Here is a 55,522-nt window from a genome sequence, read left to right on the forward strand (position 1 = left end):
AGACCTCTTTTAACACAATTTTGCAAAATATCCCCATCATTGATACGCTTTATTTATCCTTGCTTTTAGCCCCTGATAAAACAAAACACAAGCTTGATAAGCCCTACAAAAGAGAAATTCAAAGAGAAAGCCCTGAAAATTCACCCCTTGAAGATGCTAAAAGCTCAAGGGCACTTTTTTATCATTTGAATGAGATCTTTGATAAACTGCCCTTAAATTTACAAGTAATTTTTGAATTTTTACTAAAAGATGATGAAAAATTTAAAGGTTTTTTTCTTTATAAACAAAGTCCTATAAACAAAGATTTTGAAACAGCTTTACAAGATGAGTTTAAGCTTAGTTTTAATCATATTGAATCCTTTTTAAGCTCTCGTGTTGAACTAGCCCTTGTCTTATCTTTTATGCGTATTTTTAGTCAAGATTCTAAATACTTTTCGCCCTACATACTAAAAAATCACAGCACTGTTACTAGGATTTTAAAAGCCCTTACAAAGAAGCAAGAAAATTTAAAGGACTTTGCCAAGAATGAATTTGGTATTTTTGAATTTCGCTCTTTTAAAGCCTTGCAAAAGCCTAAAATACAAGAAGAGCAACTTAATCTTATGACACACAAAGACACACTCATCATAAAAGATGAGTTTTCTCAAAAAGATCTAATTGAAAGTGCCTTAAAGGGCGAATCCTTTTTGGCTATCTTGCCAACAGGAGGTGGTAAAACCTTTAGCTTTCAAATGCCAGCTTTAATTAGTGCTAGACAGTATAAGGGGCTAACGGTTGTAATTTCGCCCCTGCAAGCTCTTATGAAAAATCACATCGATAGCTTTAAGCTAAAAAATCAAAACTTCACAGTTGAAGCACTCAGTGGCTTTTTAGATCCTATGCAAAGGGCTGAAAATTACGAAAAATTACTTGATGGGAGTATAAGTATCTTGTATCTATCCCCAGAATCTCTTCGCTCAAATGCCATTTTCAAAGCCTTACAACGCCGCTACATTGAAAGATTTGTCATTGATGAGGCACACTGCTTTTCTATGTGGGGGCATAATTTTAGGCAAGATTACCATTTCATAGCCCAAACGATAAAAGACTTAGAACAAAGCCCTCATCAAGCTAAGATCCCTGTTTCTTGTTTCACAGCCACAGCAAAGCCTGAGGTGATTGAGGATATAAAGGCTTATTTTAAGCAAGAACCCAAAGAACCAGATCAGGCTCCATTAAATCTAGATTTAAAAGAATTTGTAGCAGCTACTGAGAGGAAAGAGCTTATTTACGAGCTTATTGAGGTGATAGATGAAAAGGACAAAAAAGATAAGCTTTTTAATATCTTATTTGATATATATGAGGGTGAAAATAAGCATAATAAAAACCCAACCATCATTTACATCCCACAAAATGCAAGAAAATGTAAAGAACTGCGTGATTTGTTAAGAGAAAAATGCCTAGAATACAGTCTTTCTTGGAAGATAGAAGCCTTTTATGCGAGGCTTGATGATGATATTTCAAGGCTTGATGAGGATAAACGCAAGGATAAACGCAGTAAAGGTGAAATTTTGCAAGATTTTATAGCTGATAAGATCGATATTATCATTGCTACAACGGCATTTGGTATGGGCATTGACAAGCCAAACATTACCACTATCATACATTATGAGCTTTCAGATAGCTTAGAATCTTATATTCAAGAATCAGGACGAGGTGCAAGGGATAAAAAATATCAAGCAAAATGCTATATTTTGTATGATAAAAATGATATAGATAAGAATTTTGCCCATTTAAGAAGAAGTAATTTAGACCTTGGCGAGATACAAAAACTAGCGGCTGTGCTGAAAAACGAATACAACACAAGAAAGAAAAATCCCTTGCTTATATCATTAAAACAACTACACAAAAAAATGGGCAAAAGCGAGGAGGAATTTGAGCAAGCTTTAATAAAAACAGCACTCTTAGAGCTTGAAAAGGCAGGGCTTTTACAAAGAAAAAGGGTATCTACGAAAATTTATGCAAGTGCTTTTAAGCTAAGACAAGATAAAATGGCACAGGCTAGAACCGTCCTTGATCCTCAAAAAGAAAGGCTAGAAGCCAAAACTTATGAGTTAAACGAGGGCGAAAAAAACTTTTTAAGGCTTTATAAGCTTATGATCTTAATAATGCAAAATATCATTCAAAAAAGCAAGCAAGAAAGCACGGTAAGCCTTGATGAGTTAAGCGATCTAGTAGGAGGGGTTAATGAGAGGGATTTAATCAAAGCATTAGAGCTTCTAAGTCAAAACGAGTTAATTTCAAAGGAAAATGATATAAGGGTGCTTATAAATATAAAAAAGGCTCAAAAGAAGATGCGTGAGTTTTTAAGCTTTGAAATGGGCTTTTTTGAGCTTGTTAAGGATGATATTAAAGAAGGAAGAAGGGTTGATTTAAGGCTTTTTAATGATGAGGAGCTTAAAAAATTCAAGCTTGATACAAAGGCAAATCCACTTTATACTCTAAAATTCATCATAAATTCTTGGAAGAGGCTGCTTCAATTTACTCAAAAGCAATTAATGGTGTATTTTAAGCAAGATCTATGTGTGTTTGAAGGCTTTAATGAGCTTGATAAGCTTAAAAAGATCATAGAAGTAAGGGAAAGAATTTTTACTTTGATGCTTGAAATAATTAAAGAAAAATATATGCCAAAGAACGAAATTTTAGACAAGGAACAAGAGCTCTTTTTGCCTAGCAAGGAACTTTATGAGCTAATAAACGAGAAGGAAAAATTCAGCCAAAAAAGCTTTGCCTTTTTGCTTAAAAATATGGACGAGCTTTTGGAAAAAGACTTTGAGATCACAGGTGGTAGGCTCATTTATCATCAAAAAGAATGTTTAGAATTCACAAACAAAGAGGACACCTCATATAGTAGCAAGGACTATAAGGCTAGCTTAAAAAAATACCAAACACAAAGGATAATAAATGCTCATATCTTGCAAGCCTTTTTAAACAGCTTTTTAACAAAGAACAAAGACTATGCTATGGGCTTTATGAAAGATTATTTTATCCTGCCTCAAAGCGAATTTTTTAAACATTATAATATAGACAAAGAAGCAGTTAAAAATCCTATCAGCAAGGACTTGCTAGCTAGGATCATTAAGGATTTAAATTTGGAACAAGAAAAAATTCTAAAAGATGATAAAAACAAAGCCATAATGATACTAGCAGGTCCGGGCAGTGGCAAAACAAGAACCTTGGTGCATAAAATCGCATATTTACTAACAGCTGAAAACAAAAAAAGCGAGAATTTTTTAATGCTAGCTCACTCAAAGGTAGCAGTGCGTGAATTTAAAGAAAGACTTTATAAGCTTTTAGGGGCTTTGGCTTTAAATGTGAGAATAATGACCTTTCACGCCTTTGCCTTGCACTTAAGAGGTGTAAAGGTAAATAAGGAAGAGGAGTTAAAAGATGCAATCGAACTTGCTACAAGTGATTTGAAAAACAATGAGCTTTCACTTCCCTACATAGACACCCTTATGCTTGATGAATACCAAGATATAAATTCACAGTGTTATGAATTTATCAAGGCAATTTATGAGAATATGTCGGGCAAAAAGCAGATCATTGCTGTAGGAGATGATGATCAGCTAATAAATGATTTTAACGGAGCTGATATAAAATTTTTAAAAGACTTTGAAAAAGACTTTACGCCAAATGTCAAGCAAGGCGAGGATAGGCTTTTTGGCATTGATAAATTTGCTTCTTATTCTTTAATGACAAATTATAGAAGCAATAAAGAGCTTATAGCCTTTAATAACGCTTATAGAAGGGCATTTTTAAAGGAGGGCTTAAAGGGCGAAGATCTAAGGGTAAATCCTAACAATAAGCAAGCTGGCTTTATATCTTTTACAAGGCATAGCTTAGAATTTTCGCTTTCTCATTTAGCTAGTAAGGCTAGTGAATTTATAAATCAAAAGGCAAGAAAGAGCGTAGCAGTGCTTGTAAGAAGCAATGATGAGGTCCTAGCCCTTGCTTATGAATTTCAAAAACTAGGCATAAGAGCGAGGCTTATTTTGGAAAAAGAGGGCTTTGAGCTTAAGAATTTAATAGAGCTTTTTGAGTATGTGAGCTTATTAAAGGATGGGACAGATCAAAATGAGGCAAGGCTTAGGATCAAAGAAAGATACAAGAACTCTTTGAATTTAGAAATCTTTGAAGCAGTGATAGAGCTTTTTGAAAAAGAACAGCTTCGTTATGAAAGGGATGAGAGGTTTTTGGCAAGTGATTTTGAAAGTTTTTTGGAGGAATTAAGCTTTGAAAGTTTGGAAAATTTTAAAAACACCTTAATTATTAGCACTATGCACAAGGCAAAGGGCAAGGAATTTGATAATGTTTTTGTGGGCTTAAATGAGAGCTTTGAATTTCACAAGCCTAGTGAAAGAAGGCTTTTGTATGTGGCTTTTACAAGGGCAAAAGAAAGGCTTTTTGTGCATAGTAAAAACGATTTTTTGTCCCCTTTAAAAGAGTATTTTAATGAGGCTTTAATTTATGATAAAAAAGATGACAAGGCAAATAAGATCAGCCTTATAATGAGCCTAAAAGATCTAATTTTAAGCGATACCTTTGCAAAAGATAAGGATAGAAATTTCATAAAATCTATCCAAGATAATATAAATTCTTTGCAAAGAATGGGCGTAGTGTTTAAGGCTGGGGAGTATTGCGAGGTGCGGATTAAAGAAGCTAAGGATAAAACATATATAAATCTTTACTATCAAAATAAAGCCATAGCTTCGCTCTCACAGAGTTTTAGAGAAAAAATTTTTGCTAAAAAAGGCTACATTCTAGAAAGCAAGGCAAAGATTTCTTATGTGGTGAAGTGGTTTGATAAACAAACAAAGGAGGATTTAACTCAAATTCTTTGTGAGCTTAGCCTAAGAAAACAAGGATAAAATTCTTGGAATTTATCTTGTTGTATTAGAAACCTCGCTAAAAACTGTTAATCTTGGACAAAATATCACATTTATCATTCTAAAAAAAGAAGTATTTTTTACAAGAAAATTCCATAACTTAACAAAAAATTCACGCAAAACTGTGAATTTTTAAATCTCTTTACCACAAAAACCTAAAAATAACAAAATAATATCTTTTTGAAAAAAAGCTTAGATTAAAAACAAAATCTCACAGTAAAGACATTTAAAATGCAAGGCTAAATTCGTTAAGGCTCAATCGAACTTAACAGGATTTTCTCTTAAATTTTGGCGATTGATACTTTTAGCTGATATAATTACGGCTGAAAGGTTGGTAAAATCGATGTTAAACAAGTATATATTTTTGCCCTACATTTCGGAGCGAAAATTTAGGCAGATTTTAGAGTGTTTTTGTGCTGACATTTGTGTGAGCAAAATTGCCATTTTATGCAAGGTTTCTCGCCCTTGTGTTAATAGAATAGTGCAGCAAGCTTTTGATAGCCAAAGAGTGCGAAAAAATCTCAGCGGTGAAATCGAAGAGGGTGAGAGTTATTTTGGAGCTAAAAGAGTTCGTGGAAAGCGTGGGCGTGGGGCTGGCAAGAAAACGTCTGTATTTGGAATGTTAAAGCGAAATGGCTGTGTTTATACACAAGTGGTTAAGCATTGCTCTGCCAAAGAGCTATTGTCTATCATAAATGACTTTGCTGATGCCCTAAATGCCACAATTTACAGCGACAGCTTCAAAGCTTATGATGGCTTGGTTGATTTCGGTGCAAAGGAACATTACCGAGTGAAACACTCTAAAAATGAGTTTGCAAAGGGACGAAGCCACATTAACAAAATTGTGAATTTCTGGGTCTTTGCAAAGGCTAGATTAAGTCAGTTTCACGGCATTAAAAGGGAATTTTTCTATTTGCACTTAAAGGAAACTGAATTTAGATATAATGTTAAAGTTAAAAATGAAAATTTGTATAAAATTTTGTTAAAATTGATTAGGAAAAATCCTATGTAATTTTAGCTAAAAGTATCAATCGCCAAACTAAAAAGGCGGTGAAAAATACCCTCATCTTTGTGTCCTTAAAATTTTTATCTTATTATAAGCCCCCCCCTTAAGCTATGCTTAAATGCGTATAAAAATGAAAAAAAATTTTTACTGTGAGTGTTTTATCAACTTTGTTAAAAGGCAAGGGATAAAGTTACAAAAAGCTTAAATTTTAAAGCTACCATATACTTTGCTTGTCAAGTCCTTTTTGAAGCATCAAATCAACTATGGGCTGTTCTCTTTTGTTTGCCCTTTGGCAGTGATTTTTTTGAAAAGAATCAGTAACTTTAACCACAATCTTCGCCCACCATTTATGCCTATCCCTCCAAGCGTGAGAGGAAAGGCTCTCCCAAGCATAGCCATTAAAAAGCGTGGCATTGACAAAATGATCCATCGCCCTCACTCCGTGCCTAACCCTTGCTACCGAGATAAAAAGTCCAACAACCACTATAAAAATATAGCCTATGATTAACATAGGTACTAAAAAACAAAGCAAAATCGTTCCAACAAGTCTTTCTTTCAATTCTCACCTCTTAATCAAACTAATACGCATACCATTTAATGAGCGAACGGTCAAACGTCCAACTACATCTGGGGTAAAATTTTCTTTTAATTTTAATTTATACTTCATCAAAATACTACTTAAAACTATCATAGCTTCTTGCATTGCAAAGCCCTGTCCTATGCAAACCCTCTCACCCATACCAAAGGGCATATAAATTCCCTTTGTATTAGCCTCATCAAATCTTGAAGGATCAAACTCATCAGGCTTTTGCCAAAATTTCAAATGCCTATGTATAAGCCAAGGAGCCACCACCAGTCCTGAGTCTTTTTTAATGAGCCTATCTCTTATCTTTGTGTCCTTATTTGCCGTTCTTGGAAAAAAGCCAACAGGAGGATAAAGCCTTAAAGCCTCTTTAAAGACATTGTTTAAAAGCTTGAATTTCTTAATATGAGAAATCTTTAATTCCTCTTCTTGCATAACGTCTTTTAACTCCTCATAAACCTTGTCTTGCCATTTTGGATTAAGAGAAAGCAAATAAAGGCTCCAAGTAAGAGAACTAGCAGTGGTTTCATGCCCTGCTAAGAAGAGCATTGAGATTTGATCTAAAATTTCTTTAAAAGAAAATCTTTCATTGGTATCAGCATCTACAACTTTTAACAATGAAGCAAGTATATCAACCTTATTTCCCGCTAAGCCCTTGCTTTCTTCCTCATAACGAGGCTTGATAATGTCTGTTAAAACAGCTCTGATGTTTTCTCCTGCTCTTAAACGGTCTTTTTCGCCCAAGAGCTTTGAAAGCCATTTTGGAAAGCAAAACATCTCTTGCAGGGCTATTTTTATGGTTTTTTCTTGAAAAATGGCAAAGTCTTGTAAAATTTGTTTGCCTTTTTGCTCATCTAGCTTCTCGCTCATTATGGTGCGAAAGATCACATCAGCAGTTACAAAGCTCATATCCTCGTCAATATTAATAAACTCCCCCTCCTTGTGCTCAAATCTTTTCATCATATCATCACAAGCACCCTTCATAAGCTCAAAGACCTTGTGAATTCTTGTCATCTCAAAGCTAGGACGCAAAAGCTCTCTTTGTTTGCTCCATACCTCACCGTTTGTAGTAAAGATGCTATTTCCTAACAGTGGCTCTAATAAACGGTGCAAAAGCTCACTTTTTGGAAATTCCCTAACCTCATCAACCATAATGCGTTTAACCTCTTTTGGATCATTAACCACAAAGAGATCAAAGCCAGGCATCTTAACCCTACCCATTTGCATACTGTAACTTTTTTCATAAAGCCCATCCAGCCAAGAACGGCGCTTAAACAAAAAGGTGATAAGATTTGAAGCCTTGTTTTTGTAAGCCTTTGGGCGAAAGGGGCACTCACTCATTTTGTGCCTTTTGGGATCTTATTTTCAAGAAAATTTGCAGAAACAGTGAAATTGAAAAAATCATAAATGCCTTTGAGTTCGGGCTTCATTATATACAAAAAATGTGCCTTGTATTTGTTTCTTTTAAGCATTTTGTAGCTTTTGGGGGTGTAGATTTTATGAAACTGTGCAGATAAGAACCTTGTCTTTGTGTCTTGATTAAAGAAATTAAATTTGTAAAAACAAGCACCGTCTATCTTTGAGCTAAAATCAAACCATATTAGATCCTGTTTTGCTAGGAAATTTAAGTCTTCTTTGAATTTAAAGCCTTCTTTTTGATAGCTTAGCATAGGAATGCACTCTCCAAGGCTTAAAATTTTCAAAGAAGCTTTGTTAATATCCTCTTTTAAGCAAGCTGCTATGACGCTTATGGCAAGTATGGTGCCTACGCTGTGAGAGCAGATTATAAGCTCGTAATCTTTTTTGTCCTTATTTTCTTCTAGCTTTGCTAGGATTAAGGTTGTAAACTGCTTTATCCTTTCATTTAAATTTGCAATTTGATCCTTTGAGTGAAGATAGGCAAAGATATAAATTCGGCAAAGCCAAAAAACAGCAAGCTTGTTGCCTATCTTAAAGATTAGCCTTGTTGCAAGATAGAAAAAAAGCAAGGATGAAAAAAGGGCAAGAAAAAAGCTTAAATGATAAAAAAGCAAAAAAATTCCCAAAAGCACCAAAAAATAAGAAAAGATCACATAAAAAAAAGGGTAAAAACCAGCTATTAAAGAGATCTTATATTTTTTTGCAAATTTAATAAAAAGCCCTGTTAAAAGATAAGCCTTAAAGAAGATCAAACAGTCTCTTAAAACAGAAAAAAGGCTAGTATGCCAATTTTGCCTTACTATGTCGTTCCAGCTTAGAAAATGATAGGTGCTTTTGCAAGCCTTGCTTTCAACAGTCCAAAAAGCCCTTGGATGCTCATAAAAGCTCTTTGAAAGCTTAAATTCCTCATCCTTGCTATGTAAAAGGAGATTTTTTTTAAAGATGGAATAATAAAATCTAAATCCCCTAGGATCATAGCCTGCTATGTAGAAAACATCCCTTGTCAATTTTCATCCTCGTTTAAAGATAAATTAATTATAAATTAATTTTATAAATGCTTACAAATTTTAAGCCCTTATTCTTAAAAATTCACAAGTTTGTTGGTTATAAGTAAAACTAGCCTTTAAAGCCTTAATAAAAACTTTGAGGCTGAATTTTAAACAAAAATTATTATAATAGCACAAGGAGAAGGCTTTGAAAATAATCTTAATTGGTGGTAGTAACAGTGTCTTAAAACAAGGGCTTAAAAAGGGCTTAGCAAGAACTGAGGATTTTTTAAGCCTTGCTCTTGGAAATACTAGCTCTTTGCAAAATCTTTATGAGCTTATTAGGCACAAAGGGCTAATTGAAGAAGTAGGGCTTATAGTAAGTGAATCAAATGTTAATGATCTAGCAGCCTGTAAGTCTTTAAGCTTAGACATAGTTTGTAAAAACATAGATCTTTTTTATGAGGTTTTAGCTAGTTTTAAGGCAAGGGTGCTTGTGCTGATCCTGCCCTCAAATGAGTTCTTTAATGAGCATATAAATAACTGTCATAGAAAAAATATCAACAGCTACGGCTTTAATTTTGTGGATTTAGATCTTTATTTTAAAGAAAACAAGCTAGAAAGCCTAACTGAGCTCTTTGGTGCTCATCCACTTCCTAGGGCTATGCAGCTTTTGGGAGAAAACATTGTAAGAAACCTTGCAAATTTTAAGGCTCACAAAATAACTAAGCATTCTCACAGCTTTAAGCTCTTTGTGCCTTTGAATTTAAGATCTCTAAGACAAAGCAATTCTGTTTTTAATGAAGAAGTGTTTAGGCTAGACAGTGCCAAAAGCCTTTCTTTAAAGGGATATGAGGGCTATGAGCTACTTGGAATTCACAGCTGGAATGAGGATAAAAAGCAAGATTATAAATTGAGTTTGGCTTCTTCAAATTTAGAGCTTAAAAACAAGGATAAAGAGTTAAATTTCAAGATAAGTACTTTAAATGCCTTTTATGATCTGGGTGAACAATTTATCATAGATGAGGAAACCATCATAAAAACAGTTAAAAAAGAAGAGGACGAGTTAGCTTATACAGATCTTATTTCTTTGTTTTTGTTTAAGAGAGGTTTGAATTTAAGCAAAGCTTTAAGCTGTGAGGCAAAGAACTGTGCTTTTTTAATACCTGATTTCAAGCTTTATAAGGAGATCATAAGGCAGTATGAAGAAACTAAGAGCTTTCAAGAAGAAAGCTTCTTGGAAAGAAATTTAAAGGATATTGAGGATTTTATCAAGCAAAGAGGCTTAGAAGAGGAATGCCTTGCCTTTTTAAATAGCAGATCAAAACAAGAAGGAGCCTTGGCTTTAATCAAAAACGATCCTGCTTATATCTTAGGCGAGCTAATCATTAAACATTCAAAACATAAAATTCAAAGACTTCTTTTGCCTCTCATTTTATCTAGGGCTAAAAAGAAGCTAGTTAAAACGAAAAGGCAGAATTTATATCAGTATAAGGACTATATGCAAGCTTTAAGGGCAAAAAATCACCTTGCTTATAAGCTAGGCAAGGCTTATTTAAAGGCTTGTAAAAAGCCTTTTTTTACAAGGTATTTTAGCCTAGCTAGGAAGCTTAAAAAGATAGCCAAAAAGCATAAGTCTGTGGTTTGAATTTAAAATCTTTTTACAGTGATGATTTTTAAGACTAAGCTTGTGAATTTAAACTTCTTAAAAGTTTTGTTTTTTACACAGTTAAATTTATCTTGTTTATAAGAATACTGTTTAAAGATCTTTTGTGAATTTAAGTAGCTTGAATTTAAAAAAATTTAAATTTTTTTAAATAAATTTTCTTTGCCAACTAGGTTATTTGGGCTAAAGAGTAAGAGTTTTTGTTTTGACAAAGATATTTTTGTTTCAACAAATAGTTTTTGTTTTAATAAAAAGGGTGCGGTTTATTTAAGAACCTTTTTTTGAGATCTTTTTGATCTGGCTTTACTTAACAGCCCTGCTAGATAGTTTAAATAGCTTAATGCGACAAAACAGTTTTTAAAAAGCATTGAATTTGGTATAAAAGCTACAGTTGATCTGATTTGTATGGATTAAATAGGCTCTAAAATTTGTAAATAGTTTTTGATCTGGCTTAAAAAGCCTTGCTTCTTTGAAAAAAAGATCAAGGCTTTTTTGATAGCTTAAACCCTCTATATCATAAAAGGCCTTGCCTAGACATTTTATAGGGCAGTTATGATATAAGGCTGATAGCCCTACTGTTGAGTTTATTAGCACACAGCCATAAGCTTTTTGTAAAAATAAGGGTAGGTTGCAACTGTCTATATAAAAAAGCCTACCTTCAAGACTGTGCTTTTTTTCTAACTCTTTTATGAGCTTAGAATAATTTTTGTAGCCTCTATCCATAGGATGATGCTTAAAGATTAAGCAGTGTTTTGAGCTTGCATTTTTAGCAAAGCAAGAAACTGTGTCTTTGATAAAGCATTCAATACTTTTGCCCTCGTAATGCTTGGTAATTTGCGTGTCATTATGAACTTGCAATATGCCTATGAAATACTCCAAGCCTTCTAAGTTTTGTAAGATCTTTTTTTGAGTTATCTTATAAAGATAGTTTCTATATAAGGATCTAAGCCAAAAGACGAATTCAAAAGGATTGAGGCTTCTGTGATGAAGCTTGTTGTTGTAAAAAGGAGCTAGTAAAAAGGCAAAAAGCCAGTATAAATACCCATAAAAGCACATTAAAGCAAAGGAGTTTTTGATATTTTCTTCAACTGGCTTACTTGGTTTTAAATTTAAATAAAAGTTTTTGTCTTTGCTTAGTCTTGAGTTGGCATTTACTCCGTCTTTTTCAAGGGTTATGAAATTTGGACGAAGATAGCCCTCCTCAAAGACATAAACTTGCACATTAAGCCTTTTAGCAATTTTTATGGCTAAGACATGCAAGGGACGACAGTCATTGTAGCATACTATACAGTCTATATTTTTAGCCAAACAGTAGCTTTTTAAAAAATGCCTAAAAGATCTAAAATTGCCTCTGTAAGTATCATAGCCAAAAGGATAAAAAAGCTTATCTCCTCCGTTGAAATTTAGCTTAAAGACCTTGGCATTTTGCTTTTTTAAGGCTTTTGCAAAACGGTAAAAAAAAGGACCCACAGGACCTTGAAGCAAAAGCACATTTTTGTCCTTAAATTCCTTAATCTTTTCTTCAAGCCTCATTTAAAGCCCTCATATATTCTTCTGAGCTTTCTAAGGCTAAGATTTCTTAGATCACTTAAAGCCTTAACAAGCTTGTTTGTAAAATAAAGCTCTTGTAAATAAAGCAAGGAATCTAAGCAAGGCTCTATCTCGCAAAGGCACTTTGTCTTAGCGCTAATATATCTTGGATAAAGTATTAAAACCCCAGCTACAAGCTCATCAAGGCTAAGTTTTTTAGTTCTTCTTTCACAACTTTGCTTATCCTCGCTAAGCCCCCAGCCAGCATAAAAGGGAAGCCCATACACAACCACCTTTTTTTGCCTCAAAAGTGCCTCAAAGCCAACAGTTGAGCTTATGGTGTGAACCTCATCTGCTATTTCAAGGCAGCTGTGTATGCTAGCATCTGTTATAATCTCATCACAAAATTCCAAGATAATCTTTTCATCCTTTAAACCCTTTCTGTTTCCACTTAAAACATCAGGATGGGGCTTAAAAAGCAAGTAGGCATCTTCGTTTTCCTTGCGAACTTGTTCTATTAATTTTTTCGTATCTAAGCCAAGTCCTCCTAAGAGCACAGAGGCATCATCTTCAACCTGAGCTGCAATTAAAATGAGCCTTTGAATGTCTTTTTTATTTGTTTTAACTGCAAGATGCCTTGCGTTGTTGTATTTTGAAAGCTTGTGTTTAATTAGCCTTTCTCTTAGTGCTTTTGCCCTTAAAAGTAGGCCCTCATCAAAGTGATGATGCTCTAAGATAAACTCTAAATCACTTTGCTTACTTGGATCAACAAAAAGCCCTCTGCTATCAACTACCAAAGAATAAGCCCTTGTAAGATCAGATCCTAAAGACACAGAGCGAACAAAGCCATCTTCTACAAAAAATACCCCTATATCCTTGCTGACAAAGTCATAAATTTGCTCTTTTGAAAAGCTAGTTCCCCAAATAAAAATTTTATCATCCTTATGAAGCTTAAATTCAAGCAAGTTTTTAGGCTCACTTAAAAAAACTAGCTTATTTTTATTAGCCTTAAAAAAGGGCTTTATCAGGCTTCTTTTCCACAAACTAAAGCCTAGAAAATATAAATTTTTTGAGTTCATCTCTTCGATCTTTTTATACTTATAAAGGGTATTTATGCTATCAAAAAGATCGCTTTTTCTAGCCAAGTAGGGATTAAAATATCTTGTATAAAGCAAATAAGCACAAGCAAAGATCTCCTCAATGCTTCTTTTTTTAAGCCTTCTTTCACATTTTACCTTATCTATCGTTACCCCCCAGCCAGCATAAAAGGGAAGCCCATAACAAACGCACTCACAGCCACATAACAGTGCCTCAAAGCCCATACCAGAGGTCTTTGTATAAACCTTGTCAAAATGCTTTAATAAGCTCATAGGACTGTAATTTTGATCTATTATTTTGATCTTTTTAGGCAAGCATTTTGGATCAAAATCGCCTTTTTTCTTGCCCGTTAAAACATCTGGGTGAATTTTTAGATAAATACTTGCTCCTTCATTTTCCTTTATGGCATCATTTATGAGATCTAGGGTTTCATATTGCTTGATTAAACCGTGTTTTAAGGAGGCATCGTTGGCACTTTGGGTTATGATTAGAATTCTTTTGTTCTTGTCTTTAAAAAAGTCATTGCTTATTTTTAAGCCGTTATTGTATTTGCTTAACTCGTATTTTTTAAGAAGTTTTATGGCTTTTTTTGCCTCTTTTAAAAGCTGATCATTTTTTGTGAAATCATAGCTGTTTAGCAAATTTTCAAGCTTTGAGCTATGAAAGGCATCATAATAAATCCCAACCTCATCTTCTATTAAACTAAAACTTGGGCTTTTTTCTATGCCAAGGTTTAGGGATCTAAGAAAGCCATCTTCTAAGAGAACACATTTTGCCTTGTGCTTTTTGGCTAAATTTTTAGCCCTTAGCCCAGATACTTGTTTGCCCCAGCCGTAAAAAATGGTATTTTCATCGATTTTTTGCCAAGGAGTATAAGGCTTAATGTCAAGGAAATTTTTAACATTGTCAATAAGCTTCTTAGAGGTGGAATAAGCACTCACAAAACAAGTCCTTGCTTAAAGTTAAACTTTGATTATACAGTTATTTAATTACAATATGTTTAATTAAGATAAAAGCCCATTCAAAGTATCTAGCGATTGATACTTTTAGCTAAAATGATCTAGGATTTTTCCTAAGCCATTTTAACAAAATTTTATACAAATTTTCGTTTTTAAGCTTGATCTTAGATCGAAATTCAGTTTTCTTTAAGTGTAAATAGAAAAATTCCCTTGCCGTGAAACTGATCTAAGTTGGCCTTTGCATAGCCTTTTGCTTACAGTTGCTAGTGCACAAAGCAAAAAAATTCACAATTTCGTTTATATGGTTTCGCAAGTGTGCAAACTCAAATTTGGCGTGTTTGATCATATAATGTGCCTTTGCTTCGCAAAGGGACGAGTAAAGCGAAGTAAAAAATCCACCAAGGCACCGTAGGATTTTAGTCCATCGCTATAAAATTCACTTTCTTTAAGCTCTGAAAAGTACTTTATGATAGGCAGCAATTCTTTGGCAGAGCAATGCTTGAGCGTATAAACTCGTGCGGTTTCGCTTTAATATCCCTTCTCGTAGAGGGACAAGAGGCTTAACGAAGTAAAAACACAGGTGTCTTTTTTCCAGCTCCACGCCCACGCTTGCCGCGCACTCTGCGAACCCCTTCTGCTAGCAGTTACTAGTGTAACGAAGTAAAAAATAACTCTCATCAACTTCGACCACTCATCTTGCTGATTTTTCGCACTCTTTAAGGGTTAAAAGCTTGTTGCACAATTGTATTCACACAAGGGCAACAAAGCTTGCAAAGAGGGCGATTTTGTTTGCGCAAATGTCAGCACAAAAGCATTCTAAAATTGATTAAATTTCCGCTTTCAAATGTAGGGCAAAAATATATACTAAGATCGATTTTACTAAGCTTTTAGATCTAATTATCTCAGCTAAAAGTATCAATCGCCAAGTATCTTGAGTCTCAAAGTATATTGATCCTAAACTAAATTTAAACAAGCTAAATCAAATAGCTTTGAATACTAAGTATAAAAGTGCTTGAATTTATTTGGGGTCTTAGGTCGTAGAAAAAGTTGAATTTAAACTAAAATTAGATAAACCCTTGTAAGCAAAAATGAATTCAAGCTTACAAGGGTTGAGAAAGCGACTGCCTTGATATAAATTCAAGGCAAGAAAAAAAGAGCTTTGCAAGATCATAGCACTAAAAATATTTTGCGAAATTACTGTATTATGCAAAACAACATTTTAAAAGTGTCTTCATTAAATGTAAGATCGCATTCAAAAAACACTCAGCATAAAACTCGCATCGCAAAACCGTTATAACGCACAATCACAGTGCAAAAATGCCTTGCAAAAAGCTACATCATACCGCCCATTCCTCCCATACCGCCCATTGCATTCATATCAGGCATAGCGGGCTTTTCCTCTTTGATTTCGCTAATGGTTGCTTCTGTGGTTAAAAGCATACTAGCTACTGAAACAGCGTTTTGAAGGGCTATTCTTTCAACCTTTACAGGATCAACTATCCCAGCCTTTAGCATATCCACATACTCGCCCTTTGCAGCATCAAAGCCATAATGCTCATCCTTGCCATTTTCAACAGAATGCACAACAACTCCAGCATCAAAGCCAGCATTTGCAGCTATTTGTCTTAGAGGTGCATTCAAAGCCCTTTCTACTATGCCAGCACCTATAGCCTCATCGCCTTCAAGTTTTAGCTTCACCTTTGCCTTTGCCTTGATGAGTGCCGCACCGCCTCCTATGACTATGCCCTCTTCAACAGCTGCCTTTGTGGCACTTAAAGCGTCATCCACACGGTCTTTTTTCTCTTTCATCTCGGTTTCTGTGGCTGCACCTACCTTGATGAGTGCCACGCCGCCGCTTAGCTTTGCGAGCCTTTCTTGGAGCTTTTCTTTATCATAATCGCTTGTGGTTTCTGCTATTTGAGCCTTGATTTGAACTATTCTAGCCTCAATGGCCTTTTTATCGCCTGATCCACCTACTATGGTGGTGTTATCCTTGTCTATGATTATGCTAGAAGCTTGTCCTAAATCCTGAACTGTCGCACCCTCAAGGGTTCTGCCTAATTCCTCTGCTATGACCTCACCACCTGTTAAAATGGCAATGTCTTCAAGCATAGCTTTTCTTCTATCACCAAAGCCCGGAGCTTTCACGGCTGAGATATTTAGCACGCCTCTAAGTTTATTGACGACAAGCGTAGCCAAAGCCTCGCCCTCAATGTCCTCAGCTATGATTAAAAGGGGCTTTCCTGTCTTTTGAATTTGCTCTAAAATGGGCAGTAGATCTTTTAGATTTGTGATTTTTTTATCAAAAAGCAAAATATAAGGATTTGAAAGCTCAACTATCATCTTTTCTGCGTTGGTGATAAAATATGGGCTGAGATAACCTCTGTCAAATTGCATACCCTCGACCACATTTAACTCGTCATTAATGGACTTTGCCTCCTCGACAGTGATGACACCGTCCTTGCCTACCTTTTCCATAGCATCGGCTATGAGAGCACCGATCTTTTCGTCTGAATTTGCTGAGATGGTAGCAACCTGAGCGATTTCTTTCTTGCCCTTTACCTCTCTTGCAAGGCTTTTAAGCTCTTTTATAATCGCCTCGCACGCCTTATCCATACCCCTTTTAACCTCGATAGGATTAGCCCCTGCTGTGATATTTCTTAAGCCTTCTTTAAATATGGCGTGGGCTAAAATAGTAGCCGTTGTAGTGCCATCTCCTGCTTGATCTGCTGTCTTGCTAGCTACTTCTCGCACAAGAGAAGCTCCCATATTTTCAAGGCTGTCTTTAAGCTCTATCTCCTTAGCCACGCTAACTCCGTCCTTTGTGATACTTGGTGCACCAAAGCTCTTTTGCATAAGTACATTTCGCCCTCTTGGTCCCATAGTTACCTTTACAGCGTCATTTAGCTTGCGAACGCCCTCGTAAAGCTTGTTTCTAGCTTCGTCTGAGAAAATGATTTCCTTTGCCATATCTTGTCCTTAATTATTTAATAATGCCTAAGACATCGTCAATATTTAAAACTAGGAACTCATCATCTCCTAGCTTCACCTCAGTGCCGCCGTATTTTGCAAATAAGATCTTATCACCCTTTTTAAGCTCGCTTATTTCACTACTTGCGGCTATTACCTCGCCCATAAGGGGCTTTTCCTTGGCGTTATCTGGTATGATAATGCCAGAAGCTGTAGTTTTGGTCTCCTCAACTCGCTTTACCAAAACCCTCTTTCCTAAAGGTTGGAAATTCATTTGTTGTCCTTTCTATGTTAAAATAACATTTTATTAAAATGAAGTGGTATTATAGGCAAAAAAATTTAATTTGTCAATACCTTGCCAAAAAATTTTCATAAAACTTTAGCTTAAAAGACTAAAGTTTTATTAGTTTAAACTTATAAATGTTTAGTTGGCTCATTTGAATTTTATGTTTTTAAGGCTTTTTATCAAAGCAAGGGCTTTGAATTTATAAATATGCTATGAATTCTAGTAAGGTATTTAAAAGGCATAAAGGTTTTTGAGTTTTAGCTTGCAAAACAAGTATTTTACATTTATATTTTATTTTAAATTAATTTGCTAAATTCAGCCATTTTTGCCAAATTTTATGCTAAATTTTTATCTTTAAAACTCTTTAAAGGACAAAATAATGAAAAAAATTCTCGGCCTTTTTCTTGCCTTCTTAGTCTTGCTTTTTATAGGAGTCTATGTGTTTTTATTCACCCCTATGGGTAATAAAATAGTAGCTAATATCATAGAAGATAAGGCTAAAACTATGGGCTTAGATTTAAATGTCAGCAAATTTGAGCTAAGCTTTTCAAGACTTGATCTAGAAGCAAGGCTTGCAAATATGCTAAATGCAAAGATTGAGGGAAATTTAAGCCTTTTTAAACTAGGTTTTGATCTAGCTTATATCCTGGCACTAGACAGGGCTTATTTGAATTCTTTGAATTTAAGTATGGATAGGGATTTAAGCTTTTTAGGTAAGGTAGCAGGAGTGGCTAGTGATTTTAAGGCAGAGGGTAGGGGGGTGCTTTTTGGATCAAATATAAACTTAGATGCTCATATTGTGGATTATTCTCCTTTGAATTTAAGGCTAAGTGCAAATGGCATAAGGCTTGAGGAGGTTTTGGATCTGCTTTCAAGCCCTCGTTATCTTACAGGAATCTTAAATGCAAATGCCGATCTTAAAGCAGAGGATCTAAAACCTAAGGGCAAGGCACTCATAAATCTTTATACAAGTTCTATCAACTATAAGCTCTTAGAAAGGGATTTTAATCTTAGCTTGCCTCAAAATTCAGAGCTTAATGGTCAAATCACAGCCGATATAGCAGGAGATGAGCTAAATATCAACACAGAGCTAAAAAATTCTTATCTCATTTTTAAAACCCAAAAGACCCAGTACGATCTTCAAAATGGAGCATTAAATACTGATTTTAGCTTGGATCTGCCAAATTTAAGCAAACTTGAATCCTTGCTTAAAAGCAAGATTAAGGGAAATTTGAATTTAAATGGAGATCTTAGCCTAAATGGTAGTGCTTTAAACGAGCTTAATGCAAAGCTTCTTGCAGCTGGATTTAGCATTGCAAATTTACCAAATACAAGGCTAAATTTAAATGCAAGGGCAAGGGGTGAGGGTGCTGATAAGATAAATTATGAGGCCTTGCTTGATAGTGATTTGCTTAAAATTACTGATTTAAAGGGCTTTTATGTGCTTAGTAGCGGTGAGCTTAGCCTTGATAGCACGGCTAGGGTGGATGATTTGAGTAAATTTAGCAACTTAGCAGGTGCTAAAATTCAAGGCAGTGCAAATGCCAAGATGAACGCTCATCTTGTAGGACAAGAGCTTAAAAATGCCAAGCTTGATGCCAATATAGCAGGAGGGTTAATCAGTGCAAACTCAGATGGCAAAGGGCTTGTGCTTAATATAAAAGAACTTGATCTAGCAAAGCTTCTTGTCCTAGCAGCCCAGCCAGCCTATGTAAATGGGGTGCTTAATGCAAATGCTAAGCTAAGTAATCTTGATTTTAGCAAGTTAAATGGGGATTTTAGTGCCACAAGCAAGGGGAGTTTTAATCAAGCAGTTCTTAGCTCCTTGCTTGATAAAAAATTCCCTCCAAATTCAAAATATGATCTTAATCTAGCAGGAAACATTAAAAATTCACTACTTAGCTTTACTAGTAGCCTAAAAAGCGATTTGGCAAATTTAAACGAGTTAAAAGGAAGCTTTGATCTAAACAGTGCGAAGTTAAATTCAAGTTTTGTCTTGGATCTTTTTGACTTTTCAAAGCTTGGTTTTTTAGCAGATAGAAAACTAAGCGGAAAGGCTGTGTTTAATGGCAATCTTAGTTTTGATAAGGTGCTTAATGCTAAGATTTTAAGCGAGAATTTATTTGAGGGTAAGCTAAATGCTGAGTTGAAGGATAAGCTTTTTGAGGCAAACTTAAATCAAGTGGATTTTGCGTCCTTGATGAGGGGGCTTGATCTGCTTGATTACTACGAGGCTAGGGCTGGGGTGAAGCTTAATTATAATCTTTCAACTTCAAGTGGCAATGCTAGTGCAAATTTAAATAATGGCAAACTTAAAAATGTAGGCATCATAAAGACAATTTCTACCCTTACAAAGAGCGATCTCACAAAGGATTCTTTTAGCGAGGCAAATTTAAACGCTAAGTTAAACAAAAACTCAACCATCCTAGATCTAAATATGAAGTCTCCAAGGGTTAGCATAGTCATAGATAAAGGAGTTGTGTCTCAAAATAAAAGCTTGAATTTACCCATAAATATCGGCATAGATAAGGCAAATTTTAAAGGCACAGTAACAGGAACCACGGATAATCCAAAGGTAAGCTTGGATCTTGGGTCATTAATTAAAACAGGAGTAGATAAGATCTTATCTGATGACAAGCTTAAAGAAAGGGGAGTAAAGGAGCTAAATAAGCTCTTTGATAAGCTTTTTTGATTGATATATTAACCCAGCTTTTTACCTAGCCTTGAATTTAATACACAAGTATGTGTGGGATTTAAATTTCAATACTCTGCTTTGAATTTAAGACAAAAAGATGTGCTGGGCTTAAAATTTAATGCTTTTATAATATATGCACTGGGCTTAAATTTAATGTTTTTAATTAAGTGTCGAATTTATAAAGTTATTTTTAAGCCCTTGCAAGAATGTTGCTAGATGCTTTTTAGAATGCAAATTCAAGGCAAGTTTCACCGCAACAAAAGCTATTTTCAAAGACAGTTCATTTTTCAAATAAGCTATCTTTTGCCAAATAAACTTCGTTTATGCTTACTTAATTTGTGTTAGGCGATTAATGCCTTTGCTTTGCTGATAGATCAAAGCCTTTTAAAAAAGGTTTTTGTAAAGACAAGGTTTTTTTAAATTTCAAAGGCTCAATGAAACTTAAACCAAAGGGTTTTTAAAATTACGCCTATGAAAAACAAATATCCGCTCCTAAATTTCGCCAAATCTAAGGGAAATTTTGAGATATTTTTTTGTTTCGTTACACTCGCAACTGCGTAGTAAAAGTGGCTCACAAAGTGCGAGGTAAGCGTGGATGTGGGGCTAACAAAAAAACACTTGTGCTTGTACTTTGTGCTACGCGTCTTGTAACTGCGTAGCAGAAGTGGCCTTGCGAAGTTTTATCTTGCCAAATTTATGGACATTAAAAGAGAAAATTTTTATTATTCACTTAAAGGAAACAAAATTAAGACGAAAAATTTAAGACAAAATGTTTATTAAAATTTATTAAAATTGATAAGATAAAATCTTGTTAAGTTTAATTAAGTCTAAATTTAAAATGCTTTTTTAAAACCACTTAAAATTCAAGCTTTTTTAAATTCAAGCCCTCTTTGTAGTTTTAATAATGCTCTTAATTTTGTTTCAAATTTTAAGATAGTTTGGGGCTTATTTTAGCTAAATTTTTGATTTAAATTTGCAAATATAAGATTTAACAAAGTTTAAATATTATATAATTAAGGCAAAAATTAAGGGAATTTTATGCTTACTATATACAAAAAAGCAGACAACGGTCTTGTTCAAAAGATAGTTTTTGATATAGAGGATAATGAGGAATTACCAAAGAAAATTTTATGGGTTGATCTTTTGCATCCCACTCTTAGTGAGATAAATTATATAGCTAAGTATTATAATCTTGACATACCCGATTTAGAGGAAAGAGAGGAGATAGAGCTTAGTGCTAGGTATTGGGAGGATAGCACCACAGTTACTATTAATACTCACTTTTTGGTTCGTACAGAAAGAAACGGCTCTGTTGAGCTTGACAACGAAACCATCACCTTTATGACAGCAAAGCAGACCTTATTTACCCTTCGTTATAATGATTTTACCACCTTTACAGAACTTCAAGCAAGAATTCTAGCAAGTCCTAAGAATTTCGAGGATGGCTTTGACATCATAGATAAAATTTTTGAGGTTAGGGTGGAAAAGGATGCTGATATTTTAGAGTGGATAGATAGACAGGCTAGAAAGCTTCGCATAGAGGTTTTGGAAGAAAATAAAAGAGAATTTGTTTATGATAAGATGCTTAGATCTATTTCAAGCTTGCAAGAGCTTAACACCAGGGTGAGGGATTCTTTGTTTGACAAAAGAAGGGCTATGACTTGCTTGCTAAAAAGCGACAAGGTGGATAAGCAAACAAAGCAAAATATCACCATAGTTTTAAAGGACTTAAACTCTTTGGTTGAATTTAATGTCTCTCAGCTTAATATACTAGATAATATCCAAACCATACTAGCAGGTCAGCTTAATATAGAGCAAAACAAGACCATAAAGCTCTTTACAGTAGCGACTATGGCTATGATGCCTCCTACTTTAATAGGCACTGTTTATGGGATGAATTTTGAGTTTATGCCAGAACTTCAATGGGAGTATAGCTACCCTGTCGTGCTTGTGGCTATGGTGATTTCTATCATAATACCTGTGATTTTTTTCAAAAAGAAGGGCTGGTTGTAGGCTCAAAAGCTTACACAATTAATCACAAAGGCTTTTTTAATATATCAAAGCTTATAAATTCAAGCCCTTGTGAATTTTAGTTAAAAATTTAGCATTTTTGTAAGGATGATAAATCTTGTCTAGCTTTTAATGAGAGTTTTTACTAAAAAACTTTCCTTCACAAATACACTTTGCCACATAACTTTGCTTCACAAAGAAACTACATTTTTTAAAGAAATTTTTGTTTGTATAAAGTAGCTACGATTTATCAAAGAAGGTGTGTTTTATAAATAAGCTTTTTTAAATAAAATTTGCTCAAGATGCTTGAATAGGACTTTCCCTTATCAATTTCAATAAAATTTGATGAGAATTTTGTCTTAAAATTTTCGTCTTAATTTTGTTTCTTTTAAGTGAAGGACAAAATTTTTTCTTTTAGCCATTAAATTTAGCAAGTCTAAATTTTGCAAAGCCCCTTCTACTACGCAGTTACAAGACGAATAGCACGAAGTAAAAAATTCACAATTCCGTTTATGTGGCTTCGTCTGTTTGCAAACTCATTTGCACCATGTTTTACCCTATAATGTGCCTTTGCTCCTTCTCGCAAAATTGCAAGACAAAACGAAGCAAAAAATCAACCAAGCCATAGTAGGCTTTGAAGCTTTCCTAAAATTGTGGTGTTTGAGGCATAATCAAAGTCCCTAATCGGTAATAGTTCTTTTGCAGAGCAAGTGTTTGAGCGTATAAACTCGTGCGATTGCGTTTTAGCATACCTTCTCGCAGAGTTACAAGACGAGTAGCACGAAGTAAAAACACAGACATTTTCAGCCCCACATCCACTCTTGCCACGCACACGCCTTGCTTCTTCTGCTTACAGTTGCGAGTGTAACGAAGCAAAAAATAACTCTCATCAACTTCAACCACTCATTTTAGAAAGCTTCTCGCATTCTTTGGCTATGAAAAACTTGTTGCACAATTGCATTCACGCAAGCACGAGAAATTTTGCAAAGTAGAGCGATTTTTTTCGCCTCTAAATCAAGGCTTCTTGCAAAATTGCAAGACGAGTAACACGAAGTAAAAAATACTTCAAAATTCTTTAAATTTTTTCTTAGAAATTCGGAAATGAATCATATATTTGTTTTTCATCTAATTTTCCATATTTTAAAATGATCTTGTATCAAATGAAAATATTTTGAGCCTAAAAATTTGCTAGAAAACTTGACAAAAGCAATCTTAGTTAAAAAAGCACTAGTTTAAAATATTACTATGCTTTGATAAAATTAAATAAAAGGAGAAAAGATGTCAAAGGAAAAGATTATTAACAACTTAAACGAGCTTTTTAAGGCAAGGGCTGAATTTTATGCCTTTTTTGATGCAAAAATTCCAAAGATAGCAAAAACTGAGGTCTTTGATTTTAAAAAGGCAAAGGAGGGCAATGTGGAGGAGTTTTATAAGTATTTTTACAAGTATGATTATGCTATAAGAAAGCTCTTGCCAAGCATTTACAAGGCTTATGAGATAGATAGCGACAAGGACTTGTCAAAGGATTTTTAAGATTTGCTAAGTTAAACTGACGCCAAAGGGTTTTTAGATTGATGTCTATGAAAAACAAGGCTTTGTTTTTTGAATTTTAAAGATACAATTTAAGGAATTCTAAGATATTTTTTGGCTCGTGTGGCTGTTTCTTTATAATAAGCCTTGATGTAGGGGGGGGGAAAAATCCTCCAAGCTTGTTAAATAACCCTTGATGATGTAAATATAATTTTGCATAAAATTCGCATTTTAATTACAAAAGAAAAATTAGCAAAACGAAGTTGTCTTTAGAAAACAAGCAAGGTTTTTTTAGAAAATGAGTTGTGAGATTGAAGTTTATGAGACTTACTTTTTGCTTCCTTGTACTCTAAACTGTGAACACAAGGACAAAACGTGTGTGTGGAAAGCGTGGATGTGGGGCTGAAATATTTGTGTTTTTGCTTCGTTACTTATCTTGTCCTTTTGCTAGAAGGGATGATAAGACACTAGACTATCCTTTGTTCTCAAATAGTTAAATACTGCTTAAACAAAGAATTGCTACATATCATAAGAAACTTTCATAGCTTAATTAATGCGAGATTTACAGCGACAATCTCAAAGCCTACGATGGCTTGGTTGATTTTTTGCTTCGTTTTACTCGCAACTGTAAACACCAGAAGCAAAGGTTCATTAGCTAGTAAAGTACATCGAAAATGAAGCTGATAAATGGATGAAATCAGATCAACGAAATTGTGAATTTTTTACTTCGTACTACATGTCTTGTAAATGCAAACAGAAGGATCTTTGCAAAGGCTAGCTTAGATAAATTTCACGGCAAGGGAATTTTTTATCTGTATTTGAAAGAAGTTGAATTTAGATCTAAGATCAAGCTTAAGAATGAAAATTTGTATAAATTTTGTTAAAATGGCTCAGAAAAATCCTAGGCCATTTTAGCTAAAAGTATCAATCATTTATGACTTATATGAATTTAGGGCAAGTTCTTGTAGGCTTAAATTTGCAATTTTTTTATACTCAAAGCCCTCTTTTGAAAGGTATTCAAGCAAGGTTTTTTCCATAATCTTTGAGGCTTTTAGAGCCTCCTTTGAAAGCTCAAAGCTCATAGGTTCTATCCTTTTTGGGATAAAGCCTAAAATTTGAGTTTTAGGCAAATCTCCGCTTAATTCTATAAACTGCAAGGTTTGAAGCATTTCCACCTCGTGAGCGCTACCACTCCAAGATATTTGCTGGGGCATAGCCTCGTAGGGAAAGAAGAATACATCTCCTATCTTAGCATCATCTGCTTCTAAACAGTCTAGTATTATGAGCTTGTCGTATTGTACTATGATGTAGCTTAGTTGTAAGCCAAGTGTGCCTCCGTCTATGAAGTCAAGCGTGTGAGTTGGGTGGGTAAAATGATAATTTGTTTGTATGAATTTGCAAAGATGAACGCCCATTCCTTCATCGGCAAACATTATATTTCCTATGCCAAGAACGAGAATTTTCATTTTTTGCCTTTGTTAAGTGTTAAATTTAGGTATTTTATTTTTATTTTGCCTTTTATCAAAAGAGCCTTTAAGCCTTTGTAAAAGCTTGATTTAAATTTAAAAAATTTGCTAAATACTTTTTATTAAAACGGTAATTTTTAGTAGAATTAAAATGTCTTCTTGTTTAGCTCTGTTTTTTAAAAGTCTTTTTTGACAAGGCGTTAAATTTGCCACAAAAGACTGTCATTTTTAGTCTTTTGCAAAATGCAAACAAACACTTGCAAAACTAAGAACATTGAATTTTTCATTCTCATAAAAGAAACTCTTGCAAGATATAGCTTGTGAATTTAAGAGCCTTACAAAAATGATAAAATTTTAATCACCTTGCAAAATTGAAACTTAAAATTCAAAGCCTAGCCCCTTAAAGGGGCTAAAAGCGTAAATGCCTACTCTCTTTCGTATTTATAGCCACTAACTATAGCATCAAGGGTGCCGTCCTTGCCCTTAATGGCATTGAAAAACGCCATATACACATGCACACACACAAAGATGATCACAACCCACATTAAAATTCTATGCCAAACCCGAACACTAGAAAGCCCTCCAAACATAGCCTCTATGGGTCTTAATATAGGATAAAGTAGCCCACCTATGCCTTCGTGATAAACATGCACATACAAGATAAGCCCTGTAAGTATGATACCAGCTATGACAATATAAAACATTATATAGCTTGAAAGCTGCAAGGGATTATACACACCTCTGATTTTTGGGTGTTTGCCTATGAAGAGATAAAACTTAATTATATCTATCCAAAGCTTAAAATCCACAAGATTTTTAAAGCTAGCAAGTTCGTTTCTGCTAACCCTATCTGTAAAAAAGAGATAGCTTTTAAAGATTATGCAAGCCATCAGTAAAAAGCCAGCCACCTCGTGCACAAAGCGGTATTTTGCTTGCATAAAATTCACAGGCTGACCTGTGTTAGCACTTGGGGCTTGAAAGACATAGGATAGATAAAAGCCTGTTCCTACAAGCACCACTATACTAGCAGCTCTAAGCCAATGTGTAAGCCTAGTTCCTATGCTAAACTCATATACCGCCTTGCGTCCGTCTTTGTCTAAAACAACATTTTGCATAGCCTATCCTTTACACATTTACTTTGTATTCGCCTAGCTTGTTGCCCTTGGTGTCCATAACATGCACAGCACAAGCTATGCAAGGATCATAAGAGTGAATTTTTCTTATGATCTCAAGGGGCTGTCTTACATCTGCTATTTTAAGCCCTATTATGCACTCTTCATAGCTTCCACCCTTGCCGTTTGCATCCTTTGGAGAGGCATTCCAGGTGCTAGGCACAACAGCTTGCCAGTTTTGCACGACCCCGTCTTTAATCCTACACCAGTGACTAAGCATACCACGAGGCACATGTCCTATGTAGCGACCCTTGTATTCTTTCTTTGGATCTATGACATAAGGAGCGCAGGTGCTTTCATCTACCTTGATATTTTCTACAAGATTATTAAAGGCTATGAAGATATTATCTGTTATAACCTTAGCCTCTATGCACCTAGTAGCAGTTCGTCCAAGTGTGCTAAGCACCACAGGCAAGGGAAGCCCTGTTTCTTTTAGAAACTGATCTACAACCTTAACCACATATTGATTTCCCTTGGCATAATTTACTACCATATTTGACAAAGGACCCACCTGTGCTGGCTCTCCGTCATATCTAGGAGCCTTGATCCAGCTGTATTTACCCTGGGTATCAAAGACCTTTGTGTGAATTTTATTGCCCTTAGGTCCTATGGTTTCCTCATCCTTAAAGCCTGTATAATTTGGTACAGTTTCTCCATCATAAGGATGCAAGGGACCGTCGTGTTTATACCAAGAATGAGTGGCTTGTTCTGTGATCTTATCATCTTCTACCTCATAAACCTTGCTTAGATCTCCATTTTTTATGTAGCCACTTTGAAAGAGCCAGTCATTTGGACCAAGTTGCATCTCTTCATAGGTAAGAAGATTTGGCACACCTACATCATTAATCACACTTGCTTCTGTGGCATAAGCCCTACCAGCCATAATAAGATCAGCATAATAACCCCTATCTACAAATTCAGCAACCTCTTTCATCTTCTCAGCAAATTCACCCATCCTAGCAGGAGAAAGCAGATCCATAACACAGGTAACCCCTCCAACTGTGAGGCTTTGAGGGTGAGGGTTTTTGGCTCCAAAGATGGCCTGAGCCTGGGCTACTATTCTTTGTACCCTTAGGCATTCTAGGTAGTGAGAAAGGGCTATGAGGTTTTGTTCTGGGGTAAAATGATAGGTAGGATGTCCGTAGTAGCCATTTGCAAAGGGTCCTAAATTTCCCTTATCTACAAAGGCTTTTACCCTTTTTTGCACCTCTAAGAGCTTATCTGCACCTGTGCAAATTGGATTTGGGGTGTAATTAAAGGCATCATCGCTTGCCTTTTTTACATCAGCACTTAAAGCACTTACTATATCCACCCAGTCAAGGGCGTGAAGTTGATAAAAATGCACTATGTGATCGTGTAGCAACAAGGCTGCATTCATAAGGGTTCTTGTTAAAACAGCATTAAGAGGAGGGGTGATGCCTAGGGCATTTTCCACTGCAACTATGCCTGCTTTGTAGTGTGAATAAGTACAAACCCCGCAAATTCTTTGAGTCATAAAGGGCACATCTCTTGGATCTCGTCCTCTTGCTATGGTTTCTATACCTCTCCACAAGGTAGATCCTGTGTAGGCTTCCTTGACTACATTATTATCATCAATTACAACCTCAACCCTCAAATGCCCCTCTATTCTAGTAATAGGATCAACTACTATCTTTTCCATACTTTACTCCTCATTCTTCTTAGCAGCTGCTATGGCAGCGTGTGCGGCTATGGCTACACCTGTTAGACAAAGCACTCCTATTCCGATCTTATCGGCTGTTGCATCTGCACCTGAGCCAAAGACCGTGTCAAATCTATGCACAGCCATTACCTCCTCAAAGGGCTGCATGGTATCCCAGAAATTTGGCTCAGAGCAACCTATACAGCCGTGTCCTGCTTGGATAGGCCAACTTGTATGAGAATTAAATCTCTCTCTAGAACAGTTATTAAAGGTATAAGGTCCCTTGCAACCAACCTTATACAAGCAGTAGCCATTCTTTGCACCCTCATCTCCAAACCTTTCTACAAACTCACCAGCATCAAAATGCCCTCTTCTTTCGCATAGATCGTGAATTCTCAAACCATAAGCCCATTTTGGACGGTTATAAACATCCAAAGAAGGAGGCTCTTTAAAGAGCAAAAACTGCAAGACATTGCCTACTATGTTCTTTTCGCTAGGAGGACAGCCTGGGACATTTATAACTGTTCTTTTTGTTACCTTGGTTAGAGGCTGGGCGTTGCTAGGATTTGGAGCGGCTGCTTGAATGCCTCCAAAGGCTGAACAAGTTCCTATTGCTAAGATAAACTTAGCGTTATCACAGGCTTCTTGGGCTATTTTATATCCTGTTTTGCCGTGTCCTCCTATGGTTAGATAGCCCTCTGTGTCGCCCATAGGTATGCCACCTTCTACCATTAAGATATAATTGCCCTTGTGCTTTTGCATAGCGTGTTCTAGGTTTTCCTCAGCTTGCCAACCAGAGGCTACCATTACTGTTTCGTGATACTCAAGCGAGATATGATCAAAGATCAAGCTATCAATGGTAGGAGTGTCGCTACGAAGCAAGCTCTCAGAACAGCCCGTACACTCAGCCATATGTAGCCATATAACAGGGGCTCTATCGGCAAGCTCAGCAGCCCTTGCCACCATAGGCACAAAGCTTGTTGGAAGTGCCATAAAGGCTGTCATAGTCCCAGCCCACTTCATAAAGTCCCTTCTTGAAAAACCAGCCTCGTCTAAGGCTTGCTTGATAGAACGTTTGGGATTTAAGGCAGGTAGCCTTTCTAGCTCATTTAAACGAGCTTCAAAGTCTTGTGCGTTTATAGTCATTTTTCACCTCCGTGTAGTTTTGGCAATTTGTCTTACAAATTCCTTAAAAAAGTATGATATTATAGCTTTTATTAAATTTAGCTTAATTTTGATAATTTTATGCTTTAAAAGTAACAATAAAGTAGTATTAATTTAAGCTAAGACTTAAATTTTAGACAAAATATCTTAAATTTTTACTCAATTTCAGCTAATTTTAAGTATTAAAAATTAACCTGACAAATTTTTGGCTAAGAATGCTATAAATTCAAGCTTTGAGCGAATTTAAATTCATTAAAGAGACAAAGAATGTCAAGTTAAATTTAAAATTCACTTAAAAGAACTTAAATTAAAGACAAACTTAAATGGCATTAATTTAAAATTCAAAGTTTAAATAAAGTGTTAATTTATCGCCCCCAAGCTTTGTGTCTATGGAGGGCTACTGAGTTTGCCACAGATGGAGGACTTATGAGCTGCTAGAGTTTGTCATTTTATTAAATAAACTTGCTTAAAGAAGCTAATTTTTTAGACAGCTTGCTCACTCTAAAACAGTTAAAGATTAACATTTTCTTAAAAAGCCTTGAATTTAAGGGTGGTTTACTGAAAGCTTAAATTTTTAAGATCTTTTCATTTAAGATTATATGAAAAGCTTGAATTTACTAGCTATTTGGCTGAATTTTTTAATTAAGGCTTGAAATTCATAGTGCTTTTGCTGAATTTTCTTGTAAGAATTCACAACTTTACTCAAATTCACTTAAAATTAAAGTGAAAATTCACATAATTTATTAAAAAATTCACGCTTTCATTAAAATCACACCTGAAAATCAATTATTAAAGATTTAAAATGATTTTTGCCTTATAATGGCGAAAATTCAAGGGAGGCAAAATGTCGCAAGATGAGGTTGAGCTAAGAAAAGAGCAAGAAAAATACATTGATTTAGCCATTGAGCCAAAAATCAAAAATAAGGGCGGAGAGTTAGCTTACTCCATAGCCACGAGCTTTGCTTATATAGCTGCTTATGAGATGGGGCGTCTTAAAGATGGAAAAGTTGAAATTAGGCTTTTGGACGATAAAATTGATGAATTGCAAAAAGAATACAAAATGATAAATGCTTGGCTAGCACAGCAGATTTTTGAGGACATGGGCAAGGTAAAAGAGCTTTTTGAGCTTTCACAAGGCTTTAACGGAGCAAGGGAACTTTGGGACTCACATAGGGCTTTGCTTGCTAAACATAGGGGTGAGGGCTTTGAATTTAAGGACTTTGCGGTGTTTTATAAATGGTTTTTAAATCAGCCTAGCAAGGAGGTTAAAAGTGGCGATAAAGTGCATTATGAAAAATGTTGTGCGTTTTGCGATGCTACAAAATGGGATTTAGAGCAGAAATTAAAACACGAAAATGTTTTGATTGCCCTGAATTTAAGGCGTAAATTTATGCCTATTTTTAGGGTAGTTAAAAGCTACGATAAAAAGGGCTATAAGCCTAAGTGCGTGCTTGTTTGTGCCTTTTGTGATAAGGCAAAAAAGCCCTTTACAAACAAAATTACTTTCACAAAACGCTTTCTTGCTTGCATAAAGGGCTTTTATAAACCTTTAAAAGCTTGTTTAAGCCGTTTTAAAGGTAGATTTTGTGGAAATTCACGCTTTTGGCGTTGAAAATTCACGGAATAATGAATAGTCAATGAAACCGAGTTATAATTGCGAAAAATTTTTAAAGGAGTTCTTATGAACGCACAAATACAAGGGCATCACCCTAAAGCAGAACAGCATCCATTTACGAAAATGGGTTATGGTCCCATCTTTGATGAAAAATCAAAGGTGTTAATTTTAGGCTCGTTTCCATCTGAAAGCTCTAAAACAGCTGGATTTTACTACGGCGACAAGAACAATCAATTTTGGATTGTTTTGGGCGATTTATTAGATAATCCAAATTTGGCAGAGCAGTCAAAGGACGAAAAAAGGGCTTTTTTATTGAAAAACAAAATCGCCCTTTGGGATATTTGGGCGTATTGTTACAAAAAAGATGGCTCAAAAAAGTCTGATGACAATCTCATTATGATAGAGCCTGACAGCCAAAAGGTTGATTTAACCGAGCTTTTTGCGAATGCGAAAGAAATCCAAATGGTATTCACAACCATAGGCGGCGGTAGCTTTAAAGAGTGGGGCATTGAAGAGTGGCTGAAAAAGTATGGCAAATCGGTTATTCCGCTTTATTCGACTTCCCCTACTAGCATTATACGATTTAAAAAAGTAACTTATAAACAGTTGCGAGACGATTACGAACAAATTCTCAAATTCGTAAAATGAAAGGCATAAATTCACGGAATTTTAAAATTCCGTGAATTTTCTTGCTAAAATTCACAAATTCACTTAAAATCAAAGCGAAAATTCAGGCTTTTGTAAAAAAGCGTGAATTTTCCGTAAAAAAAATCAAGGCACAGGATTTTAGATGAGAAAATGATTTTTGTGCGTGAAGGCTAGACTGAAAGCGAAGCGTCTGCCGAACGCACAAAAATCATTTTATCGCTAAAAGCCGAGCCAAGCCTTGTGAATTTTATGGATTGCCACGACTTCGCAAAGCGAAGTCTCGCAATGACGACCCGCCCCCAAACCCCCCTCCGCAAGGGCGGGGGGCTTTTTTAATCTAACTTTTTAAAACTCATAAAAATAATAAAATTATTATAATAGATTTACTTCTCTTTTTGTGTCATAATCTGCTCAACAATTCGCCAAACAAGTGCGGCAAGTGCCGACATACTAGGCTTTGGCGGGTTGATTTCATTTTAAGGAGAGTCTATGAAAGACTTAGTTTCAAATGCCATTGCGAGAAATGCCTTTTTGGAGATTATCGAGCAGATGGCAGTAAATCTGCGTTTAAGCCTTATGCGTGAGGCTTTTGAAGCCCAAGCCGCTGAGCTTAAAATCACTCTTAAAAGTGAGAGTGATGAGGAGGATAGCTTGCTGCTTTATGAGCGTGATGAGCTTGGATTTGGAGTGCTTGTGGGTTATTTCGATGAGTGCTGGTGGGCAGGACTTGCCCTGCTTTCAAAGGACAAAGCAGCCCCCACAAATGAGCTAGCCCCAAGCGTGCAAGAGCATTTGCGTAAAAAGGGTGTTAATGTAGCCTTGAAAAGCGAGCATTACGCCTTTGTGGAGCTTTGTGCGAACGAGGAGTTTAGCGAGTTTTTGCCCCAAGTGCTTGAAAGTTTCAAAGCAAATGCGAGTTTGCTTAAAAAGCTAAATGATGCTTTGATTGATTTTAAAGCAAATTGAGTTTTTTGAGCCTTTGTTGCGGCTTTGTTTAAGTGTGGCAAAGCCGCTTTTAAATTGTCATTTTGAGCCTTTTAAAAAAGGCGAAGAAACTCTAACATTGTCATATTGAGCGACAGCGAAATATCTAAAAAAGAAATTCTTCGCTTTCTATGAAAGCTCAGAATGACAAGACACAAGTTGAGATACTTCGCTTTTTTGCAAAAAACTCAGAATGATAAAGATTGTGGATTGCCACGCCGATTTCATCGGCTCGCAATGACAATTTTATTACCCACCCCCAACCCCCTCCGCAAGGCAGGGGGCTTTTGGATTGACGAATTTTTTTTGCGTTTTCGCAATTATAAAATTGCGTGAATTCTTGTGAATTTTAAAATAAAAATTTACAAAAATTCACGCTTAAAATACCACCCCCAACCCCCTCCGCAAGGGAGGGGGGCTTTCAAGGGCAAACCCTCCGCAAGGCAGAGGGCTTTTTGGGTAAAAGTTGAATTCCGTGTTCCGTATTCTGTTATCTGTATGAAAGGACAAAAAATGACAAAGCTTCAAAGCCCCGCAAAACAAAGCTCTCGTGTGAGTGCAAAAGCACTAGCAAAGCAAGATTTAAGCACGCTCATCAGCCAAGTGGATGAGGAGCAACAAGCGCTTTTAAACAAAGCCAAACTTTGCATATTTCACAGCATAGTGCATATAAACGCACTCGATGAATTTGTGCTAAAAAGAGAGCATAGATTTGATGCACTTGCGAAGTTTTTGGGGTTTTACAAGCTTTGTGAAAATCCTGATTCCTACCTTAAAAACGAGAGCGTGCGAAAAAAGGTTTTGCATTACTGCGAGTTTGAATTAGAGCTTTTGCAAAAATGCCAAAAGCAAGGAAAGCTAGTGCATAAAACCTTGCAAAAAAATTTCGCTTATTTGCAAGATGCCTTTGATTTGAGTAAGAGTGAGCTTGCTTTGCTTGAATTTGTCGTTATGAAAAACGAGATTTTGATGTTTAAGAATTTTTTTAGAATGTATGATGATTTAAGCGTTAGAGAGTGCATAATGATGATAGCAAAAATCATACAAGCACCTTATGATGAGCTAAAAGCCGCACTTCAAAACAACGCAAAATTGCGAAAATCAGGTATTTTAAGGATGAGTGCAAACAGAACCGACATAGTGTATTTTTTAGACTTTGAAAATGAGAATTTCGCAGACGCACTGCTTGAAAAAAGCTGTGATACAAACTCTTTAATAAACGAAATAGTCGAGCCTTGCGAATACTCCACGCTTACAAAGCAGGATTACGCACACATTAAAGAGTTTGATATGTTGCAAAACTACCTAAAAATCGCCATTTCGCAAGGAAAAAGTGGGGTCAATGTTTTATTTTATGGAAGCCCAGGGACTGGAAAAACCGAGCTTGCAAAGCTACTTGCAAAGGGTGCAAACGCCCTAATTTACAAGGTTCGCACTATGGATAAATATGGAGAAGTTTTGGACGGTGAGTGTAGATTAAACTCATACACCCTAGCACAACGCCTTTTAACGCCCAAGAAAAGCCTATTGATTTACGATGAGGTTGAGGACATTTTGTGCTTTTCAAACGATGAAAACCGCCTAAAAAACAAAGCCTTTATCAACGAAAGCCTTGAAAATAACGCTGTTGCAAGCATTTGGATAACAAATAATATAAACAATGTCGATAATGCGGTAATTCGCCGATTTGATTTCGTGCTAAATGTCAAAGTGCCTAAAATCGCCCACAGGAAGCGGATTTTACAAAGAATTTGCAAGGACAAAATAGACGAAAAAACGCTAAATTACGCAAGCAAAATAAAGCTTTTATCACCTGCCATAATAGAGCGTGCAAACAAGGTCAGCTCGTGCTTGGATGGGAATTTTTGTGAGCATTTTAAGACGCTTACAAAAAACACCCTAAAAGCAAGCTATGTTAATTTAAATCTAAAAAAGCACAAAAAAGCTAATAATTGCAAGCTTCCGCAAAGCTATTCGCTTGAATTTATAAACGCGGATTATGACTTAGAAACGCTTGCTGATGGGATTTTGCAAAATCCAAATGCTAGACTTTGCTTTTATGGTGCAAGTGGGACGGGAAAGAGTGCTTATGCGAGATTTTTAGCACAAAAACTTGGACGAAAATGCCTTGTAAAGCCTGTGAGCGAGCTTTTTGACTGCCTTGTAGGAAATACCGAGAAAAACATAGCCGCAACCTTTAAAGAAGCAAGCGAAAAAAACGCTGTGCTTGTTTTTGATGAAGCGGATAGCTTTTTGCGTGAGCGAAATCTAGCCAAACAAAGCTGGGAGCAAACCCTAGTCAATGAAACGTTGGTGCAAATGGAAAATTTCAAAGGGGTTTTCATAGCCACGACAAATTTAATGGACGCACTTGATAAAGCCTGCCTTCGCCGCTTTGATTTAAAGCTTGAATTCAGGGTTTTAACGCCCTTGCAACGCGTAAAACTCTTTGAAAAAGAATGCGAGCTTTTGGGAATTTCTTGTGGTGAAAATGAGCTTTTAAGCGATGAGAATGAGCTTTTAAGAGATGAAACTGTGCTTTCAAAAGTAAAACGCCTTGAAAATTTAAGTAGTGGAGACTTTGCCGCTGTTAAAAGACTAAGTAAATTTAGCCCTTTAAAAAATGCTTTGGATTTTTACGAAAGATTAGCAGATGAAGTGAAAGTAAAGGATTTGCAAAATGAGAATTCAAGGGTGGGGTTTGGGATTTGAGCTTTGCTGTGAAATTTTTGCGAAATTTGCGTAAGAATTCACGCTTTTTTGGGTGTGGATTTTTTTGTGAAATTTTTTGAGTTTTGCTGTGAATTTTTTTGGGAATTTGTGAATTTTGTAAAAATTCACGCTTTTTTGGGTGTGGATTTTTTTGTGATTTTTTTTGAATTTTATGCGGCAATTGTGTGGGAATTTGCAAAATTTCTAGAATTTTCGTGCAAAAATTCACAAATTTACTTGAAATCAAAGCGAAAATTCAGGCTTTTGTCAAAAAACGTGAATTTTGTGGATTGCCACGATTTGACTTCGTCAAATCTCGCAATGACAGCATAAAGTGAAAATTCAGGTTTTTGTGAATTTGCCGTGAATTTAAAATTAAGGTGCATACAAAACACGGATTACAGAATCATAGAGAATGGAGGACGGACTTTTGCAAAAAAACAAAACTATGCAAAATTAAAAATCTGTATTCTATATTTAGTTTTTCGCACAAAGATTACAGAAAATGTAATATATGTTTTTATTAAAACAAAATTATGCAAAAAGTTTGTATTTTGTGTTTCGTAATCTGTAATCTGAACGGACGAACCAAGCCGAATTCAAAGCTTATAAATTCAGCTAAAATTCAAACGCAAAGGCGTGAAATTCAAGCCAAATTCACAGTAAAAATTAAAAAAATTCAACAAAAACTCAGTTTTATAAATTTAGCCTTAAAATTATAATTTATCAAGCCCAACTTGCAAATAAAGCTTTTAAAGTTAATTTCCAAAACGCGAAAATCAAGCATTTTAAAAGCCTAGCTAAAATACAAAATGCTTTTATCTGTTATTTTTGAGTGTCAAAAATTCTTTTGTTTCAAGCCTTGCAAATGCCAAGTGCTTTAAAAGAAAATCAAAAAGCCTTGCTTAAACCGTCAATTTTCGCACAGCCAAAAGAAAGCCAAATTTAGTCTCTAAATCATCAAGTAGGCTATAAATGCCTTGTGAATTTTCTTGTGAAGTTGTGTGTGAATTCATTGAAATTGCCTTTGAATTTGTTGAATTTTTTGTGAATTTTCCTTTGTGTGCGAAATTTTTGCAAGTTTGTTTGTAAATTGGGATTTAAATTTGCCTCCTTTGTGCCTTGAAAATCTTGTTTGTGAATTTTCCTGCGAGCTTTCTTTTGAAGCTGTGAAATTTTCGTTTTTAAAATCTTGTTTTTTTGAATTTGCAAACTCTTTATCCTTCTTTATCTTGCATTTATTTTAAATTTGCAAACATCCACTTTTATCTTGCTTCGTGTCTTATCATTTTTAAACAATGAATTTAAGCTTCTTGCACTTTATGTCAATTAGCAAAAAGGCTACAAAAACGAGCTTTGCATTATATGTATATCTCAACATTAAATGCGAGGGCAAATCTTTCTTTACACATTTTGGCTTTTATGATGCAAATTGATTATTTTATGCTTAGAATTTAAAGCAAAATTTGTGAATTTTAGTTAAAATTTCACATAAATTTGCTATGATTTAGCTTTTTAAGTAGAGTAAAAATGACTTGTTTATATCCTGGTACTTTTGATCCTATCACAAATGGACACTTAGATGTTATAAAAAGGGCTTTAAGGCTTTTTGACAAGGTGGTTGTAGCCATAGCCAAAAATGAGCAAAAGCGTCCTTATTTTAGCCTAGAAAAGAGAAAAGAACTTGCCCTCATAGCCACAAAAAGCCTTGATGGGGTGGAGATTATTACCTTTGATTCCTTGCTCGTTGCACTAGCTAGAAAGATGAATATAGGTGCTGTTATTAGGGGCTTAAGAGCGGTTAGCGACTTTGAATACGAGTTGCAACTAAGCTATGCTAACAATGCCTTGTGGAAGGAGTTTGAAACCATCTTTTTAATGCCAAGCCTTGAAAATGCCTTCATTTCAAGCTCCATAGTTCGCTCTGTAAATGAATATGACGGAGATCTAAGTAATCTTGTCCCCAAAGAAATTATCCCCCTTATGAAAGAAAAAGATGTATGTGGTAATTGAAGGGGTTGATGGGGTTGGCAAAAGCACTCAAATAGAGCTTTTAAAGGCTAAATTTAAAGATGCTATTTTTAGCTTTGAGCCAGGTGCCACAAGGCTTGGCAAGGTATTGCGTGAGATCTTGCTTGAAAAAACTGTGAATTTTAGCAAGAGGGCTGAGCTTTTGCTTTTTTTGGCTGATAGGGCTGAGCATTATGAGCAAATTTTGCGTGAAAATGCCGATAAATTAATAATTTCAGATAGAAGCTTTATCTCAAATCTAGCCTACGCAAAGAGCGACTTTGAATTTGAAACACTGTTAAGCCTAAATGCCTTTGCCTTAAATGACTTTTTTCCGCAAAAATGTGTATTTTTAAGAGCTAGTGAAGAATTACTAAAAGAAAGACTTGCTACAAAAGAGCTTGATAAGATAGAAAAAAGGGGTGTTGAGTATTTTATGAGCGTGCAAGCTAGGCTTGAAAAAAGCCTAGAAATCTTAGAAAAAAGGCTAAATTTAAGCATTTTAAGCCTTGACGCACAAGAAAGCATGGGTATTTTGCACGAAAAGATCAAGGACTTCATAAATGACTAAGAATATAAATGCCATCAAGGGAATGAAGGATCTTTTAGATGAAAGGGCGAGGCTTTATGAGAGCATCATCAAGGTGTGCGAGGAGGTGGCTAGGAATTATGGCTTTGAGTTCATAAACACTCCTCATCTTGAATTTACCACGCTTTTTAAAAGAAGTGTAGGTGAAAGTAGCGACATAGTAGGCAAGGAAATGTATGAGTTTATTGACAAGGGACAAAATGCCGTGTGTTTGCGCCCTGAGGGAACCGCTGGCGTGGTACGTGCCTATATAGAGCAGAAATTTGACAAAACAGGGGCTATTAAACGTTGGTTTTATCACGGCTCTATGTTTCGCTATGAAAGGCCTCAAAGGGGTAGGCTTCGTGAGTTTCATCAATTTGGCGTTGAAAGCTTTGGCGTAAATAGCGTTTTTGAGGACGCTACGCTGATTTTAATGCTTTCACAAATTCTTAAAAACCTAGGCATAAATGCAAGCTTAAAGATAAACTCATTAGGCTGCACAAAATGTATGAATGAGTTTCGCAAGAACTTCCTTAACTTTGTAGAAAATTCAAACAAGACTTTGAATTTTAGCACACTTAAAGAGGACGCAAAGGATTTAAAACCCGCTTCTAAAAGTGAACAGAATGACAAAAATAGTAAAAATGATGAAGAGCAAGGCTTTTGCGAGGACTGTTTGCGTAGAAAAGAACTTAATCCCATAAGAATGCTTGACTGTAAAAACGAGCACTGTCAAGCCTTGCTAAAAAACGCACCTACCTTAAGAGAATGTCTTTGTGCTGAATGCAAGAGCGACTTTGAGCTTTTGCAAAGCCTTTTGCGTGAAAACGGGGTTGAATTTAAGCTTGATGATAGGCTTGTTCGTGGGCTTGATTATTACTGCAAGAGTGCCTTTGAGTTTGAAAGTGAGGAAATTGGAGCAAAAGCAGCTGTGGCTGGGGGTGGGCGGTATGATAGATTGATTGAATTTTTAGGTGGCAAGAGTGGTTACGGCGTTGGCTTTGCACTTGGTGTTGAACGGTTAATGGAAATACTTGCACAAAAAAAGCAAGAAGGGCAAAGAAAGGGGCTTTATTTGTGCGTTTTAAACGAGCCTTATTTAAAGGACGCTTTTTTTCTTGCCACAGCACTTCGCAAGCATTTTTGCGTGAATTTAAGTTATGAGGCAAAAAAGCTCGCAAAGCATTTAAATTTAGCAGATACAAGTGGGGCTAAAATCTTTTTATGCATAGGTGAAAATGAGGCAAAAAATGAAAGCATTTTTTATAAAAATTTGGAAAATAAGGACGAAAAAACTATAAAACTTTGTGATTTACAAGATTTTTTAAGGCAAAATGCGTGAATTTTTGGTTTTTGTGCGAGCTTTGCTAAAATTTGTGTTGGCTCAATCCAAGTTAAGCACATTATTTCTTATCATTTTTGGCTCAAGACAACTTAAGCGGATTTTATCTTATCAACTTTAATAAATTTTGATGAGAATTTTGTCTTAAAATTTTCGCCTTAATTTTATTTCTTTTAAATGAAGTATAAAATTTTCTTTTTGAGCCTTTAAATTTAGCCAAATCAAACTTTGCAAACTTCTACTACACAGTTACAAGAGGCTTAACGAAGCAAAAAAATTCTCAATGCCATTTGTGTGATTGTGCCCTTTGCAAACTCATTTTCCCTGTATCTTACTCTATAACTTTGCTTTGCAAAGTATGGGGCAAAGCATTGTAAAAAATCAACCAAACCATCATAAATAGCCAAGCACTAAAATTCCATCTTCCTCATACCGCTTAAATCCCATAGGTAATAGCTTCTTAGCCAAGCAAGTTTTTACAAGCTGAGTATAAACTTGTTCGTTTTAGCATACCTTTTACTACACAGTTACAAGAGCACTAGCTAAAAACACAGATGTTTTCTTGCCAACCCCACGCCCACTTTTTCCACGCACTCTTTTTGCACCTTCTACTACGCAGTTACGAGTTTAACGAAGTGAAAAAATATGTAAGAATCTATCATAATTTTAGTCTCTTAAATTCTTAAACGATTAATATGCTTATTTTTCACCTTGTAAATCATAACTTGAAGCTCTTTTCTTAGAGCTTAAGTTGGATTGAGTCTTGTATTTTTGGGACTGTGAGTTTTTAAAAAAGTTTGAGTTTGTAAAAAAGCGTAAATTTTCGCCTTGTTAAGATACCAAGCAAAAATTCACATTAAATTCAAGCTAAGTTTCACGCTAAATTTAAACTAAAATTTATGTTAAATTCAAATTCACCAAAATCCAAAATTCACGCTAAATTGAATTTAAATTCGCAAAAATCCAAAAATTCACATAAATTCACACAAAAAGCCCTTGAATTTGAGCTTATAACTCTTTTAGCTACTATTTTGCAACATCGTTATCTTAAGTTTGTATTAGCGACATTTATGCTTACAAATTACAACGCTTTAATTTTGCATTATAAATGCGTTAAAATAGCAAAAATAGCTCCTTGCAAATACCGTCAACTGTTACTTGCCAAGCGCTTAGGCTGAAAGGAAAAGCTTCGTCTTCGCTTTGTGTCAGCTATCGACATATCGTGCAAAGCTTGTTTTGTAGCTTTTGTGCTATTTTCGCCACCTTTTTTGCGGATTGTAAAGATTAAAAAAGCATCAAAAGAACGCTTGTAAATACTGCTTTTTTCGTTTTTATAATTTAAGCTTTGTTAGCATTAATTCTTTTTTTAAACTTTTTGTGCTTTCATCGCATTTTAGCTTAAATTCTTAAATTTTTAGCCAAATTCATCGCTGCATAGCTAGTTCTTTGAGCCTTTTGTATTTATCGCCCATCGTTTGCTAGATTAGATCACAAGCAATAGTATAGTGGTATTTTGCTACGAATTCATTTTGTTTTGCACATTTTCGTTGCCATACAAAGCAGCTAAATTCATCTAAGCTAAGCTTTGGTCTGGTTTGCAAGCCTTTTCATGGTAAATTGTAATTTTGCCGCAGTTTTATCCTTGTAATTCACCCCAATAGCAAATCTCATTAAGGTCTCATTTCACAGTTTTATTAAAACTAAAAATCAAAGAATGCAGGTTTATAAACCCTACCACCGCAGTAAGTAAAAATAAATTCACGCATTTTTTATCACTTAAAAATAAGTTAAAATCAAATTTTGAGTGTAGCTTAAAGACAAAAAGAAGGCTAATTTTGGCTACAATTTAAAACAAAATGCCTAAATTTAGCTAAGTTAAGATGATTTTTGCTGAATTTATCTTGTGTTTTCTAAGATAAATAATATTGGCTATTGTAGTGTTTTGTAATGGTGGTAAGATCTGCTTGATGATAAGAATTTTTTGTTTTACTGCTTTGCCTTTTTAAAAATGTGTTTTTTTAGCTGTCTAAAAATGTGTTTTGGTAAAAAACTTTTATCATTAAGTATTTATGCTTTTAGTTAAAATTACAAAGGATTTTCCTAAGTCATTTTAAGAAAATTTTATACAAATTCTTACTCTTAATCTTGACATCATATCTAATTTAGCCTCTTTCAAATGAAGGTAAAAATTTTCTTTTTAATCCAGTAAAACCCACTAAGCTAGCCCTTGCAAGATCCATTTTAATAAGCACTTACAAACCAAGGTGCAAAATTTGCATTTATGCAATCTTGTCCTTTTGTAAATTATTTATGTTTTGTTTGATAAGCTTGCTATTTTTTGTAAAGGCATAGGGCGAAATAAAAGCTTCAAATTTCTCTAAGCTTAAAAATTCACAAACTAAGTTTTGTTTTTCATAGGCACTAAGTTAAAAACCATTTGATTTAAATTTAACCCAGCCTTAGCTTAGCTAAAAATATCAAACATTTTTATTGTGGCTGAAAAAATTTGTCATTTTTAAGCCTATTGTAGCAAAGAGGCTTAAAAAATTCAAGCAAAAGCTTGAATTTTTCTAGCTTTAATCTGTGGATTTTTTTGCTAAGCTTATTAGCTTTTAAAATGACAAAGCTTGTCTAAGAGTAATGCTTTTTAAAACATATTTCTAATGAAGACTAAACTGAGAACAAATTAACTTTCTTCCAGCTTAATTTAACACAGGGTTAAAAAACCTAAATTTTTCAAGGCTTAAATATAGCCTTGTTCTATCATAGCATCTGCTACCTTGCGAAAACCTGCTATATTTGCACCTACTAGCAAATTACCCTCGTTTTTAAACTCCTTTGCACTCTCATAAGAAACAGTAAAAATGTCCCTCATTATGTCTTGTAATTTCCTGTCCACCTTTTCAAAGCTCCACTGAGTCATAGACGCATTTTGCTGCATTTCAAGCTGAGAGGTAGCCACCCCTCCCGCGTTTGCTGCCTTTGCAGGTGCAAAATAAAAATCCTTCTTTGATAGCATAAACTCTATAGCCTCCAAGGTACTAGGCATATTTGCCCCCTCAGCTACGAAGCGACAACCATTTTTGTATAAGAGCTTAATGTCCTCTAAGCCTAGCTCATTTTGAGTTGCACTTGGAAAAGCCCCATCGCAAGGCACACTCCACACCCCATTTGTGCCGCTTTTATACTCGCTAGTGCTAATAAACTTAGCACCCTTTTTAGCCCTAGCATAATCACCAACCCGTCCTCTTTTAAGCTCTTTTATCTCTTTTAACAAGGCTAGATCTATGCCCTCTTTATCATAGACAAAGCCTGAGCTATCGCTTATGGTAACGGCTTTTGCACCAAGTTGGTGAAGCTTTTCTATGGTATAAATGGCTACGTTTCCACTTCCTGAGACAGCACATATCTTGCCTTCTAAGCCTTGATTTGCCTTTTTAAGCATTTCATTTGCAAAATACACACAGCCATAGCCCGTAGCCTCTGTTCTAACCAAGGAGCCGCCCCATTTAAGCCCCTTGCCAGTAAGTGTTCCATCATAAAAGCCTTTTAATTTCTTGTAAGCACCAAACAAATACCCTATCTCTCTACCTCCAACCCCAATGTCCCCAGCAGGAACATCAATAGTATCTCCTATAATCTTGCTTAATTCCACCATAAAGGCCTGACAAAATCTCATAATCTCAGCCTCGCTCTTGTTCTTTGGATCAAAATTTGAACCCCCCTTAGCACCTCCTATCATAAGCCCTGTGAGGGAGTTTTTAAAGATTTGCTCAAAACCTAGGAATTTAAGAATGTCTAAATTCACACTAGGATGAAAGCGAAGCCCTCCCTTGTAGGGTCCAAGTGCAGAATTAAACTGCACCCTGTATCCTAAATTTGCCCTTGCCTTGTTTTGATCATCAAGCCAAACAACCCTAAAAATAGTAGATTTTTCAGGCAAGATCAAACGTTCTAGCACTGAATGATCTTGGTATTTTTTTTCTGCTTTGAGTATGGGTTCTAAGGAGAGTAAGACCTCTGTGGCAGCTTGTAAGAAGATGGGTTGATGATCCTTTTTAAGATCTTCTAAGATTTTGTTTATGTAAGCACTCATTTTTGTCCTTTTTCGATGTAGTTTTTATATTGTATAGTAAATAAGTTTTAAATTAGTTTAAAATTTATTGTTTAAAAATCTTTATTTTGTAACTGTGAATTTTTGGATAAGAGGCTTTTAGACAAGGGAGTGAATTTTATTTACTTTTTGGATCTGATCTTTTTATAAAAAAATTCACATTGCTTTTATCTTTTAATTTTTTACTATTACGAAGGTGGGATTTTTGAATTTTAACAGTGCTTTCAAAGGCATTTTAGGGATATTTTAAAACTGTTGAATTTATTAAACTAGTTTGTTAATATTGATCCAAAAGGGGCAAAAAATTCAGCATTGAGATCTTTCTAATGGCTTGATACGACAAACTGTGGGTTTTGTGAATTTTTGTGTGTTGTCATTTTGAGACTTTTTAAAAGGGTAAAAAATCTATTTTTAATGTTTGAGATACTGATCAACTCCTTGTATGACAAAGGATTAAGATGCCTTGCCTTTTATAAAAGGTCTAGTATGATAGGAAAATAAATACTTCGCAAGGCTTGGCAAGGATGTATTTGCATTTTGCCATTCTTAAAAAATATTAAAGAATCTCTTCTTTGCAAGCTCTTTCAAAAGGCTTAGTGCAACAAAGATCAACATTTTTTCAAAAAAGCCCTTGAATTCAAATAGGCTTAATTTAAGCCCTTATACTGTTACATACCTTAAAAACAGCTTCTTGCAAGGCATTTGCTAATTCTAAGCTCTTAGCCTCAAAGCGAGTTACGAGATAAGGGCTTGTATTTGAGGCACGAAGAAGAGCCCAGCCAAAGCCAAAATCAATCCTTAAACCATCTATCTCACAAAGATCCTTAACAGTTATCTGATCAAGATCTAGCTTGCTTGAATTTGTGCTAGTGCCACCGTTTTTTTCCTTCGAGGGCTTTGAATTTTTTTCCTCTTGTCTTTCTTTTGAAATGCTTGAATTTTTTTCTTTAAATTCAGCCAGGTCCTGTGAGTTTTTAGCGTCTTTAAATTCAGCCAAACTATGAGGATTTTGCCTTAAAATGTTTTTTAATTCCTCATCAAGCCTTCCTTTTTTCACAGCTTCTTTGAATTTTTCTACAAGCTTAAATTTCTCATCCTCACTCACAGGAATTTTAAGCTCCTCGCTGGTGTAAAGTCTTGGCAAGGAGTTGATTAAAGCCTCTAAATCAAAGCCCTTGTGAATAAGCTCTAAGGTGCGTAAAAAGGCATAAATTCCATCATCATAGCCAAAATAACGGTGCTTAAAAAAGATATGTCCGCTTACCTCGGCTGCTAGATCAATATTTTGAGCCTTCATAGCCTTTTTTATGTGAGAATGCCCTGTTTTTCCCATAAAAATCTCGCCAAATTTACCCACCTCATCAAAAAGATTTTGTGAGCATTTTACCTCGCCTAAGACGCGAGGGTTTGGGATATTTTTAGCAAAAAGATAGCAAAGCTCATCTCCTGCAAAAATGTGTTTTTTGCTTAAAGCCACCATTCTATCAGCATCTCCGTCAAAGGCAAAGCCCATTTTGAGCCTTGAATTTTTTTCAAGCAACTCCTGCAAAGCCTTTAAATTTTCTCGTTCTGTTGGATCTGGTGCGTGATTTGGAAACTGTCCGTTAGGCTTGGCAAATAGGATTTCAGCCTTTAAATTCAAGGCTTTTAAAAGCGGCTCAATGACAATCCCACTTGCCCCATTAGCACAGTCAATGCCAAATTCATAATCAAAGCCCTGTAAATGCGAGAACTGTTTAGCCATAAATTCAATATAAAGGCTTAAAATGTCATATTTTTCGCATTTTGTGTTGATGGGGATATCCTCTACGCATTTGGCTAAATTTTTAGCATCTTTTGAAGCCTTGCTCTTTTTATAGGCTTCATCATTTTTAGTTAATTTTTCATTAAGCTTAGTGCCTTGATCTTTTTCGCCTTGCTTTAAAAATTCAATAATCTCGCGTCCTAAAGCCTTAAGCTCAGCTCCAAAAAAGCTTTCTTTTAAAATGGTAATCTTAAAGCCATTGTAATCCTTTGGATTATGCGAGCCTGTTATCATAATATTTGCGTCAAATTTCGCCCCCTCATAAAGACTAAAATATCCAAGCGGAGTTGGCACAAGCCCTAGATCATAAACCCTAAGACCTGTGAAATTTAGCCCACTTAAAAGATAGGTAAAAAGCTCATTGGCACTATATCTTGCATCATATCCTACGCTGACATTTTTACAGCCCTTTTTAAGCATACTAAGCCCTAAAAAATACCCTATAGCCTTGACGCTTTTTTCGTTAAGTTCCTTGCCATAAAGCCCACGAATATCATACTCCCTAAAAATTACCTCAAGCATAAGTTTCCTTTTTATAAAAATTAAATTAAAAAATTTGGATATTGATGAATTTTTGCTACAATTTTACAATGTTTTTTTAAATATTTTTAAAAAGGATAAGAGATGGCAGATGAAGAAGCAGGAGAAGAAAAAAAGCCCAAAAAGGGTGGATCCTTAGTCTTAATCGTAGTTTTGGTGCTTTTTATACTGCTACTTGCGGTTGTTGCCTTGATAGGCTTTTTGATGCTTCAAGGTCCAGCAGATGAAAATGCAGCAGCTCCAAATGCTGCAAACGCACAAGCAGCCCCAGCAGCTGATACCAAACAAAAACAACAAGAAACGCATCAAAGGGGAACTGATTATTCTAATATCGGGGTTATGATAGCCTTGGAGGCATTTACCTTGAATTTACTAAGCGATAGTGGGTCTAGGTATGTGAAATGCTCTATGCAGCTTGAGCAAAATACAGAGCTTTTACAGCCTGAAATTGAGAAAAAATGCCTGTGATCCGTGATATAGTCATAAGAACCCTAACCTCAAAGACCTTTGAAGAAGTAAGCACCACCAAGGGCAAGGAAAGGCTTAAAGACGAGCTTGTTGGCAAGATAAATGAGGTTTTAACAGATGGCTTTATTAAAAACATCTATTTTACAGACTTTGTCGTTCAATGATAGGGTGTGATCTAGTTGATCTTTCTAGGATAGAAAAAATTTACTCTCGCTACGAGGGTAAATTTTTAGCTAAAATTTTAAGCAAAAAAGAAGAAAAATTAGTAAAAAGCTCTGCGAGTTTAGCCGGTCTTTTTGCTGCAAAAGAAGCAGCAAGTAAGGCTTTGGGCTGTGGTATTTGCAAGGACTGTGGCTTTTTGGATATAAGGATCTACAAAGATAAAAAAAATGCTCCAAAACTTAAATTTTCAAAAAAAATTCACAAAAAATTCAAGTTCAAAAAGGCTTATTTAAGCATAGCCCACGATAAGGGTTTTGCTATGGCTGTGGTGTGGCTTAAAAAATAAGCTTTTTTTAGCAAAGAGTGTAAAAGCCTTTGTGTGAATTTAAACTTATGTGTTAAAAATTAGCCTTAAATGAAAGTTTGCGTGTTTAAATCTAAGGCTAAATTTAGAAAAATCAAGCTAGGTTTAACTTGGTTTTATTTAACTTGGCTTTTTTCAAAAAATCTTGCTTTGTCATTTTTAGCCTTTGTAGGTAAATAAGCTTACAAAATTCACGCTTTTTTGTGAATTTTTTATTTGGCTTAATTAAACTTAAACCAAATTGAAAAGTTTTTTAAGTTATGAGGACGCCTATGAAAAACAAATACATAGTCCGTTTCCGAATTTCTGAAAATAAATTTAAGGAATTTTGAAGTATTTCGCCCTTGATTTAGAATAGAAAACAACCCACTAAGTTTGTCAAATTCAACAATAAAGTTAGTCGTAAAAGCAAATCGCATTTTAACCCTTAAAGAATGCTAGAAAGCCTTTAAAATGAGCGGTGAGCTTGAAGTGCGAGAATTATTTTGCCTCCTTGTACTTGCAACTGTGTAACACAAGGAGCAAGTTCTATTTGCGGTAATCGTAGACATTTAGCTGGCCTAAAAACATCCATACTTTTGCTTAGTTACTCATCTTGTAGCTGTAAGGCATACTACAACGAAACGACTGAGTTTGAATGTAGGTCGTTAAATGCTGATCTGCCAAAGAGCTGCTATCCATAATACAATGAATTTTTCCGAGCTAACAGAAAGTAAAATTTATAGGATAGCTTCAAAGCCTACGGTGTCTTGGTGGATTTTTACTTCGCTTGTTTTTTTTACAAGAAGGAGCGAAGATGCATTAAATAGTAAGACACAATAAAAACGAGTTTGCAAATGGACTAAACCACATAAACGAAATTGTGAATTTTTTTGCTTCGTAACACTCGTAACTGTAAGCAAAAGAGGCTTTGCGAAATTTAGACTTGCTAAATTTAAGGGCTAAACAAGAAAATTTTGTCTTTCATTTAAAAGAAACGCAATTAAGACGAAAAATTTAGAACAAGTGCTTTATCAAATTTTTATTAAAATTGATAAGCCAAAATCCTATTAAAATATCTTTAGCCAAGTTTTAAGATAAAATTTTTTTAAAGTGCCTTGTGTTAATCAAAAATCAAACTAAAAATTCAAAAGCTCACTTAGATCGCTATAAAATTTATCTGCCATAAGCTTGTAGCCTTCTATTTTAAGATGCACATCCCTTAAAGATAGGTTTTGTTCTATCCAAAGATCCTTCCCCCCACTTTTTTGCATAAAATCATGCATATCAAAGAGTAAAAGCCTTTCTTCTCTTGCTAACTCGTAAATAGCGTCTCTAACCTCAGCAAATTCACTTGCTAACTCGTACTCGTCTTTTACCTTTTTTGTTACTGTTGGAGGGGATATTAAAATGATGCTTGTGTTTGGATTTATCTTGTAAAACATTCTTATTAGCTTTTTATAATTTTCCTTGAAACTTTTTGCGTTAAAAGCGCCTGATAAGACCTCATTTGAGCCATAAGCTAAGATCACAACATCGTTTTTAATGATGCCTAATTCTTGCAAGATCAAATCCTCATTCCATCTAAGCCAAAGATCAGATCTTGCCCCATTTATGCCTAGGGTGTCAAGGATCTTGTTATTTGTTTGATTGTAAATAAAGTATCCCCCCAAGGAAGCACCTTCTTTTAAGGACACTATTTTAAGAGGAAAGCTTAGATCCTTAAACTCCTCATAAGACCATTTATTGCCTTTTTTGCCATTTAAAACAAGGCTTTTGTTTTTATTATCCCTTACTAAAAATGCCTTGCCTTCGCCCTTAAATACAAAACCTACCTTGAAATTTTGCCTTTGCAAATTTGTTTTTAAGCTTATGCTAGCTCCTTCTTTTAAGGATCTTGCTATCACTCCACCTAAGGGGTAATCTTTTGTGCTATCTTGCTGGGAGCTAAAAATCTCATAGTCCTTGCTTTCATAGTTTAAAAGCAGATTTTGGTGGTATTTTGGTTGCAAGGGGTAGGCAAAGCCAACGGCATTTACTTCTATTAGCTGCCTTCTTAGCTGTCTTGAAAAAAAATCAGCCGCCATATGAGAATCCCCAAAAATTCGCAAAGCTAAATCCCTCTTTTGAAAATTTGCCTTTAATCTTGCAAAATTAGTCCTTGAGGTATAATTTTTCATAGAGGTGCTGAGATTTTGAAACTTAGTCAAAGAAGGCTTCATCTTTTTTTCTTGCAAGGCAGTACAAGCTAGGATTAAAAAGGAGCTTAAAATAAGCAAAAGAAAGGATTTTAAAGAACTCATTGATTAAGATCTGAGGTATTAATATACTCTAAAAGCAGATTAGACATTATCCTAGCACCTTGTATGTTAAAATGCACCCCATCATCAGCCCTAACCTTAATGCTTTTATTATTTTCATCTCTAACATAGCTAGAATACCTATCATCCTCGCTTAAAGCCTTGCTTGTATCTATGAAAATTTCGTTGTTTTTTATGTTTTCTTCCTTGTAAATTTTATTTAAGACCTGAATTTTTTCGTTTAAAAGATCCCTTTTAACAGGTGGGATCTCATACCATAAAATTCTAGCCTCGTTTTCCTTTGCTATTTGTATAAGCTCGTTTACCCTTTGGGTGTAAATTCTAGTCCATTCGCTGGTATTAAAGCCGTGAAACCTACCCTCATTTTTTATGTCCCAAGGATCATTTGCCCCAAGTAAGATGACTATGTATTTTATCTTAGCATTGCTATTTAAGGCTACTTGCATAGCCTTAGCCCAGTCGAAATAGCCCTTGTAAGAAAGCCCTGTGTTTTGTTTGCTTAAATTTGTGCTTTTTATGCCAAGTTTTTTAAGATCCCTCATCAATGCAAGTGCTACACCTTGCATCAAGGAATCTCCTATCAACAAAAACTCCTCATCCACACTCACATAAAGCTTTTGATTTGTTGGCATTATTGCAGATATATCATCGCTTATTTCTTCATATGAGGGCTGGGGATCTTGAGGTGTTATGCTTCTATTTGTATCTGGGGCATTTTTTAAAATTTCATAATTTGCTATGAAATGATCATTTGTCAAAACGACCTTGATTTGTTCTAATTTCACCTTAAAGCTGTTTGCTTCATTTAGCGCATCGCTTTGTGGGTAAAAATGAACATGGTATTTTTGCTCCAAGTAAGAACTAATGCTCTTATTCATCACAAAAACAGTTATGGCAAAAACAGTAACAAGGATAAAAAAGAACTTAACTATACTCATTAAAAACTCTCATAAATAAACTGTGGTATGCCATTTGGCATAAAGGCAAAGATCAAAAGCAAGATAAATGCCAACACTATGGGTCTTAACAAAAGAGGGGTTATACTTAGAATTCTAACGCAGTAGGCTTTAAAATTTATAAACAAGGGATAAACTATAAAAAGGGCTGCAAAGCCTGCAAAAACATAGATATCTTCATATTTTACACTCATAAAGAAATTATCATAACAAGATCTAAGATATTCCCAAGCTGACTCAAAGCTAGGATAATAAAAAAAGATCCAAGCAAAGCTTACAAAATGAAAGGTTAAAAAGACGGATAAATATGGAATTTTACTAAGATTTATCCTATTAACAAGGGGCAAGTGCAAAAACACCACTCCAAGTCCGTGCAAAAGTCCCCAGATAAAGAAATTTATGGTATTTCCGTGCCAAATTCCTGAAAGCACAAAGGCTATTAATAAATTTGCATAGCTTCTAAGCTTGCCTTTTCTATTGCCTCCAAGGGGTATGTAGATATAATCTCTTATGAAGGTTGAAAGTGAAATATGCCATCTAGTCCAAAATTCACGCAAATTTTTTGAGAGATAGGGCATATTAAAATTCAAAGGAAGCTTAAAGCCAAGCATCAAAGCAAAGGCACAAACCAAATCCACATAACCGCTAAAATCACAGTAAATTTGAACGCTAAAAGCATAAATTCCACATAAAAGCTCTAAAAAATTAAAGGCTGAGGGATTTGAGAGTATTTCTTTTGAGTATATGCCAAGATAGTTTGCGATTAAGACCTTTTTGACTATGCCAAATAAAAGTAAGACTATGATTAAATTTGCGTTTTTAAATTCTCTTTTTTTGTGAATTTGCTCAAAGAAAAAATCACTTCTCATAATAGGACCTAGCAAAAGCGTTGGGAAAAATGAAAGATAGGTGGCTAAATTTAAAAAGCTTTCTATCTTTTTGTTTTGATAAACGCTTACTAGATAGGTGATTGAGGCAAAGGTATAAAAGCTAAGTCCTATGGGAAAGATAAGATCTGAGTTTAAATATCCAAAGCCAAAAAATTCCAAAAAGGCATCAAAGCTATCTTTGATGCTTGGAAAATACTTAAAAAAGCATAAATTCAGCACCGCAAAGGCAAGGCAGGCTATGAAGATATTTTTCTTTTGCCGCACAAAAATCAGCAAGGCAAAATAATGAATAAAAAAGGTATAAACAAACAAAACAAGGGCGAAATAGGGATTAATGAGTATGTAAATAAGGTATGAAAAGCCTAAAACTAGCATATTTTGCGTGAGGTATTTTTCACGAAAAGCCCAATAAATCGCAAAAAACACTATCATCATAATGCTAAATTCTAAAGAAAAATATGTCATTTCTAACCTTAAAATTTATCTTTTCGCAAACACTTATTATAATATTTCTAGCTTATATTTTGTTGAAAACTTATAAATTTTTTAAGCAAGATTACAAAAAGAAACACAAAGCAAAAAGCTTATTTTATGTGTCTTATTTAAATTTTTTATGGTATAATGCCTAATTTACAAGAGAAATTTAGTGAATTTAAACTTCAATTAATGCCTCTTAGGGTAAAATACTCTTTTTTACTTAGGGAAGATTAATGATTACTTGGATGCAAAGACATAGAAAATGGCTTGTTGTAACTATTTGGATTAGCACGGTAGCCTTTGTTGGAGCTGGTTTTGTGGGCTGGGGTACTTATGATCTTAATCTTACTCGCAGCTCCTCAGTAGCAAGTGTTGGCGATGAAAAGATAAGCTTTTTTGAATTTAATAGCAGATTTTCACAGGTTTTTAATTATTATCAGCAAATAAGCGACGGTGCCCTTACAGAACAGCAAGCTATGGAGCAAGGACTTGATCTTGTAGCCTTGCAAAGCTTGGTTGATGACAAGCTTTTGCTAAATTACGCCAAGGAGCTTGGCATAGGAAGTAGCGAGGATGAGATCATTAGCATCTTGCTTTCAGATAGAGAATTTTACGACATAAACGGAAGCTTTGATAAAAATATATATTACAATTTACTAGCACAAAATAAGATCAGCACCAAAGACTACGAGCAAATGCTAGCAGATAGCATAGCCTTACGCAAACTTAGCGTGCTTTTTAATCTCCCTGTTAAAGAGGATGAATTTCAAATGCTTGCTTCAAATTTTTTTATGCAAGATGTGTTAAGTATAGAGCTTGTAAGAGCAGATAAAAATATTAATGCAAGTATAGATGAGGATGCCTTAAACAAGCTTTGGCTTAATCACAAGGAGGATTTTAAAACTCAAAAATATTACGAATTATCAACTTATTTCTTGCCCATCAAAAAAGAAACAGTAAATGAAGAAAATTTAAGAGCCTTTTACGAGAAAAACAAGCAAAATTACACAGATTTTAGCGGTAAAATTCTAAGCTTTGAGCAAGCAAAAAACGAGCTTATTTCTTCTTATAGCTTAGAGCAGATTAAAAGCGAGGCAAATAAGGCTTATTTGGCATTAAGCAAAAAAGAGCTTGATTTTCAAGCAGATAAAAAGATCAGCGACAATGATGTATATTATCCAACCGAGCTTTTTATCAAGGCAAATACCGTTTTAAAGCCCTTTATTTTCGAGCAAAACGGACAAAAAGGCTATATGATAGCAAGGATAAATTCTATAAATCCAGCAAGGACAAAGACTTATGAGGAGGCAAGGGAGGAGCTTTTGCCACTTTATAAGAGTCAAAGACAAAAAGAAGCCCTAGCTCAAAAGGCTGATTTGGCCTTGGAAAAATTCAAGGGCAAAAACATAGGCTCTGTCGCAAGGGACACACAAAGAAATGAGCAAAGAGTTAGCGAGGATCTGATGAATGATGCTGAATTTAGCTTTTTTTTGATGAATGTTTTTAATTCTAACAAGGATAAATCCTTTGTTTTATTTGATGATAAGGCTATCTTGTATAAAATTAACGCCCAAAGTCTTTTAAATTCAGCCAAGCTAGAAGAGTATAAGCCAACCTTGGAGCAAAATATAAAAAATATCAAGGCAAATGAGCTTAGAAAAGAACTACTTGCTGAGCTTAAGAAAAAATACAAGGTAGAAATTTATTACGAAAGGCAAAAGAGTTGAACATTTTAGGTATTGATTTAGGATCAACGCAAACTTGTGTCATTTTGACCCGAAAAAGCTTTGAGGATGATAGAGAAGAGCTAGCCATTATAGGCTTTGGCAAGTCTAAGACTCAAGGCGTTAAAAAGGGTGCGATTACAAATATAGAACTTGCTGCTAAATCCATACAACAAGCTGTTGCAAGAGTGCAAATGATGTCTGGGGTAAAGAATTTCGATAGGGTGGCTGTTTCTATTTCTGGTGCTTATACCAAGTATGTAAAAAGCCCTGGTTTGGTTATTAATCCAAACGGAGGCGAAATAGGCATAAAAGAAATTCAAAGGGCTGTTTTAGACGCAAAGATTAAGGCAAACATACCAAATGGCTATGAGATCATCCATGTCTTGCCTTATAATTTTAAGGTAAATGACATTGATTATGTTGAGGATCCCTTAGGTATGAGCGGTAAGAGGCTTGAGGTTTCAACCCACATTGTCATCTCCCAAGAAGCTCATATTAAAAATCTCAAAAAGGCTGTTGAGCTTGCAGATTTAAAGGTTTCAAATTTAGTTCTTTCAGGCTATGCCTCTGCTATTGCTTGTCTTGATGAGAGCGAAAAAGAATTAGGCACCATACTTGTGGATATGGGCGGTGCCATTTGCGATATAGTTATACATATGGGTAATGCCATACGCTACAATGAATGCTTACAAATAGGCTCTTTAAACATAACTCAGGATCTAAGTATAGCCTTGCATACTCCCTTAAAAGAGGCTGAAAATCTCAAGCTTTCTTATGCAAATTTAGGACAAGAACCAGAAAAGATCATACAAGTTCCCTCAATGGGCGATGAGAGCAAGGTTGTTGAGTGTAATTTAGGAAGTATTTCTACTGTGATTTATTCAAGGGCTGAGGAAACCCTTATGATATTAGCACAAATTCTAAGTAAGACCCAACTTGCTAGAAGTGCTGGTGCTGGGGTGGTTTTAACAGGTGGTATGACAAAGCTTGCAGGGCTTGATAAGCTCGCTACTGCTATATTTGACAAAAAGGCCATTAGAATTGCTAGTGCTAGAGATAGCTTTATTTCTAGCTTTGATGAGGCTATTAAGGATCCAGAAAATACTTGTGCTGTGGGACTTTGCTTGTATGAGGCTGGATATTTTACCCCTTATGAGCTTGATTCTAATCAAAAATTGCGTTGCAAGGGCGAGGAGATGCTCTACAATGAAATAGCAAAAAAAGAACCCACTCCAATAAAAGAAGAAAAAAGTCAAATTTTTAATGAAAATTCGCAAGAAAATGATACAATAGCGATTAATAAAGAGGTTTTAAATTTAGGAGCCAAGAAGGAGAATTTTCTCACTAATATGTGGCATAAACTTGTTAATCAATTCTAAATTAGGGGTGATTATGAACGAATTCATAGTTGAAGAGGCTGGACACGCAAAGGGTGCAAAGATTAAGATTATAGGTTGCGGTGGTGGTGGTAGCAACATGATAGATCATATGATAAAAATGGGGCTATCATCTTATAACAATTTAGATCTAATAGCTGCTAATACCGATGGACAACACCTTGCAGCAAATTTAGCCAAGACTAAAATTCAACTCGGTGAAAAGATCACAAGAGGGCTAGGGGCTGGTGGCAATCCTCAGGTTGGAAGTGAAAGCGCAAAAGAAAATTTTGAAGAAATTAAGGCTGCATTAGAAAATAGCGATATAGTTTTCATAGCCTCAGGGCTTGGAGGTGGCACTGGAACTGGTGCTAGCCCCATCATAGCAAGGGCTGCGAAGGAAATAGGTGCGCTGACCGTGTCTGTTGTAACTATGCCCTTTGATTATGAGGGTAAAAAAAAGAAAGAACTTGCCGAAGCAGGTCTAATAGAGCTTAAAAAAGAAAGCGACTCCATACTTGTGATACAAAATGATAGGGTATTAAACCTCATAGATAAAAATGTAGGCTTTGATGAGACCTATGTCCTTGTTGATGACATTTTAAGTAGGGCTGTTAAGGGTATGGTGTCCATACTCTTGGAAAATAGCCGTGTTAATGTGGATTTTGCCGATGTTAAGGCAATTATGAGCCATAGAGGACTTGCCTTGATGGGAATGGGTGAAGCCAGTGGGGCTAGTGCTGCTGTGGAGGCTTTAAATAATGCTCTTGAATCGCCCTTACTTGATAGCCTAGATATTAAAAATGCAAAGGGTGTCATAGTTCATTTCAAGAACAGTCCCAAATTTCCTTTCTTGCAGATAGTAAATGCGGCAAAAAGTTTGCAAGAAATTCTAAATGAAAATGTAACATTTAAATACGGCATAAATTCAGATGAGAACATAGCCGAGGATAAGATCGAAGTAACCATCATAGTAACAGGCTTTGAGTATCAAGAGCAAACCACCCAGCCTACCATTTCAAAAGAAGAAAAAGAGGCAAAAAAGATGCCCTATGTCAGCCTAGGAAGAACAGGCACTCACAACGATGAGGAGACCATCACCTACCTAGACAGCCCAGCTTTTTTAAGAAGGCAAATGGACTAAGCCCTTTAAGGCTTAGTCTTTAAAAAAAAGGCTATTGATACTTTTAGCTGATATAATTACGGCTGAAAGATTGGTAAAATCGATGTTAAACAAGTATATATTTTTGCCCTACATTTCGGAGCGAAAATTTAGGCAGATTTTAGAGTGTTTTTGTGCTGACATTTGCGTAAGCAAAATTGCCATTTTATGC

41 protein-coding genes and 3 pseudogenes (1 of these 44 running past the window's edge) are annotated in these 55,522 nt (G+C 35.3%); 23 read left to right on the forward strand and 21 right to left on the reverse strand.

Going from position 1 to position 55,522, the window contains the following annotated elements; translation table 11 throughout:
- A protein-coding gene (locus DMC01_RS00285) for a DEAD/DEAH box helicase (RefSeq protein WP_185908535.1) crosses the window boundary here: on the forward strand, positions 1–4,910 show its 3' portion. Its footprint begins 202 nt before the window's first position; 4,910 of the gene's 5,112 nt are visible here — the last part of the coding sequence; its start codon lies beyond the left edge, outside the window; its stop codon occupies positions 4,908–4,910.
- A 361-nt stretch (positions 4,911–5,271) separates the two neighbouring features.
- Positions 5,272–5,940 (forward strand): IS1595 family transposase, encoded by a 669-nt coding sequence (locus DMC01_RS00290; protein WP_142692350.1) that lies wholly within the window; start codon positions 5,272–5,274, stop codon positions 5,938–5,940.
- A 208-nt stretch (positions 5,941–6,148) separates the two neighbouring features.
- Here DMC01_RS00290 and DMC01_RS00295 read toward each other — a convergent pair whose 3' ends face one another.
- From DMC01_RS00295 to DMC01_RS00305, 3 genes are read right to left on the reverse strand one after another with little or no spacing between them, the layout of a single operon-like run.
- Complete coding sequence (locus DMC01_RS00295; protein WP_246058916.1) at positions 6,149–6,445, reverse strand: hypothetical protein; 297 nt, start codon at positions 6,443–6,445, stop codon at positions 6,149–6,151.
- Between the two features lie 51 nt (positions 6,446–6,496).
- Positions 6,497–7,858 (reverse strand): cytochrome P450, encoded by a 1,362-nt coding sequence (locus tag DMC01_RS00300; RefSeq protein WP_142692314.1) that lies wholly within the window; start codon positions 7,856–7,858, stop codon positions 6,497–6,499.
- Positions 7,855–8,943, reverse strand: coding sequence for a DUF829 domain-containing protein (locus tag DMC01_RS00305; protein ID WP_142692315.1), 1,089 nt, complete (start codon positions 8,941–8,943; stop codon positions 7,855–7,857). Before DMC01_RS00305 ends, DMC01_RS00300 begins: the two co-directional genes overlap by 4 nt.
- A 187-nt stretch (positions 8,944–9,130) precedes the next feature.
- Here DMC01_RS00305 and DMC01_RS12955 point away from each other — a divergent pair, with 187 nt between their 5' ends.
- Positions 9,131–10,570, forward strand: a complete 1,440-nt coding sequence (locus DMC01_RS12955) for a hypothetical protein (RefSeq protein ID WP_185908537.1) — start codon at positions 9,131–9,133, stop codon at positions 10,568–10,570.
- A 375-nt stretch (positions 10,571–10,945) separates the two neighbouring features.
- Here DMC01_RS12955 and kpsS read toward each other — a convergent pair whose 3' ends face one another.
- The 5 genes and pseudogenes from kpsS to groES all read right to left on the reverse strand — a co-directional run bounded on the left by kpsS (position 10,946) and on the right by groES (position 17,419).
- On the reverse strand, positions 10,946–12,121 hold the full coding sequence (kpsS, locus tag DMC01_RS00315) for a capsule polysaccharide modification protein KpsS (RefSeq protein ID WP_142692316.1): 1,176 nt from the start codon (positions 12,119–12,121) through the stop codon (positions 10,946–10,948).
- The gene (locus tag DMC01_RS00320; RefSeq protein ID WP_142692317.1) at positions 12,118–14,157 is read right to left on the reverse strand and encodes a capsular polysaccharide biosynthesis protein; all 2,040 of its coding nucleotides are present in this window, start codon (positions 14,155–14,157) and stop codon (positions 12,118–12,120) included. Before DMC01_RS00320 ends, kpsS begins: the two co-directional genes overlap by 4 nt.
- Positions 14,158–14,497: 340 nt before the next feature.
- Positions 14,498–14,807, reverse strand: a pseudogene (locus DMC01_RS16275) (hypothetical protein); the annotation flags it as partial.
- Positions 14,808–15,507: 700 nt separating this feature from the next.
- Complete coding sequence (gene groL / locus DMC01_RS00325; RefSeq protein WP_142692318.1) at positions 15,508–17,145, reverse strand: chaperonin GroEL; 1,638 nt, start codon at positions 17,143–17,145, stop codon at positions 15,508–15,510.
- A 13-nt stretch (positions 17,146–17,158) separates the two neighbouring features.
- A complete protein-coding gene (gene groES / locus DMC01_RS00330) occupies positions 17,159–17,419 on the reverse strand; it encodes a co-chaperone GroES (RefSeq protein WP_142692319.1) in 261 nt (86 codons plus the stop codon).
- Positions 17,420–17,810: 391 nt separating this feature from the next.
- Here groES and DMC01_RS00335 point away from each other — a divergent pair, with 391 nt between their 5' ends.
- The 3 genes from DMC01_RS00335 to corA all read left to right on the forward strand — a co-directional run bounded on the left by DMC01_RS00335 (position 17,811) and on the right by corA (position 22,139).
- On the forward strand, positions 17,811–20,123 hold the full coding sequence (locus DMC01_RS00335) for a translocation/assembly module TamB domain-containing protein (RefSeq protein WP_142692320.1): 2,313 nt from the start codon (positions 17,811–17,813) through the stop codon (positions 20,121–20,123).
- A gap of 536 nt (positions 20,124–20,659) precedes the next feature.
- Positions 20,660–20,785 (forward strand): hypothetical protein, encoded by a 126-nt coding sequence (locus tag DMC01_RS15645; RefSeq protein WP_282432203.1) that lies wholly within the window; start codon positions 20,660–20,662, stop codon positions 20,783–20,785.
- Between the two features lie 379 nt (positions 20,786–21,164).
- Positions 21,165–22,139, forward strand: a complete 975-nt coding sequence (corA, locus tag DMC01_RS00340) for a magnesium/cobalt transporter CorA (protein ID WP_142692321.1) — start codon at positions 21,165–21,167, stop codon at positions 22,137–22,139.
- A gap of 457 nt (positions 22,140–22,596) precedes the next feature.
- On the opposite strand, the gene DMC01_RS16280 is transcribed toward corA, so the two are convergent.
- Positions 22,597–22,722, reverse strand: coding sequence for a hypothetical protein (locus DMC01_RS16280; RefSeq protein ID WP_427846080.1), 126 nt, complete (start codon positions 22,720–22,722; stop codon positions 22,597–22,599).
- A 27-nt stretch (positions 22,723–22,749) separates the two neighbouring features.
- Positions 22,750–22,968 (reverse strand): hypothetical protein, encoded by a 219-nt coding sequence (locus DMC01_RS00345; protein ID WP_142692322.1) that lies wholly within the window; start codon positions 22,966–22,968, stop codon positions 22,750–22,752.
- Between the two features lie 446 nt (positions 22,969–23,414).
- Here DMC01_RS00345 and cmeU point away from each other — a divergent pair, with 446 nt between their 5' ends.
- On the forward strand, positions 23,415–23,669 hold the full coding sequence (cmeU, locus tag DMC01_RS00350; protein ID WP_142692323.1) for a CmeU family protein: 255 nt from the start codon (positions 23,415–23,417) through the stop codon (positions 23,667–23,669).
- Between the two features lie 929 nt (positions 23,670–24,598).
- Here the strand turns inward: cmeU and DMC01_RS00355 are convergent.
- The 4 genes from DMC01_RS00355 to DMC01_RS00370 form a co-directional block, all read right to left on the reverse strand.
- A complete protein-coding gene (locus DMC01_RS00355; protein ID WP_142692324.1) occupies positions 24,599–25,132 on the reverse strand; it encodes a HyaD/HybD family hydrogenase maturation endopeptidase in 534 nt (177 codons plus the stop codon).
- 425 nt (positions 25,133–25,557) lie between these two features.
- A complete protein-coding gene (gene cybH / locus DMC01_RS00360) occupies positions 25,558–26,247 on the reverse strand; it encodes a Ni/Fe-hydrogenase, b-type cytochrome subunit (RefSeq protein WP_142692325.1) in 690 nt (229 codons plus the stop codon).
- 10 nt (positions 26,248–26,257) lie between these two features.
- On the reverse strand, positions 26,258–27,964 hold the full coding sequence (locus DMC01_RS00365; RefSeq protein WP_142692326.1) for a nickel-dependent hydrogenase large subunit: 1,707 nt from the start codon (positions 27,962–27,964) through the stop codon (positions 26,258–26,260).
- A 3-nt stretch (positions 27,965–27,967) separates the two neighbouring features.
- Positions 27,968–29,110, reverse strand: a complete 1,143-nt coding sequence (locus tag DMC01_RS00370; protein ID WP_142692327.1) for a hydrogenase small subunit — start codon at positions 29,108–29,110, stop codon at positions 27,968–27,970.
- An 862-nt stretch (positions 29,111–29,972) separates the two neighbouring features.
- Between DMC01_RS00370 and DMC01_RS00375 the strand changes: the two genes are divergently transcribed.
- Together DMC01_RS00375 and DMC01_RS00380 are read left to right on the forward strand one after the other, a co-directional pair.
- Positions 29,973–30,740: a hypothetical protein gene (locus DMC01_RS00375; RefSeq protein WP_142692328.1), complete on the forward strand. Its 768-nt coding sequence runs from the start codon at positions 29,973–29,975 to the stop codon at positions 30,738–30,740.
- 69 nt (positions 30,741–30,809) lie between these two features.
- On the forward strand, positions 30,810–31,391 hold the full coding sequence (locus DMC01_RS00380) for a uracil-DNA glycosylase family protein (RefSeq protein WP_142692329.1): 582 nt from the start codon (positions 30,810–30,812) through the stop codon (positions 31,389–31,391).
- A 170-nt stretch (positions 31,392–31,561) separates the two neighbouring features.
- Here DMC01_RS00380 and DMC01_RS12970 read toward each other — a convergent pair whose 3' ends face one another.
- Positions 31,562–31,708, reverse strand: coding sequence for a hypothetical protein (locus tag DMC01_RS12970; protein WP_185908543.1), 147 nt, complete (start codon positions 31,706–31,708; stop codon positions 31,562–31,564).
- Positions 31,709–31,880: 172 nt separating this feature from the next.
- On the opposite strand from DMC01_RS12970, the gene DMC01_RS00385 reads away from it, so the two are divergent.
- The 7 genes from DMC01_RS00385 (at position 31,881) to hisS (ending at position 39,010) form a co-directional block, all read left to right on the forward strand.
- Positions 31,881–32,357 (forward strand): hypothetical protein, encoded by a 477-nt coding sequence (locus DMC01_RS00385; RefSeq protein WP_142692330.1) that lies wholly within the window; start codon positions 31,881–31,883, stop codon positions 32,355–32,357.
- 360 nt (positions 32,358–32,717) lie between these two features.
- Positions 32,718–35,087, forward strand: a complete 2,370-nt coding sequence (locus DMC01_RS00390; protein WP_142692331.1) for an AAA family ATPase — start codon at positions 32,718–32,720, stop codon at positions 35,085–35,087.
- A gap of 66 nt (positions 35,088–35,153) precedes the next feature.
- Positions 35,154–35,420 carry a hypothetical protein gene (locus tag DMC01_RS00395; RefSeq protein ID WP_142692332.1) on the forward strand — a complete coding sequence of 89 codons (267 nt, stop codon included), beginning with the start codon at positions 35,154–35,156 and terminating at the stop codon, positions 35,418–35,420.
- Between the two features lie 203 nt (positions 35,421–35,623).
- The gene (locus DMC01_RS00400) at positions 35,624–35,809 is read left to right on the forward strand and encodes a hypothetical protein (protein WP_142692333.1); all 186 of its coding nucleotides are present in this window, start codon (positions 35,624–35,626) and stop codon (positions 35,807–35,809) included.
- Between the two features lie 808 nt (positions 35,810–36,617).
- A complete protein-coding gene (coaD, locus tag DMC01_RS00405) occupies positions 36,618–37,100 on the forward strand; it encodes a pantetheine-phosphate adenylyltransferase (protein ID WP_142692334.1) in 483 nt (160 codons plus the stop codon).
- On the forward strand, positions 37,084–37,668 hold the full coding sequence (gene tmk / locus DMC01_RS00410) for a dTMP kinase (protein ID WP_142692335.1): 585 nt from the start codon (positions 37,084–37,086) through the stop codon (positions 37,666–37,668). The genes coaD and tmk overlap by 17 nt, the downstream gene beginning before the upstream one ends.
- 22 nt (positions 37,669–37,690) lie before the next feature.
- A complete protein-coding gene (gene hisS / locus DMC01_RS00415; protein ID WP_427846081.1) occupies positions 37,691–39,010 on the forward strand; it encodes a histidine--tRNA ligase in 1,320 nt (439 codons plus the stop codon).
- A gap of 260 nt (positions 39,011–39,270) precedes the next feature.
- Here the strand turns inward: hisS and DMC01_RS12975 are convergent, their stop codons facing one another.
- The 3 genes from DMC01_RS12975 to DMC01_RS00430 form a co-directional block, all read right to left on the reverse strand.
- The gene (locus DMC01_RS12975; RefSeq protein WP_185908545.1) at positions 39,271–39,417 is read right to left on the reverse strand and encodes a hypothetical protein; all 147 of its coding nucleotides are present in this window, start codon (positions 39,415–39,417) and stop codon (positions 39,271–39,273) included.
- 2,336 nt (positions 39,418–41,753) lie between these two features.
- Positions 41,754–43,106, reverse strand: a complete 1,353-nt coding sequence (gene gdhA / locus DMC01_RS00420; RefSeq protein ID WP_142692337.1) for an NADP-specific glutamate dehydrogenase — start codon at positions 43,104–43,106, stop codon at positions 41,754–41,756.
- 670 nt (positions 43,107–43,776) lie between these two features.
- Positions 43,777–45,450 carry a phosphomannomutase/phosphoglucomutase gene (locus tag DMC01_RS00430; protein WP_246058912.1) on the reverse strand — a complete coding sequence of 558 codons (1,674 nt, stop codon included), beginning with the start codon at positions 45,448–45,450 and terminating at the stop codon, positions 43,777–43,779.
- 102 nt (positions 45,451–45,552) lie between these two features.
- On the opposite strand from DMC01_RS00430, the pseudogene fliL reads away from it, so the two are divergent.
- From fliL to DMC01_RS12980, 4 genes and pseudogenes are all read left to right on the forward strand, one after another.
- Positions 45,553–46,100 (forward strand): annotated as a pseudogene (gene fliL / locus DMC01_RS00435) (flagellar basal body-associated protein FliL).
- On the forward strand, positions 46,097–46,444 hold the full coding sequence (gene acpS, locus DMC01_RS00440; RefSeq protein WP_142692338.1) for a holo-ACP synthase: 348 nt from the start codon (positions 46,097–46,099) through the stop codon (positions 46,442–46,444). The pseudogene fliL and the gene acpS overlap by 4 nt, the downstream one beginning before the upstream one ends.
- Positions 46,445–46,722: 278 nt before the next feature.
- Positions 46,723–46,817, forward strand: a pseudogene (locus tag DMC01_RS16285) (IS1595 family transposase); the annotation flags it as partial.
- 296 nt (positions 46,818–47,113) lie between these two features.
- Positions 47,114–47,284, forward strand: coding sequence for a hypothetical protein (locus DMC01_RS12980; RefSeq protein WP_185908547.1), 171 nt, complete (start codon positions 47,114–47,116; stop codon positions 47,282–47,284).
- 296 nt (positions 47,285–47,580) lie between these two features.
- Here the strand turns inward: DMC01_RS12980 and DMC01_RS00445 are convergent, their stop codons facing one another.
- The 3 genes from DMC01_RS00445 to DMC01_RS00455 all read right to left on the reverse strand — a co-directional run bounded on the left by DMC01_RS00445 (position 47,581) and on the right by DMC01_RS00455 (position 51,073).
- Positions 47,581–48,663 (reverse strand): GDSL-type esterase/lipase family protein, encoded by a 1,083-nt coding sequence (locus DMC01_RS00445; RefSeq protein ID WP_246058914.1) that lies wholly within the window; start codon positions 48,661–48,663, stop codon positions 47,581–47,583.
- Between the two features lie 77 nt (positions 48,664–48,740).
- Entirely contained in the window at positions 48,741–49,700 is a 960-nt protein-coding gene (locus DMC01_RS00450; protein ID WP_142692340.1) for an SGNH/GDSL hydrolase family protein, read from the reverse strand.
- Positions 49,700–51,073: an MBOAT family O-acyltransferase gene (locus DMC01_RS00455; RefSeq protein WP_142692341.1), complete on the reverse strand. Its 1,374-nt coding sequence runs from the start codon at positions 51,071–51,073 to the stop codon at positions 49,700–49,702. The genes DMC01_RS00450 and DMC01_RS00455 overlap by 1 nt, the downstream gene beginning before the upstream one ends.
- 245 nt (positions 51,074–51,318) lie before the next feature.
- Between DMC01_RS00455 and DMC01_RS00460 the strand changes: the two genes are divergently transcribed.
- The 3 genes from DMC01_RS00460 to ftsZ are packed head-to-tail and all read left to right on the forward strand — an operon-like array spanning position 51,319 to position 55,332.
- Positions 51,319–52,812 (forward strand): peptidylprolyl isomerase, encoded by a 1,494-nt coding sequence (locus DMC01_RS00460; RefSeq protein WP_142692342.1) that lies wholly within the window; start codon positions 51,319–51,321, stop codon positions 52,810–52,812.
- Positions 52,809–54,191 (forward strand): cell division protein FtsA, encoded by a 1,383-nt coding sequence (gene ftsA / locus DMC01_RS00465; protein WP_142692343.1) that lies wholly within the window; start codon positions 52,809–52,811, stop codon positions 54,189–54,191. Before DMC01_RS00460 ends, ftsA begins: the two co-directional genes overlap by 4 nt.
- A gap of 13 nt (positions 54,192–54,204) precedes the next feature.
- Positions 54,205–55,332, forward strand: a complete 1,128-nt coding sequence (gene ftsZ, locus DMC01_RS00470; protein ID WP_142692344.1) for a cell division protein FtsZ — start codon at positions 54,205–54,207, stop codon at positions 55,330–55,332.
- Positions 55,333–55,522 lie beyond the last annotated feature (190 nt).

Source organism: Campylobacter troglodytis, assembly GCF_006864425.1.
GTDB lineage: Bacteria > Campylobacterota > Campylobacteria > Campylobacterales > Campylobacteraceae > Campylobacter_D > Campylobacter_D troglodytis.

What these genes read in the sequence shown, in the direction of transcription:
- coaD (WP_142692334.1), top strand. Translation starts at nt 36,618, where the DNA reads ATGACTTGTTTATATCCTGGTACTTTTGATCCTATCACAAATGGACAC.
- acpS (WP_142692338.1), top strand. Translation starts at nt 46,097, where the DNA reads ATGATAGGGTGTGATCTAGTTGATCTTTCTAGGATAGAAAAAATTTAC.
- DMC01_RS00300 (WP_142692314.1), bottom strand. Translation starts at nt 7,858, where the DNA reads ATGAGTGAGTGCCCCTTTCGCCCAAAGGCTTACAAAAACAAGGCTTCA.
- DMC01_RS00295 (WP_246058916.1), bottom strand. Translation starts at nt 6,445, where the DNA reads ATGTTAATCATAGGCTATATTTTTATAGTGGTTGTTGGACTTTTTATC.
- DMC01_RS00400 (WP_142692333.1), top strand. Translation starts at nt 35,624, where the DNA reads ATGCAAAAAGTTTGTATTTTGTGTTTCGTAATCTGTAATCTGAACGGA.
- DMC01_RS00380 (WP_142692329.1), top strand. Translation starts at nt 30,810, where the DNA reads ATGAACGCACAAATACAAGGGCATCACCCTAAAGCAGAACAGCATCCA.
- groL (WP_142692318.1), bottom strand. Translation starts at nt 17,145, where the DNA reads ATGGCAAAGGAAATCATTTTCTCAGACGAAGCTAGAAACAAGCTTTAC.
- DMC01_RS00455 (WP_142692341.1), bottom strand. Translation starts at nt 51,073, where the DNA reads ATGACATATTTTTCTTTAGAATTTAGCATTATGATGATAGTGTTTTTT.
- DMC01_RS00365 (WP_142692326.1), bottom strand. Translation starts at nt 27,964, where the DNA reads ATGGAAAAGATAGTAGTTGATCCTATTACTAGAATAGAGGGGCATTTG.
- groES (WP_142692319.1), bottom strand. Translation starts at nt 17,419, where the DNA reads ATGAATTTCCAACCTTTAGGAAAGAGGGTTTTGGTAAAGCGAGTTGAG.
- DMC01_RS00385 (WP_142692330.1), top strand. Translation starts at nt 31,881, where the DNA reads ATGAAAGACTTAGTTTCAAATGCCATTGCGAGAAATGCCTTTTTGGAG.
- ftsZ (WP_142692344.1), top strand. Translation starts at nt 54,205, where the DNA reads ATGAACGAATTCATAGTTGAAGAGGCTGGACACGCAAAGGGTGCAAAG.
- gdhA (WP_142692337.1), bottom strand. Translation starts at nt 43,106, where the DNA reads ATGAGTGCTTACATAAACAAAATCTTAGAAGATCTTAAAAAGGATCAT.
- DMC01_RS00430 (WP_246058912.1), bottom strand. Translation starts at nt 45,450, where the DNA reads ATGCTTGAGGTAATTTTTAGGGAGTATGATATTCGTGGGCTTTATGGC.
- DMC01_RS00335 (WP_142692320.1), top strand. Translation starts at nt 17,811, where the DNA reads ATGAAAAAAATTCTCGGCCTTTTTCTTGCCTTCTTAGTCTTGCTTTTT.
- DMC01_RS00375 (WP_142692328.1), top strand. Translation starts at nt 29,973, where the DNA reads ATGTCGCAAGATGAGGTTGAGCTAAGAAAAGAGCAAGAAAAATACATT.
- DMC01_RS00460 (WP_142692342.1), top strand. Translation starts at nt 51,319, where the DNA reads ATGATTACTTGGATGCAAAGACATAGAAAATGGCTTGTTGTAACTATT.
- DMC01_RS00370 (WP_142692327.1), bottom strand. Translation starts at nt 29,110, where the DNA reads ATGACTATAAACGCACAAGACTTTGAAGCTCGTTTAAATGAGCTAGAA.
- cmeU (WP_142692323.1), top strand. Translation starts at nt 23,415, where the DNA reads ATGTCAAAGGAAAAGATTATTAACAACTTAAACGAGCTTTTTAAGGCA.
- DMC01_RS12980 (WP_185908547.1), top strand. Translation starts at nt 47,114, where the DNA reads ATGCTGATCTGCCAAAGAGCTGCTATCCATAATACAATGAATTTTTCC.
- hisS (WP_427846081.1), top strand. Translation starts at nt 37,691, where the DNA reads ATGAAGGATCTTTTAGATGAAAGGGCGAGGCTTTATGAGAGCATCATC.
- tmk (WP_142692335.1), top strand. Translation starts at nt 37,084, where the DNA reads ATGTATGTGGTAATTGAAGGGGTTGATGGGGTTGGCAAAAGCACTCAA.
- DMC01_RS00450 (WP_142692340.1), bottom strand. Translation starts at nt 49,700, where the DNA reads ATGAGTATAGTTAAGTTCTTTTTTATCCTTGTTACTGTTTTTGCCATA.
- DMC01_RS00445 (WP_246058914.1), bottom strand. Translation starts at nt 48,663, where the DNA reads ATGAAGCCTTCTTTGACTAAGTTTCAAAATCTCAGCACCTCTATGAAA.
- corA (WP_142692321.1), top strand. Translation starts at nt 21,165, where the DNA reads ATGCTTACTATATACAAAAAAGCAGACAACGGTCTTGTTCAAAAGATA.
- cybH (WP_142692325.1), bottom strand. Translation starts at nt 26,247, where the DNA reads ATGCAAAATGTTGTTTTAGACAAAGACGGACGCAAGGCGGTATATGAG.
- DMC01_RS00355 (WP_142692324.1), bottom strand. Translation starts at nt 25,132, where the DNA reads ATGAAAATTCTCGTTCTTGGCATAGGAAATATAATGTTTGCCGATGAA.
- DMC01_RS00290 (WP_142692350.1), top strand. Translation starts at nt 5,272, where the DNA reads ATGTTAAACAAGTATATATTTTTGCCCTACATTTCGGAGCGAAAATTT.
- kpsS (WP_142692316.1), bottom strand. Translation starts at nt 12,121, where the DNA reads ATGAGGCTTGAAGAAAAGATTAAGGAATTTAAGGACAAAAATGTGCTT.